At 62.1% G+C, this 57,218-nt stretch carries 50 protein-coding genes and 1 tRNA gene; 32 read left to right on the top strand and 19 right to left on the bottom strand.

Annotated elements, in window-relative coordinates; all coding sequences use genetic code 11:
• Nucleotides 1-77: 77 nt before the first annotated feature.
• The 6 genes from JF616_14380 to JF616_14405 form a co-directional block, all read right to left on the bottom strand.
• Nucleotides 78-422 carry a polymer-forming cytoskeletal protein gene (locus JF616_14380; GenBank protein ID MBW8888938.1) on the bottom strand — a complete coding sequence of 115 codons (345 nt, stop codon included), beginning with the start codon at nucleotides 420-422 and terminating at the stop codon, nucleotides 78-80.
• 8 nt (nucleotides 423-430) lie between these two features.
• Entirely contained in the window at nucleotides 431-1,318 is an 888-nt protein-coding gene (locus JF616_14385; protein MBW8888939.1) for a M23 family metallopeptidase, read from the bottom strand.
• 59 nt (nucleotides 1,319-1,377) lie between these two features.
• Nucleotides 1,378-2,232, bottom strand: a complete 855-nt coding sequence (locus tag JF616_14390) for a ParB/RepB/Spo0J family partition protein (GenBank protein ID MBW8888940.1) — start codon at nucleotides 2,230-2,232, stop codon at nucleotides 1,378-1,380.
• Entirely contained in the window at nucleotides 2,225-3,004 is a 780-nt protein-coding gene (locus tag JF616_14395) for a ParA family protein (GenBank protein ID MBW8888941.1), read from the bottom strand. The genes JF616_14390 and JF616_14395 overlap by 8 nt, the downstream gene beginning before the upstream one ends.
• Nucleotides 3,001-3,600 (bottom strand): 16S rRNA (guanine(527)-N(7))-methyltransferase RsmG, encoded by a 600-nt coding sequence (gene rsmG, locus JF616_14400; protein MBW8888942.1) that lies wholly within the window; start codon nucleotides 3,598-3,600, stop codon nucleotides 3,001-3,003. The genes JF616_14395 and rsmG overlap by 4 nt, the downstream gene beginning before the upstream one ends.
• Before the next feature lie 72 nt (nucleotides 3,601-3,672).
• Entirely contained in the window at nucleotides 3,673-4,578 is a 906-nt protein-coding gene (locus JF616_14405; protein ID MBW8888943.1) for a lysophospholipid acyltransferase family protein, read from the bottom strand.
• A 148-nt stretch (nucleotides 4,579-4,726) separates the two neighbouring features.
• On the opposite strand from JF616_14405, the gene rpmH reads away from it, so the two are divergent.
• The 5 genes from rpmH to JF616_14430 all read left to right on the top strand — a co-directional run bounded on the left by rpmH (nucleotide 4,727) and on the right by JF616_14430 (nucleotide 8,851).
• Complete coding sequence (rpmH, locus tag JF616_14410) at nucleotides 4,727-4,888, top strand: 50S ribosomal protein L34 (protein MBW8888944.1); 162 nt, start codon at nucleotides 4,727-4,729, stop codon at nucleotides 4,886-4,888.
• Nucleotides 4,889-4,918: 30 nt separating this feature from the next.
• Nucleotides 4,919-5,305: a ribonuclease P protein component gene (locus tag JF616_14415; GenBank protein MBW8888945.1), complete on the top strand. Its 387-nt coding sequence runs from the start codon at nucleotides 4,919-4,921 to the stop codon at nucleotides 5,303-5,305.
• Nucleotides 5,302-5,607 carry a membrane protein insertion efficiency factor YidD gene (gene yidD / locus JF616_14420; GenBank protein MBW8888946.1) on the top strand — a complete coding sequence of 102 codons (306 nt, stop codon included), beginning with the start codon at nucleotides 5,302-5,304 and terminating at the stop codon, nucleotides 5,605-5,607. The genes JF616_14415 and yidD overlap by 4 nt, the downstream gene beginning before the upstream one ends.
• Nucleotides 5,604-7,379 carry a membrane protein insertase YidC gene (gene yidC, locus JF616_14425; protein ID MBW8888947.1) on the top strand — a complete coding sequence of 592 codons (1,776 nt, stop codon included), beginning with the start codon at nucleotides 5,604-5,606 and terminating at the stop codon, nucleotides 7,377-7,379. Before yidD ends, yidC begins: the two co-directional genes overlap by 4 nt.
• 83 nt (nucleotides 7,380-7,462) lie before the next feature.
• Complete coding sequence (locus tag JF616_14430) at nucleotides 7,463-8,851, top strand: tRNA modification GTPase (GenBank protein ID MBW8888948.1); 1,389 nt, start codon at nucleotides 7,463-7,465, stop codon at nucleotides 8,849-8,851.
• A 17-nt stretch (nucleotides 8,852-8,868) separates the two neighbouring features.
• Here the strand turns inward: JF616_14430 and JF616_14435 are convergent, their stop codons facing one another.
• Nucleotides 8,869-9,342, bottom strand: coding sequence for a hypothetical protein (locus JF616_14435; protein ID MBW8888949.1), 474 nt, complete (start codon nucleotides 9,340-9,342; stop codon nucleotides 8,869-8,871).
• Nucleotides 9,339-10,781: a bifunctional heptose 7-phosphate kinase/heptose 1-phosphate adenyltransferase gene (locus tag JF616_14440; GenBank protein ID MBW8888950.1), complete on the bottom strand. Its 1,443-nt coding sequence runs from the start codon at nucleotides 10,779-10,781 to the stop codon at nucleotides 9,339-9,341. Before JF616_14440 ends, JF616_14435 begins: the two co-directional genes overlap by 4 nt.
• 130 nt (nucleotides 10,782-10,911) lie before the next feature.
• Here JF616_14440 and JF616_14445 point away from each other — a divergent pair, with 130 nt between their 5' ends.
• Both JF616_14445 and JF616_14450 read left to right on the top strand, forming a co-directional pair.
• Entirely contained in the window at nucleotides 10,912-11,778 is an 867-nt protein-coding gene (locus tag JF616_14445) for a pirin family protein (protein ID MBW8888951.1), read from the top strand.
• A 50-nt stretch (nucleotides 11,779-11,828) separates the two neighbouring features.
• A complete protein-coding gene (locus JF616_14450; GenBank protein MBW8888952.1) occupies nucleotides 11,829-12,626 on the top strand; it encodes a hypothetical protein in 798 nt (265 codons plus the stop codon).
• A gap of 203 nt (nucleotides 12,627-12,829) precedes the next feature.
• On the opposite strand, the gene JF616_14455 is transcribed toward JF616_14450, so the two are convergent.
• Nucleotides 12,830-13,687, bottom strand: a complete 858-nt coding sequence (locus JF616_14455; GenBank protein ID MBW8888953.1) for an RNA polymerase sigma factor RpoD/SigA — start codon at nucleotides 13,685-13,687, stop codon at nucleotides 12,830-12,832.
• A 303-nt stretch (nucleotides 13,688-13,990) separates the two neighbouring features.
• Here JF616_14455 and JF616_14460 point away from each other — a divergent pair, with 303 nt between their 5' ends.
• The 4 genes from JF616_14460 to JF616_14475 all read left to right on the top strand — a co-directional run bounded on the left by JF616_14460 (nucleotide 13,991) and on the right by JF616_14475 (nucleotide 21,514).
• Nucleotides 13,991-16,372, top strand: coding sequence for an RNA-binding transcriptional accessory protein (locus JF616_14460; GenBank protein MBW8888954.1), 2,382 nt, complete (start codon nucleotides 13,991-13,993; stop codon nucleotides 16,370-16,372).
• 362 nt (nucleotides 16,373-16,734) lie between these two features.
• Nucleotides 16,735-19,476, top strand: a complete 2,742-nt coding sequence (locus JF616_14465; protein ID MBW8888955.1) for a PQQ-dependent sugar dehydrogenase — start codon at nucleotides 16,735-16,737, stop codon at nucleotides 19,474-19,476.
• A gap of 70 nt (nucleotides 19,477-19,546) precedes the next feature.
• Nucleotides 19,547-19,623, top strand: a tRNA-Met gene (locus JF616_14470).
• Nucleotides 19,624-19,954: 331 nt separating this feature from the next.
• Nucleotides 19,955-21,514, top strand: coding sequence for a hypothetical protein (locus JF616_14475; GenBank protein MBW8888956.1), 1,560 nt, complete (start codon nucleotides 19,955-19,957; stop codon nucleotides 21,512-21,514).
• A gap of 19 nt (nucleotides 21,515-21,533) precedes the next feature.
• Here the strand turns inward: JF616_14475 and JF616_14480 are convergent, their stop codons facing one another.
• Together JF616_14480 and JF616_14485 are read right to left on the bottom strand one after the other, a co-directional pair.
• Nucleotides 21,534-23,849: an MMPL family transporter gene (locus JF616_14480; protein MBW8888957.1), complete on the bottom strand. Its 2,316-nt coding sequence runs from the start codon at nucleotides 23,847-23,849 to the stop codon at nucleotides 21,534-21,536.
• A gap of 121 nt (nucleotides 23,850-23,970) precedes the next feature.
• Nucleotides 23,971-25,152: a trans-2-enoyl-CoA reductase family protein gene (locus JF616_14485; GenBank protein ID MBW8888958.1), complete on the bottom strand. Its 1,182-nt coding sequence runs from the start codon at nucleotides 25,150-25,152 to the stop codon at nucleotides 23,971-23,973.
• 169 nt (nucleotides 25,153-25,321) lie between these two features.
• Here JF616_14485 and dnaN point away from each other — a divergent pair, with 169 nt between their 5' ends.
• The 4 genes from dnaN to JF616_14505 all read left to right on the top strand — a co-directional run bounded on the left by dnaN (nucleotide 25,322) and on the right by JF616_14505 (nucleotide 29,051).
• Complete coding sequence (gene dnaN, locus JF616_14490) at nucleotides 25,322-26,440, top strand: DNA polymerase III subunit beta (protein MBW8888959.1); 1,119 nt, start codon at nucleotides 25,322-25,324, stop codon at nucleotides 26,438-26,440.
• Nucleotides 26,441-26,474: 34 nt separating this feature from the next.
• Nucleotides 26,475-27,152, top strand: coding sequence for a hypothetical protein (locus JF616_14495; GenBank protein MBW8888960.1), 678 nt, complete (start codon nucleotides 26,475-26,477; stop codon nucleotides 27,150-27,152).
• Between the two features lie 78 nt (nucleotides 27,153-27,230).
• A complete protein-coding gene (locus JF616_14500) occupies nucleotides 27,231-28,625 on the top strand; it encodes a hypothetical protein (protein MBW8888961.1) in 1,395 nt (464 codons plus the stop codon).
• A 78-nt stretch (nucleotides 28,626-28,703) separates the two neighbouring features.
• Nucleotides 28,704-29,051 (top strand): hypothetical protein, encoded by a 348-nt coding sequence (locus JF616_14505; protein ID MBW8888962.1) that lies wholly within the window; start codon nucleotides 28,704-28,706, stop codon nucleotides 29,049-29,051.
• Nucleotides 29,052-29,057: 6 nt separating this feature from the next.
• Here the strand turns inward: JF616_14505 and JF616_14510 are convergent, their stop codons facing one another.
• A complete protein-coding gene (locus tag JF616_14510; GenBank protein MBW8888963.1) occupies nucleotides 29,058-29,561 on the bottom strand; it encodes a TlpA family protein disulfide reductase in 504 nt (167 codons plus the stop codon).
• Between the two features lie 158 nt (nucleotides 29,562-29,719).
• Here JF616_14510 and JF616_14515 point away from each other — a divergent pair, with 158 nt between their 5' ends.
• The gene (locus JF616_14515) at nucleotides 29,720-30,403 is read left to right on the top strand and encodes a hypothetical protein (GenBank protein MBW8888964.1); all 684 of its coding nucleotides are present in this window, start codon (nucleotides 29,720-29,722) and stop codon (nucleotides 30,401-30,403) included.
• 141 nt (nucleotides 30,404-30,544) lie between these two features.
• Here the strand turns inward: JF616_14515 and JF616_14520 are convergent, their stop codons facing one another.
• From JF616_14520 to JF616_14535, 4 genes are read right to left on the bottom strand one after another with little or no spacing between them, the layout of a single operon-like run.
• Nucleotides 30,545-31,741, bottom strand: coding sequence for a DUF3570 domain-containing protein (locus JF616_14520; GenBank protein ID MBW8888965.1), 1,197 nt, complete (start codon nucleotides 31,739-31,741; stop codon nucleotides 30,545-30,547).
• Entirely contained in the window at nucleotides 31,735-31,986 is a 252-nt protein-coding gene (locus JF616_14525; protein MBW8888966.1) for a DUF4266 domain-containing protein, read from the bottom strand. Before JF616_14525 ends, JF616_14520 begins: the two co-directional genes overlap by 7 nt.
• Nucleotides 31,983-32,645, bottom strand: coding sequence for a hypothetical protein (locus JF616_14530; GenBank protein ID MBW8888967.1), 663 nt, complete (start codon nucleotides 32,643-32,645; stop codon nucleotides 31,983-31,985). The genes JF616_14525 and JF616_14530 overlap by 4 nt, the downstream gene beginning before the upstream one ends.
• A gap of 34 nt (nucleotides 32,646-32,679) precedes the next feature.
• Nucleotides 32,680-33,336 (bottom strand): hypothetical protein, encoded by a 657-nt coding sequence (locus tag JF616_14535; GenBank protein MBW8888968.1) that lies wholly within the window; start codon nucleotides 33,334-33,336, stop codon nucleotides 32,680-32,682.
• 151 nt (nucleotides 33,337-33,487) lie between these two features.
• Between JF616_14535 and JF616_14540 the strand changes: the two genes are divergently transcribed.
• From JF616_14540 to JF616_14570, 7 genes are all read left to right on the top strand, one after another.
• Nucleotides 33,488-34,168 (top strand): hypothetical protein, encoded by a 681-nt coding sequence (locus JF616_14540; GenBank protein MBW8888969.1) that lies wholly within the window; start codon nucleotides 33,488-33,490, stop codon nucleotides 34,166-34,168.
• A 59-nt stretch (nucleotides 34,169-34,227) separates the two neighbouring features.
• Entirely contained in the window at nucleotides 34,228-34,902 is a 675-nt protein-coding gene (locus JF616_14545; GenBank protein ID MBW8888970.1) for a ThuA domain-containing protein, read from the top strand.
• Nucleotides 34,902-36,098, top strand: coding sequence for a DNA replication/repair protein RecF (gene recF, locus JF616_14550; GenBank protein ID MBW8888971.1), 1,197 nt, complete (start codon nucleotides 34,902-34,904; stop codon nucleotides 36,096-36,098). The genes JF616_14545 and recF overlap by 1 nt, the downstream gene beginning before the upstream one ends.
• A gap of 139 nt (nucleotides 36,099-36,237) precedes the next feature.
• Complete coding sequence (locus tag JF616_14555) at nucleotides 36,238-36,621, top strand: DUF721 domain-containing protein (GenBank protein ID MBW8888972.1); 384 nt, start codon at nucleotides 36,238-36,240, stop codon at nucleotides 36,619-36,621.
• Nucleotides 36,622-36,688: 67 nt separating this feature from the next.
• Complete coding sequence (gene gyrB / locus JF616_14560; GenBank protein ID MBW8888973.1) at nucleotides 36,689-38,629, top strand: DNA topoisomerase (ATP-hydrolyzing) subunit B; 1,941 nt, start codon at nucleotides 36,689-36,691, stop codon at nucleotides 38,627-38,629.
• A gap of 138 nt (nucleotides 38,630-38,767) precedes the next feature.
• Nucleotides 38,768-39,487 (top strand): hypothetical protein, encoded by a 720-nt coding sequence (locus JF616_14565; protein MBW8888974.1) that lies wholly within the window; start codon nucleotides 38,768-38,770, stop codon nucleotides 39,485-39,487.
• Between the two features lie 6 nt (nucleotides 39,488-39,493).
• The gene (locus tag JF616_14570) at nucleotides 39,494-40,717 is read left to right on the top strand and encodes a hypothetical protein (protein MBW8888975.1); all 1,224 of its coding nucleotides are present in this window, start codon (nucleotides 39,494-39,496) and stop codon (nucleotides 40,715-40,717) included.
• A 66-nt stretch (nucleotides 40,718-40,783) separates the two neighbouring features.
• Here the strand turns inward: JF616_14570 and JF616_14575 are convergent, their stop codons facing one another.
• Nucleotides 40,784-41,518 (bottom strand): hypothetical protein, encoded by a 735-nt coding sequence (locus JF616_14575; protein ID MBW8888976.1) that lies wholly within the window; start codon nucleotides 41,516-41,518, stop codon nucleotides 40,784-40,786.
• A gap of 264 nt (nucleotides 41,519-41,782) precedes the next feature.
• Between JF616_14575 and JF616_14580 the strand changes: the two genes are divergently transcribed.
• The 5 genes from JF616_14580 (at nucleotide 41,783) to JF616_14600 (ending at nucleotide 47,035) form a co-directional block, all read left to right on the top strand.
• Nucleotides 41,783-42,250, top strand: a complete 468-nt coding sequence (locus tag JF616_14580; GenBank protein ID MBW8888977.1) for a hypothetical protein — start codon at nucleotides 41,783-41,785, stop codon at nucleotides 42,248-42,250.
• 140 nt (nucleotides 42,251-42,390) lie between these two features.
• Nucleotides 42,391-43,671 (top strand): adenylosuccinate synthase, encoded by a 1,281-nt coding sequence (locus tag JF616_14585; protein MBW8888978.1) that lies wholly within the window; start codon nucleotides 42,391-42,393, stop codon nucleotides 43,669-43,671.
• 52 nt (nucleotides 43,672-43,723) lie between these two features.
• Nucleotides 43,724-44,416, top strand: a complete 693-nt coding sequence (locus JF616_14590; protein MBW8888979.1) for a Crp/Fnr family transcriptional regulator — start codon at nucleotides 43,724-43,726, stop codon at nucleotides 44,414-44,416.
• A gap of 31 nt (nucleotides 44,417-44,447) precedes the next feature.
• Complete coding sequence (locus tag JF616_14595) at nucleotides 44,448-45,185, top strand: PASTA domain-containing protein (GenBank protein ID MBW8888980.1); 738 nt, start codon at nucleotides 44,448-44,450, stop codon at nucleotides 45,183-45,185.
• Nucleotides 45,185-47,035 (top strand): tetratricopeptide repeat protein, encoded by a 1,851-nt coding sequence (locus JF616_14600; protein MBW8888981.1) that lies wholly within the window; start codon nucleotides 45,185-45,187, stop codon nucleotides 47,033-47,035. The genes JF616_14595 and JF616_14600 overlap by 1 nt, the downstream gene beginning before the upstream one ends.
• A 3-nt stretch (nucleotides 47,036-47,038) precedes the next feature.
• On the opposite strand, the gene JF616_14605 is transcribed toward JF616_14600, so the two are convergent.
• The gene (locus JF616_14605) at nucleotides 47,039-47,659 is read right to left on the bottom strand and encodes a hypothetical protein (protein MBW8888982.1); all 621 of its coding nucleotides are present in this window, start codon (nucleotides 47,657-47,659) and stop codon (nucleotides 47,039-47,041) included.
• 543 nt (nucleotides 47,660-48,202) lie between these two features.
• Between JF616_14605 and JF616_14610 the strand changes: the two genes are divergently transcribed.
• The 4 genes from JF616_14610 (at nucleotide 48,203) to rfbA (ending at nucleotide 54,758) form a co-directional block, all read left to right on the top strand.
• Nucleotides 48,203-48,955, top strand: coding sequence for a hypothetical protein (locus JF616_14610; GenBank protein MBW8888983.1), 753 nt, complete (start codon nucleotides 48,203-48,205; stop codon nucleotides 48,953-48,955).
• A 231-nt stretch (nucleotides 48,956-49,186) separates the two neighbouring features.
• Nucleotides 49,187-53,017: a hypothetical protein gene (locus JF616_14615; GenBank protein ID MBW8888984.1), complete on the top strand. Its 3,831-nt coding sequence runs from the start codon at nucleotides 49,187-49,189 to the stop codon at nucleotides 53,015-53,017.
• 114 nt (nucleotides 53,018-53,131) lie between these two features.
• Nucleotides 53,132-53,818, top strand: a complete 687-nt coding sequence (locus tag JF616_14620; protein ID MBW8888985.1) for a nucleoside monophosphate kinase — start codon at nucleotides 53,132-53,134, stop codon at nucleotides 53,816-53,818.
• 73 nt (nucleotides 53,819-53,891) lie between these two features.
• Entirely contained in the window at nucleotides 53,892-54,758 is an 867-nt protein-coding gene (gene rfbA / locus JF616_14625; GenBank protein MBW8888986.1) for a glucose-1-phosphate thymidylyltransferase RfbA, read from the top strand.
• Here the strand turns inward: rfbA and JF616_14630 are convergent.
• Nucleotides 54,755-56,620 (bottom strand): glycosyltransferase, encoded by a 1,866-nt coding sequence (locus tag JF616_14630; protein ID MBW8888987.1) that lies wholly within the window; start codon nucleotides 56,618-56,620, stop codon nucleotides 54,755-54,757. The two genes, rfbA and JF616_14630, sit on opposite strands and share 4 nt — an antisense overlap.
• Nucleotides 56,621-57,218 lie beyond the last annotated feature (598 nt).

The following is a 57,218-nucleotide window of genomic DNA, read 5'->3' on the forward strand; positions in this document are numbered from 1 at the left end:
TGATGAGCCAACCCAGATTGAGGAAGGCCAGCCATTGATTGGATTTAGCGGGATCGTCCCCGTCAGGGACGGATGGGTCAGCGCTTTTCATCCATCTGCATGGAGCAATTGCCTTGGAACATCGCCCCCTCGTTAATGACCAACTCCCGCGTCTGGAGATCGCCGACCAAGGTCGACTTGGGCTCGAGCACTATTTTCTCCTGCGCATGCAGGTTCCCCAGGATTTGCCCCGCCACCGTCGCCGAGCGCACCTGGACCTGGCCCTCGATTTTCCCCGTCGGACCCAGGATCAGCATCCCGCCCACGTCCACGGTCCCTTTCAGGAATCCGTCCACGCGCAAATCGTGCTCCACCTTGACATCTCCCAGGATCTGGGTGCCCTCGGAAATGAAGGTCTGGACGGTGGCGATGTTTTTGGACATGGGTTTCCTCACTTCAGGTATTGTTCGGGGTCTACGGCTTTGCCTTTGATCAGGATCTCGTAGTGCAGGTGCGGGCCGAAGCTATTGCCGGTGTTTCCCACCGCGCCGATGGAAACGCCTTTTTCCACATGGTCCCCCGCCTGCACGAAGCTCCGGGACAAATGCGCATAGAGGGTTTGCACGCCATGATCGTGATCGATTTTCACGAAGCGCCCCAAGTCCCGGTCTTGGCCTGCTTGGATCACGATTCCCGCCGCCGCCGCCGCGACCAGGGCGTTGCCTTCGGCGATGATATCGACGCCGTCGTGGCGCGCCTCCGCGGAAGCGACCGCTTCCCCCGGGGCTGCGCCTTCGGATGCGGCCGCTCCGGCCGCCGCCGATTGGCCGGGAGTCGACCCGGCGTTGAACTTCTGGCTGATGATGCCGGCCGTGGGCCAGATGTCGGGAATCTGATCGCGCGCGGGGAACGCTCCCGAGCCGCGGCGCTTGCGATCCAAGGCGCGCACTTGCGAAATGAACTTGTCGATGTCCGCCGCCGACATGCGCGTACCCGCGTTCCCGTCGCCTGTGGTATCGGCCCCTTTTTCGGCGATGAAGGTCTGGAGGATCCCGCGGATCTTCCGCTCCTGTTCCGCCATCTGGTCCAATTCCTTTTCCAGCAAGGTCATCTTCTGCTGCCTCTGCCGGAGCTCGCGGTTGATGACGGCCAGATGGTTGGCGGCGAACACTTTCCCGTTGATCTCGGTGATCTTGACCGCGGCCAAGGCCGTAGCGAACAGGGCCAGGATGATGGCGTAGAAAAGGAACTCGAAAAAGCGATAGCGCAACTTGATGGTCCAGACCGCGCTCGAATCGTCGGGCAGGATTTGGATGGTGATGTAGCGCTTCTTATTCATGGGTCGGGGCGAAGGGCGGGGGAAAGGGCTCAGGTCCGGTCCGGCGAGGGCGGCTTCGTTCAGCCGTGGGCCAATTGCGCCCGTTCTATCATCTCGGCGAAAGCTTCCAGGTCTCCGCGCTGCATGAAGTGGATCTCCAGTATGCCCTTGGCATCGTTCCCGCGCAGGGTCACCTTGGTGCCCAGCAACAATTGCAGTTTTTCCAGGAAGGCCTGGGTGTTCGGATTGCGTCCCGATTTCGTTGCATCCCGTTTCGTGCCCGACTTCTCGGCTTTGCGCACGTTGAGATGATCCTCGACAATTTTGTGGGCCAGTTTCAAGCGCTTATTCGGTTCCGCCTGGAGCAGGGCGCGGCCGTGCCCGGCCGTCAGCTTCCCTTCCCGGATCATTTCCAAAAGGGGATTCTCGAGTTTAAGCAAGCGCAAGGTATTGGTGATGGCCGAACGGCTCTTCCCCAGCTTCTGGGCCAGCTCATCGTGGGTGATGCCGCAGGTATTGATGAGCTGCTCGTAGGCCATGGCCTCTTCGATGGCATTCAGCTGCACCCGCTGGATGTTCTCGATCAAGGCCATTTCCATCATGTCGCGATCGGAAAGGTGATCGCGCACCAGGGCCGGGATGGTTTTCTGGCCCAAGCTCTGCACCGCGCGATAGCGGCGTTCGCCGGCTACGATCTGGTAGCCATCGTGGTGCTTACGCAGCAAGATGGGCTGGAGCAATCCTTTTTCGCGGATCGAGGTCGCCAGTTCCGCGATCTCTTCCGGACCGAACTCGGTGCGCGGCTGGAAAGGATTTGGAGTTATTTTGGAAAGTTCAATTTCTAGGGTCGCGCCGCCGGTCTTGGGATTGACGACTTCGGTGCCCAGGTTGCCGAAAATGGCTTCCAGGCCCTTACCCAAAGCCTTCCTAGTCATTCTGCAGAATCTCCTTGGCCAACTCCATATAGCGCATCGCGCCCATGCTCATGGCATCGTACAGGATGATGGGCTGACCGAAAGAAGGGGCCTCGGACAATTTCACGCTGCGAGGGATGATGGTCTTGAACACCTTTTCCGAAAAGGTATTCTGCACGTCCTCGGCGACCTGCTTGGAGAGGTTCAACCGGCTATCGTACATGGTCAGCAGCGCGCCTTCGATGGACAATTTCGGATTCAGATTCTGCTGCACCAGGCGGATGGTGTTCAAGAGTTCGGCCAGACCCTGCAAGGCGTAGTACTCGCATTGGATCGGAATCATCACGGTATCCGCGGCCGTGAGAACGTTCAAGGTCAGCATGCTCAGGGAGGGAGGCGAGTCGATGAAGATGAAATCATAGTCGCCGCGGATTTGTTCCAGCACCCGGGTCAGGCGTTTTTCCCGCATGGGCTGGGTGATGAGTTGCACTTCCAGGCCCGCCAGGGATCGGGAACAAGGCAGGATGGAGAGGAAGGGCATGCTGGTGGGGCGGATGAAATGCCGAACTTGGTCCGCCGTGACCGCCTTATCCGCTTCGGCCAGGATATCGGAAATGTCTTCTTCGAATTCCTTGGGATCGAAGCCCAACCCTTGGGTCGCATTCGCCTGAGGGTCCATGTCCACCAACAGCACCTTTTTTTCCATGGCCGCCAGAGCCGAGGAGGTGTTTACGCAGGTGGTGGTTTTGCCTACGCCGCCCTTCTGATTGCAGGCTGCGATTATACGGCTCACATCTCTCCCGTTTTGTATGCGATGACGATGAAATACTTCCGGGGATTGCCAGGGAGATGGTAGGGGTGGTTTTCGACCTTATCATAACCGGGAGGGGTGGTGTTCTCTTCCGAGGCCTTGAAGGTCATGAACAGTCCGCCCGGCTTCAGCATCTTATAGGCGAGTCGCGCATCCCTGGTGAACTCCCCGAAGGCGCGGCAGCACACCACGTCCATATGAGATAGAAAAACCTTCTCGACCCGCTCGTTGAGCACATGCAGGTTGGGGATGCGGATCTCGCGGATCAGCTCTTGCATCAGAACGCTTTGCTTCTGTTTCGGTTCGACCGCGAACACATCGATGTCCGGGCAGGCGATGGCGATGGGCACCGCGGGTAGTCCCACGCCGCTCCCCATATCCGCCAACTTATTCACCTCTTTGAAGAAGGGCATCAGTTGGACCGAGTCCACGATATGCCTTTCCCAAACGGTCGGCTCATCCTTCTCGCTTACGAGATTGATGTTCTTGTTCCATTTCCGCAGGAAATGTTCGACTTCCCTGAGTTTTTGTAGGGTTTTATCGTCGAATTTCGACGGATCCTGGAGCAGATTTTCCATAGGGCAAGTAAATGTACGAAGGGATTTTTGGATTTCAAGACTTCAGGATATCTCGGACCCTCCATACCTGAATTATGGCGGCGCGGATCGGCTTTCCAATTCGGGCGAGATCTTGGTTTCACGTGAAACAGTGCGGCTGTTTTCACGCCATCCATCTCCTGTTCCTGCTGATGTTTCACGTGAAACACCCGCAAGGGATTTTAAGGGCGGCGATTCCAGGAATCGACGATGAGCCATACCGTACCACCATGTGGGGTGCATGCGGATCAGAACCTCTAAGACTCGATGGTAGCGCCGGGCCAATCGAGCTGGAGTAAGCGAGACCGAGGGGGATGCGGTTGGCGCCGCCAGGAGCAGAAGGCGGAAGGTTCCATCGGGAAGCAGGGTCCCGAACCAAACCTCAACCGACCGATGCCGGAGGAGGAAGAGGGGTAGGGGATCGACCCCCAAAGGCTGATCGAAAAATGCGGCGCGGACAGAAGAGGCTTGGGCGCGCTGATCCCAGAGCATTCCAAAACAACCGCCGTGCTCCAGGTGGTGAAGCGCCCTGCGAGGAATCCGATCGGAGACGGTTGCCAGGCCGAGACGGCTTCTCATCCGGATGAGAAGCCGTTGCGCATATTGATGGGCCATTGGCCGCGCCGCACTGAGTAATCCAATCCCTTGAGCGGTCATCCAGGCCCCCATCAGCTCCCAATGATGGAAGTGGGCGGTCAGAAATACTGCGGGTGCGGACTTGAGCTTTTTTAGTTTTTCGGCATCCTGAGGTCGAGTGCGAATGGTCTGGCCATAGCGGCCATGCGTCAATCGGACGAAATCGAGGGCGGCATGGGTGCAGAAGCGCAAGCGAAAGAAGGGCTGCCGAATGCCGCAGCGCTGTACATTCTCGCGCAGAATCCTCCTTTTCCATCCCCCTATATATAGGAGAAGGCCCAAGGGAAGGGCTAAAATCCGGAGATAGAGGCTTTGCGGCTTCATAAGAGTCCCTAACAGAATCCGGCCGCAGCCGAGTCTCCATCCGATGAGGGACTCTAAGCATGGGTATTTCACGATCGAGTCTAACCCTTGATCTGGCAACAGGATGAAAGCTAAATTGATCCCCTCATCTTAAAATCGGATTTCCAGTATGAAGAGAACGTTCCAGCCCCGTAATCGTAAACGCGTGAACAAGCACGGTTTCCGTGCCCGCATGGCGACCAAGGATGGCCGCGATGTCTTGGCGCGCCGCCGGGCCAAGGGTCGCCATCGCCTGACGGTGAGCGACGGGATGGCGTACAAGGACATTTGATTCTTCCGTCCCGGGAGCGGGGGAGTTAACGTGCCTGCACGCCCGACCCCGTCTCCTGATCCGGATCAACCGGAGCATCTGCCTCCTCGCGAGCGCAGGCTCCGCACGCCCCAGATGTATAAGCGGGTTTTCGAAACCGGAAGGGCGCTCCGCAGCGCCCCGCTGACGGTGCGTTTTGCGCGCCTCGCCCCGGAACGCACGCGGGTAGGTTTCATCATCCGTAAGCGTAGCGGTAATGCGCCGCTTCGGAACGCCATCCGCCGCATACTCCGCCAATGTTTCTTCGAGGCCCTTCCCTCCTTGTCCGAAGGCACCTGGGTGGTTTTCGACGTGCCGGAGCGGGCGTCCCGCTTTAGCCGCACGGAAATGCGATCCCAAGCCCGGCAACTGCTCGCCGCCATCGCGGAGGGCAAATGAGCGGAGCCGCGGCCCGCGTGGCGCAAACGCCTTTCCTGATCTTGATACGCGCTTACCAGGCTTTGCATGGATCTTTCTTCCACGGGGTGTGCCGTTTCCATCCCACGTGTTCCCAGTACGCTTATGACGCCATCGAGACCCGCGGCCTGGCCATGGGACTGATCCTGGCGGCCTGGCGTATCCTCCGCTGCCAGCCTTTAGCCCGCGGCGGATTCGATCCCGTTCCACCGGCCCGACCGCCAACGCCCTTCCGGGCTTGGCCTTCGCGTCGTCCCCGAATATCACTGAGGAGACTCTCTTGAATAAGAACACGATCGTGGGCTGGATCCTGCTGTTGGGGCTGATGCTCCTGTGGACCGGCTATCAGCAGAGACAGCATTCCAAGGAGCAGGCGCAGAAGTCGGCGCAGCAAAAGACCGACTCCCTGGAAAAGGCCAAGACCCTCGCTGCCGCGGCTGCCGATTCGGCGGTGCGCGCGGCGCGTACGCCCGCGCAGAACGGTGCACTCTCCGACTCAGGAAAAGCCGCCGCCGCTTCGGCAGTGGCGCATACGATGTTGATCGTGGAGACCAATCGTTTCACGGTGACCGTGGATAACCAAGGCGCGCGCCTCGCCAAGGTGACCTTGAAGGAGTTGGCCGGGCACAAGCCATTGAACCCGGATATCATCCAGGGGGATGGCGGCGCCTTGACCCTGACGGTGGACAACCAGGACTTGACGCGGCAATTATGGATCCCGGATACGAAGGATAGCGTGCTGGATGCGCGCCAGGCGCCGGCCACCGTGCACTTCAAGCTGATCGCGCCGGACGGGAAGCGGACCTTGGATCGCAGCTTCACCTTCTATCCCGACAGCGCGAAGATCGTCCAGCATTTGGAATCCTCGACACCGCTCGGATCGTATTCCCTGGGTTGGAACGCGGGCCTGTCCGAAACGGAAAACATCGTGCATGGCAAGGGCGTAGGGCTCATGAGCGGCTACTTCAGCGAGCTTATCTACGACAATGGCGTGAACGTGGAGCGGACCGCCTTCGTGGGCGATAAGGTCCTGAACGCCGAGAGCGGGGTGCTGAAATGGGCGGGCCTGCGCCGCAAATACGTGGCCGGGGTGATCAACTTCAATCACGAGACCAACAACAAGGTGGTGGCGAAGGGGAGGGTGGCCGAGAATGAGGACAAGAGCTATCCCCACGATTACGAGCTGCTGATCTCGGCGAGCAATGTCGAGGACAAGACCTTGGACTTCGATTTCCTGATCCTGCCCTTGTCCTATGATCAGCTGCTGGCCTACCATCAGAACTACGAGAAGATCATCTTCAGCGGCTACGAATCCTTCTTCCGCGCCGACATATGGTATCCGGCCCTGTGCGGGCTGGTGCTGCATACCCTGAAGTTCTTCAATGGGTTCGTGCATAATTACGGCCTGGCCATCATCCTCCTCACCTTGCTGGTGCGGACCCTGACCTTCCCCTTGACCATCGCGCAGACCAAGCAAGGCGTGAAGATGCAACAGCACATGCCCGCCATCTCGAAGATCCGTGAAAAGCATAAGGGCAACCCCCAGAAGGCCAATCTCGAGATCATGGAATACTACAAGAAGGAAGGCGTGAATCCCTTGTCCGGGGTGATGGGCTGCTTCCCGGTGTTCCTGCAGATGCCGATCTTCATCTCCCTCTTCAACGTGCTGGGCCGTTCGGTGGAATTGAAAGGGGCTCCTTTCTTCGGTTGGGTCCATGACCTGGCCCGGCCGGACGTGGTCTACGACGCGCTGAAGCTTCCTTACCTCTTTCCCTTGGGCGTGACCATCCTGCCTTTCTTCATGGCCGCCAGCATGTTCTTCCAGATGAAGATGTCCGTCAAGGATCCGAACCAGAAGATGATGGTTTGGATGATGCCGGTCATGATGTTCGTCTTCTCGTGCTCCTTCCCGTCGGGCCTCGTGCTTTACTGGACGGTCTCCAACCTCTTCACCATCGGCCAGACTTACTTTTACACCAACCGTTTGCGGCCCGCCGGCGCGGCGGTAGTGACGACCCCCGCCAAACCGACCCGCAACAAGCCGGCGAAGACCTGAACCGATGAACGCGGCGAGCGGGGAACCATGAATGCGACGAGCGTGGAGTTTGCCTGAGCAAACTCCAGAGCGAGGAGCCTAACTTGGACACAATCGTCGCCTGCTCCACCCCGCCCGGCACTTCCGGGCTGGCCGTACTTCGCCTCTCGGGGCCCGCCTGCCGCACCGTGGCCGCCGCCTGCCTGGGCCGGCCCGACCCCTTGCCGCGCCATGTCTATCACGGCCCCTTCCGGGTCCCGTCGACCGGGTCCGGTTCCCATTCATTAGCCGTCGTCCCCGGGGAAATCCTCGACCGCCTGAACTTCGTTTTCTTTTCCGCTCCCGCCAGCGCCACCGGCGAAGACGTCCTGGAGATTTATCCCCATGGCAATCCGCTCCTCATCGGTAGGATCCTCGCCGTCCTGAGCTCGATAGCGGGCGTGCGTCCCGCGGCGCCGGGGGAATTCACCCGGCGGGCCTTCGAGCAGGGCAAGATCGATTTGCTTCAAGCCGAAGCCGTCGGCCAACTCATCCATGCCGAAACGGTGGAAGCCTTGCGCAACGCGCGACGGGTGGCGGAGGGCGCCTTGAGCGCGCCGCTCAAGGCCTTGCGGGAGGGGTTGGTGGACCTTTCCGTTAGGCTGGAGTTGGACGTGGATTTTTCCGAGGAAGAGGCCGACCCGGATTACGGCTCCTGGGTCCCGCGCCTGGAAGCGATGCGCCGCCGATTGGACGACCTGGCAGCCGGCTTCGAAAAAGGGCGGGGGCTGGGCCGCGCGCCGCGGGTGGCCATCCTGGGCGCGCCCAACGCGGGCAAGTCCAGCCTGGTCAACGCCCTGGTGCGCGAGGATCGCCTGATGGTTTCCGCCGTCCCCGGGACCACCCGGGATTGGGTGGAGGTAACGTTGACGTTACCCGGGGGCCGCGTGCAACTGGTGGACACGGCGGGTTTGGGCCGTCCCGTGGACGACCTGGACGCCATGGCCATGGAAAGGACGCGTCGCCAATGGGGCGAGGCGGACGTACGGGTATGGGTGGAGGACGGTACGCGCGAAGCCGTCCCGGCGCCCTTGCCGGGCATGGAATCCATCGGAGGCGAAGCGGCCGAAGCGCCGGCCCGCAATGCCGTGGACCTGCGCGTGCGCACCAAGGCCGATTTACCGGGTTTCCATCCCCTGCCCGATGCGCTTTCCGTTTCCAGCCCGACCGGCGATGGCTTGGAGGCCCTGCGAACCCGGTTGGAAGCGGCCGCCTTCCGAGGCCGCGGCACCGGGGAAGATCCCCTCCTCACGACCGAGCGGCAATTCCGCGCGGTCATGGCCGCCCGCGATCGGGTAGACGCGGGTCTGGCAAGTTTACGCCGCAAGCCGGCCATCGAGATCCTCGCCTTCGAGATCCGCGAAGCGGCCGGCCATCTAAGGGAACTGCTGGGAGAGATCGCTCCCGACGAAGTGCTGGGCCGCATCTTCGCCGGATTTTGCATCGGGAAGTAATCCGCGGATTTCCGGGATCACTCGAGTTCCAGCGTATAACCCTCCAACCCCAAGCTCTCGGGAATCCCGTCCAGGAAGGGCGTCAGCCTCGCCGCCTCGTAGCGCCCGAAGCCGGAGGATTTCCCATGAAGCCGCAAATGATGCAGCCAATGCTGGATGACGTAATGCCCGCCCCCGTGCACGGTCCATTCCGGCGATAGGATGCGGCAGCCCGATGCGGATGCGCCTTCGACCCGGCCGCGGCCTTCGACCTGGAGATACTGGCGCACGATGTCGGCATGATAGGGGGTGAAGGCCACCGGCGATAGCACAAGATGGATTTCTTCCCGGCGGCGAAGGATCACGAACTTGCCCGACTCCTCATCGCCCCCGCCAGCCGCGGCGGTCGTTGCATCGGCCGGATCCGGGGCGGAGGGGAATTCGCGGTAGATGCGGACGAAAAAGCGGGTCGCCGGGTTTCCGGACGGGCCGCCGGGCTTTTCGCCGCTCATGCCGAAGCGCGGATGCGCGCGAGCAGATCGGATGTGGAGAGTCCCGGGATTTTCCCTACGATGTGGATGCGTCCCCCGTGGGCCTTCACCGACGGCGCTTCGATGCAGTCAGGTCCGTATTCGGACCCGTTCACGTGCACGTGCGGTTTGATCTCGGCCAGGAAGGGCATGGGCTCGCTCTCATCGAAGATATGCACGAAGTCCACGGCCCGCAAGGCGAGGAGCATACGGGCCCGTTCCGCCTCGGGAACGATGGGCCGGTTTCCGCCCTTGTAGGCCTTCACCGAAACGTCGCTATTGAGCCCGACGATGAGTACGTCGCCTTGGGCCTTGGCCTCCTCCAGGATATGCAAGTGGCCGGCATGCAACACGTCGAATGATCCGTTGATGGTTACGACGCGCTTGCCTTCCGCTTTCAGGCGTTGGGACAACTCCGAGAGTTTCCCCCGCGCGACCAAGTGGGTGTTCCCCCGTTCGCCCTCCAGCAATTCTTCGCGCGTCACCGTGGCCGTGCCGAACTTGCCCACCACCACGCCGGCCGCCTTGTTGGCGATGCGCACCGCATCCTCGAGTCCCGCGCCTGCCGCGCGCGCCAGCGCGAAGGTGGCCACCACGGTATCGCCCGCGCCGCTCACGTCGAACACCTCGCGCGCCTGGGTCGGCAAGTTGAAATGCGAACCCGTCTCCCGATCGAAAAAGGTGATGCCGCGCGCGCCCAAGGTCAGGATCACGTGCGCGCCCAAGCGCTGCCGCAGCGCCAGGCCGTTCTCCACGATAAGCCCGTCGGTGGGATCGCATTCGGCCTGGCCCAAGAGCCCTTGCGACTCTTTCCAATTCGGCGTGATGTAATCGCAACCCACGTAGTAGTCCGCGTGCTGCGGACGCGGATCGATAAGCACTTCCTTGCCGGCGGCATGCGCTTCGCGCAGGATGGCTTGCGTCGTTTCCCGGGTCAGGAATCCTTTGGCGTAATCGGACAACACCACCATACCCGCCCCTGGCAGGTGTCTGCGGAAGGCGGTGAGAATGGCCGCCGAAGCCACCGGCCCGGCGCTCGGGGTCTCTTCGTAATCGAGTCGCAAGAGTTGTTGGCCTTGTCCCACCAAACGCGTCTTGCGCATGGTGGGCCTTCCGTCCTGTACCCGCTCGTAGGCGATGCCCAAGGTTTCCGCCAGGATCTCGAATTGCCGGCCATGCCAGTCGTCCCCGGAAATGCCGATCAGTACGGCTTTGGCCCCGAGGGAAGCGACATTGGCGGCGGTGTTGGCGGCGCCGCCCAGAACGCGGCGGGTGCGGGCCTCGTCCACCTTGAGTACGGGCACCGGTGCCTCGGGGGAAAGGCGGGAGCAATCGCCGCTCACGAACTCGTCCAGAAACACGTCGCCGAGGACCAAAACGCTCCGGGACGGAAAGCGGGACAATAATTCGGCGGTTTCCATGGTGTAACCCGGCTCCAGGAATAACGAACGTAACGGCAATCCGGCTTAATTGTAGAATGCGCGGCCACCCTGAGGACACCCCCTTCACATAACTGTTGTTACAGAAGTCGTTATAACGTATATTAAGATTATGAAAAGCAAATCTGTCGAATCCGTAATCGCGCCGCCTCCGGCCCATATGGTGGGGGACGGCTTCAAGGTGCATAACTTTTTCCCCGGCCGATTGGGGATGACCCGCATGAGTCCTTTCTTCCTGATGGACTACGGCCCCAAGACCCGTATTCCCCCGAGCGAAACCCCGCGCGGGGTCGGCGCGCATCCGCATCGCGGCTTCGAGACGGTGACCCTCGCGTTCCACGGCCGCGTGGCCCATCATGACAGCGCGGGCAACAGCGGCATCATCGGCGAAGGCGATGTGCAATGGATGACGGCGGGCTCCGGCATCTTGCATAAGGAATACCATGAGAAGGAATTCGCCCGCTCCGGCGGATTCATGCAGATGGTGCAATTGTGGGTGAACCTGCCCGCGCGCGATAAGATGACGGCTCCCCGTTACCAGGAGATCAAGCAGGCCGACATGGGCGCGTATGATTTGCCGGATGGGCAGGGCAGGGTTGAAGTGGTGGCGGGCGAGTACCGCGGTGCCAAGGGTCCCGCCAAGACGCACACCCCGGTGCAACTGTACAAGGCGCGCTTGGCGACCGGCGCTGCTTGGGATTTGGAATTTCCGTCGAACCACAATACGGGCTTGCTGGTGATCGAAGGCGCGGTGGAAGCGAATGGCCGCTCGGTGCCGGCCAATCATTTCGCCCTCTTCGGGAACGATGGGGAAGGCGTCACGGTGAAGGCGACGGCGGATAGCCGGCTGCTGGTCCTGAGCGGCGCGCCCATCGACGAGCCGATCGCCGCCTATGGACCCTTCGTGATGAACACGCAAGAAGAGATCTACCAGGCGGTGGAGGATTTCCAGTCAGGGAAATTCGGTCGCTTGGAGTGAATCCGATCGCCGCGAGGCTTCGCCGGGGATAAATACTTATCCTTTCCGGAATGCGGCCTTCGGAGATCCTGCCCGCGGCGTTTCTTGCCGCCCTGGCCACCGCAGCCTTCGGCCGTTCCTATACGACGGTCTTCCCCGCTAGCGAAGCCCCCATCTCCGAAAGCGGCGCGTGGCTCAATGGGGCCAAGGACGGCCTCGATTGGGGGGACATCTCGACAACCTTGGGCAAGACCCATCCGCATCCCGGGCCCGCGCGTTATGCCGATGCCACCGCTCTATTGGCGGGAACCTGGGGTTCGGATCAATCCGCCGAAGGCACGGTCTGGACGGGCGACCCACATAACTACCCCGAGGTTGAGTTGCGCTTGCGATCGACCTTGTCCCCCCATGCCTGCAACGGTTATGAGATCACGTTCTCTATCGCGCCTAACGCCTACCTGATCATCGTTCGGTGGAACGGTCCGCTGGGCGACTTCACCTACCTCGCCAATATCAACGGTTCGCAATACCAGGTGAAAGCGGGCGACGTGGTCAAGGCCACCATGGTGGGCCACGTTATCACCGCTTATAAGAACGGGGTAATGATGGGCCAGGCCATTGACTCGGTATACGCGACGGGGCGTCCGGGCATGGGATTCAACGAGCAGGAGAACGGCGATTACGGCTATACCAGATTCACCGCTACGGATGAAGCGGTTTCGATTCTTAGGCCGTCTCCTAGGCGGCTCTCCCTCTTCGGACTCGGCTCCCCGGGAACCGCCGCTATCCCCTGGCGGGATGCCTTAGGCCGACCCTCGCATGGGCCCGATCTCATTCTGTTCCCCGCCGCTTCCGCCGTCTCCCGATAATCCTATAGCGAGGCGACCTGACTGGCTTCGGACACTCCCCGCTCCTGAGTTTGCCTGCGGCAAACTCAACGCTCGTCGCTTTTCAAAGGGAACTCCCTTCTCAGGGATCAAAAAAAAGAGGCCCCGGGAGAAAGGGGCCTCTTTTGACCGTTCCGCGGAGGGCGAACTCCGCATCACGGCTTTTGGATTAACGGGTTCGCTGCTTATCCGGCTACGGCAAGCTCCTGGGCGTCTTCCATGCTGCGCAGGTTGGCCAGGCCCTTTTCCTTGATCTGGCGCACGCGCTCCTTGGACAGCCCGATGATCTCGCCGATCTCCTCGAGGTTGAGGGCCTCGTGGTAGTTGATGCCGAAGTACATCGACAACACGGTACGTTCCTGATCGTTCAGCTTATGCAGCATGCGGGAGACGAACTGCTGCCGCGACGACACGGTGGTCCGCACGTCCGGGGCCTCGGTATGGGTGTCCTCGATGACGTCCATGATGGTCGAGCCTTCTTCGCCGTTGATCTGCTCGTCCAGCGAAGCGTGGCGCAGTCCCATCTCCATGATCTTCTCGATCTGGCGGCCGCTGTAGCCCATCTTGCCGCCCAAGGCGTCGGTGTCGATCTGGGTGCCACCCCCGACCACTTGGCGCATGGGGACGTTGTACTTGCTGAACCGGCGCAGGATCAGTTCCTTTTCGGCCGAGATGCGGACCATACGGGCCCGTTCCGCGATGGCGCGGGTGATGGCCTGGCGGATCCACCAGACGGCGTAGGAGATGAACTTCAGCTTGCGGTTCACGTCGAAGCGCTTGGCCGCCTCGATGAGGCCGATATTGCCTTCATTGATGAGCTCGGGCAGGGAAAAGCCCTGGTTCTTGTACATGAAGGCCACGTTGATGACGAATTTCAGGTTGGCGCAAACCAGCTTATGGATCGCGCGCTGATCCCCCGCCTGGATTTTCTTCAGGACTTCGATCTCCTCGTCCTTCTTCAGGAGTGGGTACTTGGAGATGTCCTTGATATATTGGTAGTAGAGCGAAGCTCCCTCCCAAGATTCCACCGATTGGTGAGTCATGGCATATTCCTTAGTTGAGTTTGCTGTTTCAATAATACCCCCGACCCGGAAGCGTTTTGTCACGGTTGTGTCATACACGGGTATTTGTTTGAACAGCCAATTTCCTGCGAAATCCTCTTAATATCGGCAGTTTCTAGGTGGAAATCGCGCGAATGCGACGGCTTCGGCGACACCGTCCGATTCCGCTCCAGGCACCCGGGCAAATTCCTACTTTTCCCTGCCTCGCCGGGCCTTTGGCCCGGCTATGGAAGGTAACCCGTTGCAAACCAGGGCCCTTCCCCGCTTTTTTACCGGGAGTCGCACGTGTCCTTTGTCGAACTGATCGCGAATGAAACCAAAATCCGGCCCGAGCAGGTCCGCAATACGCTTGCCTTGTTCGACCAGGGGTCGACGGTGCCTTTCATCACCCGCTACCGCAAGGAAGTGACCGGGTCCCTGGACGAGAACCAGCTGCGCCTGATCGAAGAGCGGTACACCTATTTCAAGGAACTGGCCGATCGGAAAGAATCGATCCTGAAAAGCATCGAGACGCAAGGGAAGCTTACGCCGGATTTGAAGGCGAAGATCGAAACCACCGTTTCGAAAACGGAGTTGGAAGATCTCTACCTGCCGTACAAGCCGAAGCGCCGCACGCGCGCCATGGCCGCCAAGGAAGCGGGCCTGGAGCCGTTGGCGCGAATCATCCAAGCGCAGGAAGCGCTCGGCGCCGGACAAACCCCGGAGATGCTGGCCGCCGCCTACGCGAATCCCGAAGTGCAGGTGGCCGATGCGGCCGCGGCCTTGCAGGGCGCATTGGATATCCTGGCGGAAGAGTTGTCGGAAGACGCGGCCATACGCGGGCAGATCCGCGAGATGGCGATGAAGACGGGCTTGTATACGAGCAAGGTGCGCAAGGAGCACGAAGGCAAGCGTACCAAGTTCGAGATGTATTACAACTTCAGCGAGAAGGTGAGCGCGCTGCCTTCGCACCGCATCCTGGCCATGCGCCGCGGCGAGAAGGAAGAAGTCCTCAAGACGGAGTTGGTGTTGGACGACGCGAAGTGCCTGGGCCTCCTTTCGGCCAAGGCCATCAAGCCCTCCTCGCCTTTCAAGGTCGAGCTGGAAAAGATGGTGAAGGACGCCTTCGATCGCCTCTTGAAGCCGGCGATCGAAACCGAAGTCCGGTTGGCGTTGAAGGAACGCGCCGACAATGAAGCCTTCGCGGTGTTCCAAAAGAACCTGCGCGACGTCCTCTTGGCAGCCCCGGCGGGCCCCAAGGTCGTCATGGGCGTGGATCCCGGCTTCCGCACCGGAGTCAAGCTGGCCGTTATCGACGCCACCGGCAAGCTGCTGGAGCATCGCACCATCCATCCCATGCCGCCTCAGAAGGAGATCGAGGCTTCGCAGACCATCCTCTTGGCCATGATCGAATCGTTCAAGGTGGACGTGATCGCCATCGGCAACGGCACGGCTTCGCGGGAAACGGATGAGTTCATCGGCAATGCCATCAAGACCTTGGAAAACCCGCCCATCAAGGTGGTCGTTTCCGAGGCGGGCGCATCGGTGTATTCCACCTCGCCCTTGGCCGGCAAGGAGTTCCCCGATCTGGACGCCACCATCCGCAGCGCCGCTTCCATCGCGCGCCGCATCCAGGATCCGCTGGCCGAATTGGTGAAGATCGAGCCCAAGGCCATCGGCGTGGGCCAATACCAGCACGACGTGAACCAGAACGAGCTCAAGCGCAAGCTGGAGCAGGTGGTGGAATCGTGCGTGAACAGCGTGGGCGTGGACGTCAACAGCGCTTCGGAAGCGTTGCTCGCCTACGTGGCCGGCGTGAACAAGAGCCTCGCCAAGAACATCGTGGAGTTCCGCAATGCCAACGGCCCGTTCACTTCGCGGTCGGGCCTGGTGAAGGTGCCCTTGTTCGGACCGAAGGCCTTCGAGCAGGCGGCCGGATTCTTGCGAGTGCAAGGTTCGGAGAACGTGTTGGACGCTTCGGCGGTGCATCCCGAGCGTTATGAGCTGGTGAAGAAGATCGTGGAAGACATCGGCGCCCAGGTGCGCGAGATCATCGGCAACGGCGAGCAGATCAAGAAAATCGATCTGAACAAGTACGTGACCGAGGAAGTGGGTTTGCCCACCCTGCTCGATATCACCGCCGAGCTCGAGAAGCCGGCCCGCGATCCGCGCGCCGAATTCAAGTACGCCCGCTTCGACGCCAAGATCCAGGACATGAAGGATCTGCAGAAGGACATGTGGCTGGAAGGCGTGGTGACCAACGTGACCAACTTCGGCGCCTTCATCGACATCGGCGTCCATCAGGACGGCTTGGTCCACATCTCCGAGATCGCGGACAAGTTCGTCGATGACGCCAAGAAGGTCCTGACCGCCGGCCAGATCGTTAACGTGCGTGTGCTGGACGTGGACGTGCAGCAGAAGCGCATCTCCCTGTCCATGAAGAAGGAGTCGGCGGTCAAGCCGGAGAGCAAAGGCGCTCCGAGAGGCCAGGGCGGGAAGCCCGGTCAGGGACCCGGCGGCCAGAAGGGTCCCGGGGGCCAAGGCTTCGGCGGCCAGGGCAAGGGCCCGCGCAAGCCGCATGCGACCGTGGATCAGCTCAAGGACAAGTTCGGCTCCGATTCGAAGCAGAAGCAGAACAACGTCAAGCTGGCGTTTTCGCTGAAGCAGTTGATGAGGTCGGGGCGCTAAGGCGGCCGGCGCGGTCGCTAGGCGGCCTCCCAGGCCGTTGCAGCCGGGCTAATCCCTACGATCGGGCCAGCCAGCCCAATCGTGGGGGCCGGCCGGCGGCCGGCGCCTTGGTTTCGCTTTTTTAGGGATTTTACCCGTCAGCCGGTACAACGGCGGAATTTACAGGAACCAAGTTTCCTAGTCTCGCGCTTCGGGAAATCGGCAGGGCATTCCTATAAACGGCCATAGGATGGCCGGGAAAATGGAATGTTTGGTACAATAGGGCCGTCGGATCGCCGGAGAAACCGGCCATCGTAAAGGCTTTGGGGGAACGGGTGGAGTACGGAAACCTTAAGGTCCAGGCAGGGCATCCGGCAAGTCCGATGTCCACGGGGTGGCTCAGGTTGGCTTGGTTCCTGACCCTGACCCTTTGGGCGCTCGGAATGGCCCGGCCTCAAGCCGCACTTCCTACCAACATCACCTTTACCAAGATCATGGGCACCGATTCCGCCGCAGGTCGTTTTACCCGGATCACATGGATGGGGGAAATGCCCGGCCAGGCGGGAACCTTCCTGGTGGTCGAACGCGGATCTTTCGCATCCTGGGACGTGGATAGCGCGCATGTGTGGAAGGTCGCGAAGGATAATCAGGGGCATTGGACCCGCAGCATCTTCCTTACCCTCGGCGGGATATGGCAGGAGACCCAAGAGGCCGGGGTGCTATCCTTGGCTTTCCATCCCGACTTCGCATCGAACCGGCTCTATTACCTCTTCTACACGCCCCTAATTTCGGGCGCAAGGTATTCGGTGATCCAAGAGCGCAAAGCCGCCGCCGATTTTTCCCAGGACGGAGGCGATGCGCCGCGGACCCTGCTGCAAGTGGCGCGAGGTTCCTCCAACAATTACGGCCAGCATAACGGCGGATGCCTGGCCTTCGGCCCGGACGGCTATCTCTATGCCGGCTTCGGCGATAATCTGCAACAGACCCCGGCCCAGGATTCCACATCCTTCCTGGGCAAGATCATCCGGATAGACGTCAACTCTTCCGATCCCGGTCTCGCTTACCACATCCCGGCCGATAACCCTTTCTATGCGGGGACCAAGGCCGGGCTGCGCAAGGAGATTTGGGCCCTGGGCTTCCGGAATCCTTGGCGCTTCTCTTTCGACGGTTCCGATCTCTGGGTCGGCGAAGTGGGCGAGAATACCTATGAGGAGATCGATCGCGTTGCGAAGGGCGGCAATTACGGCTGGCCGTGCCAGGAAGGCAATTCCGGTTCCGCGTCCGGTTGCCCCAACGCCCTGCCGCCGTATTACCAGATCGTCCACGACGGAGGCATTTCGATGTCCGATATCATCGGCGGGATGATCTTCCGCGGCAACGCGGCTTCGCCCGTATACGGGCAATACATCTACGCCGATCACGTGTCCGGAAGCGTTTTCGCGATGACGATGGACGGTTCCGGACCTACCGGAACCGTTAAGCTGGGCACGGCGCCCCGGCGCATTTCCCACCTGACCGCCGACTCGAAGGGCCGTCTATACGCGGTGGGTTACGGCAACTCGTCGGACGATGAGAGCGAAATCTACTTGCTCGACAATCCGGCCCTGCTGCCCGATACCGTCAGCGTTCCCTTGGCGTTCACCACCTCGTCTCTACCGGCGGGCCGGGCCAACAGCGACTACTCGGCCACCTTGCAGGCGAGCGGAGGCACCCCGCCTTATACGTTTACGGTAACGGCGGGGGCGCTTCCCGCGGGCCTCGCCGTCTCGGGGACCCGCATCTCGGGGAAGCCTTCCGCCGCCGCCGCATCCGTCGACCTGGAACTCACGGTTTCCGACGCGGCCGGGCATAGCGTCGCGAAAACCTTGAACCTGGCCATCGCCGCCAATCGGGCCCCGCATCTCAGCTCGGCGACGAGCGCGACGATCAACGCGGGAACGGAACTGGTATACACGGCCGCCGCGTCCGACTCGGACGGGAACACCGTAACCTACGCGTTTCGGTCCTTGCCCGCGTGGATGGCTGCGTCGGGCGCGACCGCGCGGGGCACGCCGCATGCCGCCGACGGGAACGCCGCCTTCTGGGTCGTCGCGAGCGACGGGGCCCTGGCCGATTCGCAACAGGTCTCTATCAAGGTGAATCACCGGCCCCCGCATCTCACTTCCCCCGCCAGCGTGATGGCCACCGAGGGATCGGAATTTCTCTATGTCGCCGCAGCCGTCGACTCCGACGGGAACGCGCTGACCTTCACCTTCCGATCCCCACCCGCGTGGATTACGGCGACAGGCGCCTCGGCGCGTGGCACCCCGGGCGCATCCGACGGGAATACGACCTTCCGGGTGGTCGTGAGCGACGGGATACAGGCCGATTCCCTACTCGTCTCCATCACCGTCAACCACACCAACCACGCGCCCCTGGTCGATTCCTCTTTTACGAATAATACGTCCCTCGCCGAAGGGGACAGCGCCTCGCTCCGGATCGTCGCCCACGATCCCGACGGCGATAGCCTCGCTTACGCATGGATCCTCGATGGGGGTACGCCCGCGGCGGGCACGGCGCGCTTTAATTACAAGCCCGGCTACCTGGCCGCGGGAGTTCATCACTTGGTCGCGCGGGTGACCGATCCCGGCGGCGCTTCGGCCACGCAATCCTTCGATTTCACGGTCACCAACGTAGCGCTTCCTCCCGCGTGCCTGCACGCGCCGGGCGCGGTTGCGACAGGGGAGCCTTTCCTTTGGGGTTGGGAAGGACAGCGGGATCCGGATTTGGATACGGCCTCCTTGCGCTTCCGGGTCGCCGCCTATCGCGATTCGGCGCTGACGCAATCGGCCCTGGCCCGCGATAGCCTTTCCTCCGATCGCCTGAACGATGGGGACCGCGCGGCGCTGGCTAAGGGAATCGATCTCTTCGTGCGCGTAGCGGCCTTCGATCTTAAGGGGCATACGAGCGGTTTCGGCCCCGTGCGGAAGTACGTATTCGCGGTGCCCGTGGCGGTCGTTCCGGATCGGGAGCGGGCCCGCAAGGTGCGGGCCTTCGGCCTGGCTACGCGGCCGGGACGGGTGGATAAGGATGCGGAGAAATGGGCGGAGCAGTGGTTCGATGCGCGAGGGCGGCCGGCGCGCTGAATTCCCGCCGGCCTCCGGCATCGAATAATTATTACTTTTCCTTCCCTGGCCAGGCCGAAGCGGAATTCGGGGCGGGTTAGCTCAGTTGGTTAGAGCAGAGGAATCATAATCCTTTTGTCCGGGGTTCAAATCCCTGACCCGCTACCATTTCCGGCCTCCTTTTTTAATCCCACCCTCCTCTCCTTTTCACTCTTCTCTCCCCGGTCCCGGCCATGAATTCCTCTAGAGCCGACCAAGATGGCTGCTCGGTCTGAAAGGATGGATTTCCATCCCCCGGATGAACTTGTTCCAGTCCCGGAGTTTTTGGCGGGTTCGATCGTGCCTAAGGGGTCTTAATGGCGGCTTCTCATGGCCGGGAACGCCGAAAAAGTACCGATTCTCCGCTTGTTTTGTACTCCTGGCGCCCTTACTATCCCCATGGGTTGGCGGGAACGGATTGCCGAACCGCGTTCCGTATAAGTCCGCAAATGGAGGTGGTATGCGATTTACATCGCCCAGGAAGGCGTTGTCGCGGGGAATGGCGTTGGTTTTGGCGAGCCTGGTCACTTACGCCGCGGCCGGCGATTGCACCGTCCAATTCAATAGCCTCCTGCAGCACATGTCCGGGTTCGGCGGATCGACGGCATGGAAGAACGGGCTCACGGATTCGCTCATCACCCGGCTCTTTTCCACCACCCAGGGATGCGGATTAAGCCTGGTGCGCATGCACATCAATGGCGACGGAACCATCGGCTCGGGAGAGCTCTCCATCGCCAAGAAGGCGTATGCCCTGGGGGCCACGCTTTGGGGGGCGCCTTGGTCGCCGGCCGCCAATTACAAGGACAACAACGACGTCAATAATGGCGGATCCCTGCTGCCCTCCCATTACCAGGATTGGGCCGATAAATTGGCCGCCTTGGCCAAGAAGATGGATTCCCAGGGAACGCCCCTGAGATGGATCTCGGCGCAGAACGAGCCGAACTGGACGGCCACCTACGAGTCCTGCATCTATACCGCCGCGCAAATGACCACTTTCGTTGGCCAATACCTGGGACCCACCCTGGAGAAGGCGGGAGTAAAGACGCGGGTCATTGCCCCCGAAGTCATCAACTTCGGGGCGCTCAAGCCCTTCGGAGACGCTTTGCTCAACGATGCCAACGCCGTGAAATACTTGGACGTGATCGCCTCCCACCAATACGGCAGCGGGCCGACCGGCACGGGCTGGCCGTATAAATTGGTGGCGGACAAGGGCAAAGAGCTGTGGGAGACGGAGCACGGCATGGACAATTACGCCGGCGACGAATCCATGAAGGGCGGGATCCCGCTGGCGAAGGAAATGCATCAGGACATCGTAAACGGGCCCGTGAGCGCATACCACGTGTGGTGGATCATTCCCGCGGATGGCGAGACCGGCACGGCCTCGAACGGGTTAATGATGAAGGGGCACATCTGCCAGCGGGGCTACGTGATGGGGAACTATAGCCGCTTCGTGCGGCCCGGATCCTTCCGCATAACGGCAACCGATGCCCCCACCGCCGGGATCAGCGTAACCGCCTACCGCAACGATTCCTCCGGAACCTTGGCCATCGTCGCCTTCAACGAAACCTCGGCGGCGGTGACCCAGAAGTTCGTCTTGAGCGGCGTTAGCGTGCCCACGGTAACGCCGTGGGAAACCTCGGATGCGGTGAAGCTGACCGCCCGCGATCCCGTTACCGTTTCCGGGGACGGGTTCAGCTGGTCCATCCCGGGCATGAGCGTGATCACCTTCGTCGGGAAATACACGCCTTCCGTGATCGGGGTGAGGGCGGCGCGGGCCGGGGAAAAACCGTATCGCGGGTTGAGCCTGGGCCGGAATGCCTTGACGGCGGAGATCCGTGAAGCCGGGGAGTACACCCTCGCCGCGTACGACGCGGATGGCGCGCTGCTAGGGTCCTACTCGGGCAAGGGAGCGGGAAGGCGCACGGTGGCCATGCGCCCCGGGCCGGCCGGAATGGTGCTTGTGAAGTTCGTCGCGGCCGGGCAGCGTTCTTTCGAAGAACGCGTGTTCCGCGGCGAATAAGGCCAAGGCCGCGGGAAGGTCAGAGGCGCGGCCACCAATTCCAACGCCCGGCCAATTTCATCAATGCCGGCAGGAGCAGAACGCGGATGAGGGTGGCATCCACCAGCACCGCCACCGCCAGACCCAGCCCGAGCATTTGCGCGACCACCACCCGGGCGAACGCGAAGGCCCCGAATACGGCCGCCATGATGAGGGCGGCGTTGGTGATGATGGGCCCGGTGGCCGCCAGGCCTTCGGAGACGGCGCGGGAATTGTCGCCGTGGGCGGCGTACGCCTCGCGTATGCGGCTGATGAGGAAAACCTCATAGTCCATACTCAGGCCGAAGAGGATGCAGAAGAGCAGAAGCGGAATGGTCAGGGGGACCACCAGGGAAGGACCGGGCGTCCCGAACAACGCATGGCCATGGCCGAGTTGGAAAACGAACACCACCACCCCGTAGCCGGCCAACACGGAAAGGCCGTTCAAGATCAAGGCCTTGATCGCGACCAAAGGGGAACCGAAGAAGAGCAGCAGGGCGGCGAAGCTGACCACCAGCACGAAGGCGATGGTGGGAAGATAGGCCGAGCGCATGGCCTTATCGAAGTCATTGTAGTAGACGGCTTGTCCGCCAATCTCCAAGCGCAATCCCGGGACCCGCATCCGGTCCGGGATGTCCCGGGCCAGGCGTTTGGCGTCTTCCAGGCCCACCCCGGGCTTATAGATGATTTGCATGAGCAGGGATCGCCCGTCCCGGCTCAGGAAGAAATCCCCGATGGCGGGAATCCTTTCCAAGGCCGCGGCCGGATCGGCATAGAGCTTCCGGTATTTTTCCGGCGGCCAATGATCGGCCAGGTCCACGGGGCCGAAGATGCGGGCCACGGCGGAATCGGAGCGCAGGCGCGAGGAGAAGGCCAGCAAGTCCGGGATGCGGCCCGGCGTCAGGATGGCGTCGCCGGCGGTGAGGATCACGTTCACCGGGGCGATCAATCCCCCCAACCGCATGTCTTCGAGCATGCGCAGCCCGCGCATGAATTCCAGTTCGGCCGGAAGGAACGCCTCTTCGGGAAATCCGAAGCGGGTCAGCCGGCCCGGCCAAGCCATCGCGGCGATCAGGGCCGCGCCCGCCAAGGCGCAGAAGGGGGCGCGGCGCATCACCCAGCCGGACCAGCGTTCCCAGCCGCCGCCCCGGGCGGTGGCGGTGAAGCGGCGGGACCAGGCGGCCGGCCAATCCAAGGCGGGTCCCAGGAGCACGAGCGCGGCGGGAAGGAAGGTGAGGGCGCAAGCCACGGAAGCCAGCACCACCGCGCAGCCGCCCCATCCGATGGATCGGGTTTCCATGAGGGGGGTGAACAACAGGCCTCCCAAGCCGATCAGCACCGTGAGCCCGCTATAGAAGACGGCCTTGCCCGCCGTGGCTATCGCCGCGGCCATGGCTCGCTTCCGCCTCGCGAGGCTGGCGTCCGAAACGGCCGTGGCGTCCGAAACGGCCGTGGCGTCCGAAACGGCCGCGGCGTCCGGCGAAGGCTCGGCGGCCGGAAGCGTCGGCAGGATTTCGCGATAGCGATGGATGATAAGGAGGCTGTAGTCGATGCCTACGGCCATGCCGATCATGCCGGAAATGTTCTGAGCCAGGTTGGACAAGGGCATGTGCCTGGCCAGCACGCCCAGGGCCGCCAAGCTCAGGGCGGTGGTGAAAATCCCGATTAGCAAAGGGGCGCCGGCCGCGGCCAGGGAACCGAAGGCCAGCAGAAGGATGATCAAGGTCAGGGGTAACACGCGCGTTTCGGCACGGGAGACGTCCTTGGCGTTGAACAGGTTGAGGTCGTAGGTCAGGGCCGAGCGCCCGGTGACGGCCCATTCCAGCCCCGGGTCCGCCGATCGGGCCGGAGCGAGGATCGCTTCCGCCGCGGCCCTAACCTTGGGGATGGCCTGTTCGGCTTCGTGTACGGAGGCGGCCTTGATCCCGATCATGACAACGGCCCCCGAGCCGGGAGCCGGACGCAGGCGCGGATCCAGGACATCGGGGGAAGCCTGCGCGGCGGCCACATCCGGAAGGCGGGTGAACGCTTGGGTGAGCTTTGGCAGCAAGGATGAGGAATCCCATTCCGCCGTCCGGCCCCCGCGCAATGCCAGGATGAGCAGTTGCGAATAGGGCGTAGGAAAGTCGGCGCGTAGAAGCCGGTCGGCCCGCAGGGACGCGCTACCGGCGATGTCCCCGGAACCGCTTTGCAAAAGCGAGGGCGCGCGCCGCGCGGCCGGCAAGGCGAGAATGAGCAAGCAGGCCCAGGCCGCGAGGGTGAGCCAGGGCTTCCGCAATGACAAGGCGGCTACGAACGCGAACAGCCGATCGATCACTTTCCCTTTCGCGGGCGGCCGGGAACCGGCCCTCATGGCCGGTCATGGCCCGATCTTCGACGAACGGATGCGGGGTTTCGGGAACGTGGGGCGCGCTTAGAAGCGCTGGCCGACCCGCTGCTTAAGCGTTAATGACGCTCTCGGGCACGTCCGCGGCATAGTCGACGCCCGGATAGGCGAAGCCGTAGAGCCGGTGGAAATCCCCGCGGTAGCCGGCGATATCGGCCATGCCGCCGCCGTTCCCGGTATCCACCGTTTCCCAAAGCTTTTCCACCGCGGCTTGCACGTCGTCACGCAGCTCCCAATCGTCCATGCGGATGCGATGCTCGGCATCGACGGGAATGGCCTGGCCGGAATAGAGCTTGGTGCGGAACAGGCGATCCATCTGCTCCATGCATCCCTCATGGATGCCCTTTTCCTTCATCACCTTATACAGCAGGCTGATGTAAAGCGGCATGAAGGGGATGGCGGAACTGGCTTGGGTCACCAGGGCCTTGTTCACGGAAATGAAGGCCCGTCCGCCTGAAGCCTGCAAGCGCTCGTCCAGCTTGCGCGCGGTCTTCTCCAGATGATCCTTGGCGGTGCCGATGGTGCCGTTGCGGTAAACCGCTTGGGTCACCTTGGGGCCGATGTAGGAATAGGCCATGGCGATGCATCCGGGGGCGAGCAATCCTTCGTCGCGCAGCCGATCCATCCACAGCATCCAATCGTCCCCGCCCATCACGCCCACGGTATGGCGAACCTCTTCTTCGCTGGCCGCCTCCAGGGTCACCTGGGTGACCGCGCCCGTATTGAAGTCCAGGGTCTTGTTGGTGTAGCTCTTGCCGATGGGCTTAAGCGTGGACTTGTAGACCTCGCCGGTTTTGGGGTCGACGCGGCGCGGCGCGGCCAGGCTGTAGACGACCAGATCCACCGGACCGATCTCCTTGAGGAGCGCGATCGCCTGGTTCTTGATGTCTTCGGAAAAGGCATCGCCGTTCAAGCTCTTGGCCCACAATCCGGCCTCATGCGCGGCGCGCTCGAAAGCCTTGGTCTGGTACCATCCCGGCGATCCCATTCGGCCCTTTTCGGGAGGGCGCTCGAAGGCGAGGCCGAGGGTGGCGGCGCCGCTACCGAAGGCGGCGGCGATGCGGGAGGAAAGGCCGAATCCCGCGGAGGACCCGATGATGAGGGCCTTCTTAGGGCCTTTCGGGATGGGTCCCTTCGATTTCACGTACCGGATCTGTTCCCGGACGGCGTGTTCGCAGCCGATGGGGTGAGTGGTAGTACAAAGAAAGCCGCGGATTTTCGGTTCTATTATCATGGTAAGGGAAAAAGTTAGCTCCCGGATGGGCCGATTGTCAGCCGGGCGCTATCCCGGGCCCCGGCCGGACTTGGGTCCCGGAGGCTCCCCGAGGACGGCGTTCGGCGCGGCAAAAGCTATCTTTCGGGCCCCGCGACCGCGGCGCTCGCGGCCGGTAGGAAGGGACGGTATGAAGTTCGAAGCCAGCAAACCGGTGTTCCTCGACGCCTTGCAGATGGCCGCCAATGCCTCCCCGACCAAGACCACTTTGCAAATCCTCTACAACCTGTTGCTGAAGCTCGAGGGCAATACCCTGGAGATCCGCGCCACCGATCTGGACATGACCATCGTGTTGCGCCTGCAAGTAGAGGGCCATGAGGATGGCGACATCGTCATCAACTCCAAGAAGCTGCTCGAGGTGGTGAAGGAACTTCCCGATTTCCCCGTCCTCATTTCCGTGGACGATTATCTCGTGACCATCAAGTCCGAGTCGGGCTTCCAGTGCAACCTCACCGGCTTCGACGCCAGCGAATATCCCGCCCTTCCCGATCTGGGATCGTCGAAAACCTTCCAGGTGCCGCTCAAGGATCTCCGCTTCCTCGCGGAGAAAACCGCCTTCGCCGTCTCCAGCGATTACAGCCGCATGAGCCTCACCGGCGTGTTCTGCGAATTCAAGTTGGACGCCTTGCAGATGGTGGCCACCGATGGGCATCGGCTGGGGAAGGCCTTCACCGCCGCGCCCGGCGTGCACGTGCAACCGGGTGTGATCCTGCCTCCCAAGGCGCTGACGCAAGTGCTGCGCATGTCCGAAGACGCCGAGCAGCAGATCCAAGTCGACATCGGCCCGGCCAACGCCCGCTTCTCCACCGACACCATCGTCGTCTTCACCAAGCTCATCGAAGGGCCCTATCCCAACTACGAGAACGTGATCCCGAAAGACTTCTCCAAGAAGATGAAGGCGAACCGCGAGCATCTCGCCTCGGTGATCCGGCGCGTGGCGACCATGGCCAACGCCAAGACGCGATTAGTGGTGTTCGGGTTCCAGGATCGCCAACTTGCTTTGTCGGCGAAGAACCAGGATTTGGGCGGGGACTCGGAGGAAGCGCTCCCGGCCGAATACAGCGGCGATCCGGTGGAAGTGGGCATCAACGCCAACTACGTTCTGGAGGTTTTCCGGCTGATCCAGACGGAAGAGGTCCTTTTCAAGTTCAATAATCCCCTGGGCGCGATTATCGTCGAGCCCGTAATGGAGAACCCGAATTACTTTTTCATAGTAATGCCGTTGAGGATCCTCAAAGAGGGGCAATAGCCCCTCTCTGTCCATCCTCGGTAGGAGTTCTCCCATGCGCCGCTTCCTGATCGCGATTGCCGCCTTAAGCCTGGTTTCCATGTCCTGGGGACATTTCACGCCAGGCTCGCTCAAGTTCTCCCGTCCCAGCCCCTACCATCCCGGCGATACGGTTACGGTGTCCTACGCCGTAGAGGTCGTGCATGGCGTCATCGATATCGATTTTTCGCTGAACGGAAAAACCTGGACCTCGGTCAAGTCCGGCATCGCCGCGAAAAGCAAGATGACCTACACCTACAAGTGGACGGTGGGACAAGACACGACCAGCCATGGAAAGCTTCGGATCTGCCAAGAGAACGGGACCAAATGCACCAATGCCGATACGACCAATGATCCGAGTGGCGCCATAAACGGGGCCCGCTACGTCCTCATCAGCCCTCTCATATCCATCGTGGCCCCGACTTCGAACCTATCCCAGTTCGCCTCCGATGCCGCCCCGACCCTGCGCGAAGTCGGGCCCGGTTCGCTGGAGCTGGGCTTCTCCCTGGCTTCCGAAGGCCCCGTCAGCCTGATCGCATACGATGCCCAAGGACGGGAAGCGGCCCTCCTGTTGCGGGATCGGTTTTCCGCCGGCGCGCATCGCTTTTCGCTCTTCTCCCAGGCCCTGCGCGAGCACCCCGCCTGGCTCTTGCGCCTGAACGTGGCCGGGCAAAACCAACCGCTCGGTCGCTGACGCCGCGGCGACAGGATCATTCCCAGAGGCGCCCTTATGATTGCGCCCTCCTAAGCCGAGGGCCTATAATCCGGGGTGATGCCCCGTCTTCCCGTTTGCGTTCCTTTCCTATTCGCCGCCCTCCTGGCGGCTCCCGCCTTTTGGGCGACCCCCCTCTTCGCCCGTCCCAGCTTACCTGAATTACCTCTCGGCACCGCTTCCGCCTCCTTCGCGGGCGGCGGTGCGGCCCATGCCGCCGGAGTCGGGTCCATCTTCGTCAATCCCGCCGCCTTGTCGGTCCACGATGCCTTCCAGGCCGAGACCGGATTGATGGGCATTTCCGCCGGGCCATCGCCCTACTTACTGTTCGGCGCGCCGGCCGGAGAGCATTCCTCTTACGCATTGGGCTACTGGTACGATTCGCGGCCGGGCGATCCCGCTTCGCCCCAGGCGCCGAGGCAAGGTTTGGTAGCGGGGGCGGCTTGGGAGGGCCTCTCCTTCGCCTCGGTCGGCGGCATGCTCAAAAGCGCGGGGACCGGCGATGGCATCGGCCGCGATGGCTTCGGAATCGATGCCGATGTAGGCGCCTTGCTGCGTCCTTGGAAAGCGGCTTGGCTGGGCCTGGTACTGCACGATGCCATGGAATCGGGAGTGGGACAGGAGCCGGGCGGATTCCGGACGCACCGAAGTTATGCCGCCTCCCTCGGCACGGGCCTTTCGGGTTTCCGCTGGGCGGGAATCGATTTCCACGATCCCGATGCCTATTATGAACTGCGCTCCCAGGGTTTGCTTCCCGATGCCCGCATGGAGCATGCCTTTTCCGCGGCGGCGGCGTTCTTTCCGGGCGGAAGGCTGGGTTTCCGGGGGACGCTGGCCGTGCCGCAGGCCGGTTCGGCGGCCTTCGCTTGGGGGACCTTCCTCAACCTCCCTTTAGGGGACGGGGCGCTGGTGGTGGCTTACGTGATCCACGCCGGCGATAGCCCGGAAACGGGCGAAGGGGAAACCTCCCATTCCCTATCCTTGAATTTCCGCATGGGGGGCCGGCTCGATCCCTTGCCTCCCACGGTGGAGGTGACCGCGGATAAGCCGACCCTGGTTTTGGGCGACTCGACAGGCGAACTCTTCCGGCTTTCCGCGCGCGACCTGACCTATGTGCACGGCCGTTCGGAAGCCCCGGTCGCGGACGCGGAATCCCGCTGGGGGGGACGTCAACCGGCCTTGGACGAGGGCCGTTCCTTGGCGGAAGGCCGCATCCGCGCTTGGAGCCTTAGCATTTGCGGGACCGGGACGGACGGAATGGCGGGGCCCCTTCTGAAAACCTTCCAAGGCAAAGATTTGCCTCCCAGGATAATCCGATGGGATTTGGATAACGATTCCGGCGGCAAAGTACCCGCCGGCTTCTATGCCTACCGAATGGAAGCGGAGGATGCCGCCGGAAACGCCGCTGCGACAGGTTGGCAATTGGTCCGCATCGAGACGCCCCCCTCTCCCTGAACCGCGACGCTTTTCTCCGGTTTATTGCCAACCCCGCCGGGTAAACCGGCGATATATTGCACTCCGGAGGTTACCCCTATGCCGTTGCAGCGAATGGGTTTAGCGGTCTTGTGCGCGCTCGGAACCGCCCTGGCGGGCGGCGATCGATCCGGGACCGAACATGACGCCTGGTTCTCGCCCACCCTTCGCTGGGAAGGGGGTAGCTTGGATGTTACCTTCGGGATGGATGAGGCCGCGCAGGTCTCGCTGCTCGCCTTCGACGCCCAAGGCCGGGCCCTGGCGACCTTGGTGGAGGGCCCGCAACCGGCGGGGTACCACCATCTTTCCTTGTTCAGCAACCGCTTGCAGTGCCTGGACGGCCGCGCCTATTTCCAATTGCGCGCCGGCAGCCGGGTGCTCGCCGAATTGCGCCCGCGGGCCATTTAGATCCCATCACTTTCCCGGGAATTGGCCTTCCACCAAGGCTTCCATTTCCTTTTCATGGGCGGAAGTGTATTCGGGCATGGCTTTGAGGAGCTTTCCGTTACGGCCGAACACGTAGACGGAAGGCAGCCCCTCGAAACCGAACACCTTGGACTGGGTGTCGTCGGCGTCCCAGAGCACCTGGTAGGGAATCTTCATGGCATGAACGAACTTGGCCACTTTTTCCTTAGGGCCTTTATCGGTGGAGACGCCGGCTACTACGAGACCCTTGGGGCCGTATTTGTCATGCAGGCGCGCGAGCACGGGAATGGTCTCCCGGCAAGCGACGCACCAGGTCGCCCAGAAATCGATGACGACTACCTTGCCCTTCCATTCCTTGGATTCATGGGGCTTGCCTTCCAAATCCGGCAAAGCCAAGGGAGGCAGGGCCGGCGGAGGGGAGGCGAAAATCGGCGCCGTAAGCGCGGCGAAAACCAGGAAAACCGGGCCGGAGAAAGGTTGGGATTTGCGCATATGCCATTTATATACTCAATCCGGGCCTTCCGGTTTCCCCAATTCTGCGTGAAACGTTTTCGCCGGGAGGGGGGACAAAGGGTACAAAGGGCCCGACGAGGGGACCGGGTCTATCCGGGCGTCAGGTTTAGGGCGGTTTAACTTCAAGGAGCGATACTATGCGATTTCCCAACAACGGGATTACGGGGATGATTGTTCTGGCGGCGGCCGGATGGGCGGGGGCGCATTTGTCGGCGGGAAGCCTTACCCTCTCTCCCGCGGCGCCTTTTACCTCCGGCGCTCAGGTGACGGTAGGATGGAAAGTCGATGTTTCCCATGGCTTCCCGATTAACATCGATATGTCCAGCGATGGCGGTACCACTTGGAAGCCGGTCAAGGCCGGACTGACGGACGCGAGCGGCACGGCTAGCTACAAAATGACCATGCCGACCGACGCGACCACTCACGGAAAAATCAGGGTGTGCCAGGGATCGGCTTCCGATTGCGCTAGTATCAAGGTATCGCAGCCTGGTGCCGCGCCTTATACCCTCGTGAGCAGCGAGTTCACCATTACGGGGAGCACGGCGATCGTCGCCGCTTCTCAGCGGGCATACGCCTTGGGTTTCGAGCCGGCCTCCGGTAAGTTCGTGGCCAACTTCGATCTGCCCCGCGATGAAAACGTGCTTCTGCAAGCCTTCGACTTCCAGGGTCGGCTCCAGGCTACCTTGTTGCAGGGAGCGTTCCAAGCGGGACAACACAAGCTCGCGGTTTCCCTGCCTCAGGCCCTCGCCGCTTCTCCCGCCATGGTGGTCCGCTTGACGCTTGGCGAAGCGGTCCATACCCAGGCCTTCACTCGCCCATAAGACCCCTTTGTTTTAAGGGCGCTTAGTCCAAGGCCTCCTGCCGGCCCTCAGGCGCCGGCAGTGCCTGCCGGGCCCGGAATTTCAGCATCCGGGTCCGGCTTTCTTTTTTTGGCCTCGCGGGTACTTTTTTCCAACGCCCTGCTACAGGTCGAACGACAATCCCAGCATGAACGTCCCCTCTTGATAATGCTCGTCCGTGGGAAACAGCTGGGTATGGAACATGGGCGTTACCCCGTTCTTCTCGCCTTTGGTGCTGCGGATCCCGTGATCGTAGCTTAAGTCCCAACGGTCCGGCAGCCAGGCGGAAGAGGCCCAGCTATCCGGAAAGGTCGAGCCGATCTTGAGTCCTACCAACAAGGACGAGAAGGCGTAGTAGCGGATGTCCCCCGTGCGATAGAGTTCGTTCCCGTCGTAGGCCGGGCGCGCGAAGGCGGCGGCGCTTTGCTTATAGCCCCGGGCCCGTATACGTACGTAGGTGCCTTCCCGCAAGTACTGGTACCATTGCAGATCGGCCGTACCCGAATGCAACTTCCAATCGTCCTGATACCAGCGCGTATCGAGATGGAAGGAGGCTAGCTTGTCGCCAAGCCGGACGCCCTGGATGAGTTGCCCCGACAGGGCCCAGGCGGTTTTGCGATTGGGCAGATTCTCCAGGATATCGTCCCCGGAATCGGTGACGACCGGGGTATAGGGATGCCCCAGGAAGCCGGAGCTATGGATGACGTTGAGGGTGATTCCCGCCAGGGTCAACGGAGAGAGCGTTTGGGACAGGCTGGCGCCCAAGGAAATGATGCGGCGGTCCCCGCCCAAGCCCGTGAATGGCCCGGTGGGATGCATGTTGTCGAAGAAGACGGCGGCCGATCCGCCCAGGGTGGTGTTGCGCTCGTTGAAATCAAGCGAGCCGGAGACGGAGGGCGAGTAGGAGGTATAATCGTTTTCGTCGCTGAAGTAGAAGGACGCCGAAGCCGCGCGGCCGGCCTGGGAGTAGGCGCCGGTGACCTGCTCGGAGTGGCGGATCTCGCGGCGCGATGCCCCCGAGATGCCGTCCAGGACTTGATCGTGATCGGCCAAGGTGCCGACATTGCGCAGTCCCAGCCTGCGCGAAGCGCCGGACACGTAATCGAGTTCCTGATCGTATTGCAGCTTCCAGGACGAAGCCAACTTGCGGAAGAAGGACAGGGCGGGGGTGTGGTTCCACACCTGGTTCTTGTCCCAGTAGTACATGTATTTGAAATCCAGGCCCTGATCGCCTTCCGCGGCTCGGAGGGGCGAGGGTAACATCAGGGTTACTGCCGCCAAGCCGGCGGCCAAGGCGCGGCGCCCGGGAGTCTTCAGCATCCGCAACCGCCTCCCGAGCCCGCGCTGCCGCCCGCCGAGCCTTCGCGGCGCGGCAGGTTATGCGCTTCCATCCCCGCGCCCTGCGGATCCGGCGTATGCTGCATGATGGGATCGGCCAGGTATTCCCGGTCCTTCTGCTTGACCATGGCGCAGCCGGAAAGCCCGGACAATGAGCAGGAAAGAAGCCCCATGCAGGCGAGCCAGGCGAAAGCCTGGCGTAGGGATAACGGTTGCGATGGCTTCACGGCGTCTCCTCGGGCAATGCGGGCAGGCCCTTATGCGGCGCGGCCCAACGATAGTCTTTCCCGCCCGGGTGGCAGGCCACCGCCGAGCAGGTTTCCGATTCCGGATTGAAGCTTGCCGAATCGCCGCCGTATTGGGCGGGATCGGAATTGCGGGGATCGAAAGCGACGTCCACGGTCCCATTCAGATGCGCCAGGGTCGTCACGTATTCTTCGAAGAGAGGGTGGGCTCCGGGGCGCTCCGTTTGGGCGATGGGATGGTTTTGATGCAGGGAATCCACGCGCAACAAGGACAAGCTGCGAATGGGCGTGCCCGCGGGCGTGATGTCCCCGGAATGCGGATGCTGCGAAGAGAAATATTTCGAGCCATCGGTGTCCTGGAAGACGGTGTCGATGACGATCACCATCTCGCTTCTGATGGATCGGGTATGGCAATCCAGGCAAGTGATGCGGCCGTTGAGCAGGCGGTTGGCGCTGGCGGTGGTGAGATGGTAGTCGTGGTTGCGATCGGTGAGAGGGTAAGCGTGGCAAGCATCGCAAGCCATCCCCTGGGGGGAAGGGCCGGTGCGGGCGGTAAGCGCCGCCGGGGCCGCATTCCAGTCCCCGCATGCCGTGATGAGTAGGCAAAAGCCAATGCCTGCGAGGGCTAGGAAAGGGAACATCACCGACCGCTGCCTAGCCAAGTCACGCGTGCCCCTATTCCTTGAGGCCCGGTAGCCCTTTGCGGGGCGCGGCGAAGCGGTAGGGATCGTTTCCCGGATGGCAGCTGACCGCCGAACAGGTTTCTTCTTTGGCGTTGTAGCTCGCGGAGGCTCCGGCGAAGCGCGCGGGATCGGAGGACTTGGGGTCGAAAATGATATCCACCGTCCCGTTCAGATGGGCCAGGCCCGTCATGTATTCGGCCAGGCCCGAGTCGGGGACGGGTCGGCCGGTTTGGAGCCGGGGATGGGATTGATGCCTGACCACGATGCTATCGATGGGCCAGCCGCGGACGCGGGTTTCGAAGGTATCGGCGGGCGAGCTTACGGGAGCGTTCATGCTGGACACGTAGGGGATATCGCCGAGCGGATCGGGATTGCGGAAGAAGGTGTCCGGCAGGGCGACCTCGGTGGCGACCAGGGAATTGCGATGGCAGGCCAGGCAGGTGATCGCGCCGTCCTTGAATTTATCCGGGACGGTCGCGTACAAATGGTACAGATGATTGGAGTCTTGCGGAGGGTAGGCATGGCAATTGGCGCATCCCATGCCCGCGCCGGGCGTACTCCGCGCGGTCAAGGCGGCGGGATCGGTCTTCCAGTTCCCGCAAGCCATCAGGAGGCAGGCGAGAATGAAAGCGGCCAGGCCGATGCGCATGACGGGAAAGCTAAAAAAGTGGAACCGCCGGCGTCGGGAATTCGAACCCATTCCCGCTCGCGATGGCTTATATTGCTGTCGCACCCTTTCGCGCCGGACGCTCGTCGACCGGCCCTTTCATTTCATCGCGGCCCCAGGCCGTTCGGAGGATATGATGCGTACGATCATCCGTTTGTCCATTGCCCTTGCGCTGTGCGCTTTGGGCGCGCAGGCGCAATTGAAAGACGGCAGCCTGAGCATCAAGGGCGGCGAAACCTTCACGGTGGGCCAGAAGGTCACGGTGACCTTGACGCAGACGAAGCCGGGCACCGGAACCAGGGCGGGAAAGTACGACTTTTATATTTCCGTCAACGGGGGAACTTCCTGGACGGAAATGATCGGGAACTGGCAGGGGCCGACGGGGGACAATGCCACCGTCACTTGGGATTGGAACGTGACCCAAAAGCCCACCACGACCGGGGTCTTTCGCGCCTGCCTGTTGTCGGGCGGGGAATGCACGGACCCGACCTACACCTTGAAGAGCGGGAACTTCACCATCGCCGCTTCCACCGCCCTCGCTCCCCGGGCGGCCGAATCCGCGGGCAAGGTGGAATTCCAAACCGCCACCGGCGGCTTGGCCATCGGTTTCTTCTTGGCGAAGCCGGCCCGGGTCACCCTGCAAGCCTTCGATTCCGAGGGCCGCCTGTTGGCCGTCTTGCTGGATGGCGATCACGCCGCCGGCGATCATTCCCTTTCCCTCTTCTCCAACCGCCTTCAGGCCATGCATGGATCGGTGGCCTTCAAGTTGGCATGGGGCGGCGCATCGTTGACCCGTTCATTCGTTCTGCCCTGAAGGTTCCGATCGCAAGGGGCTCGCTGCGGCGAGCCAAAGGCGTTAGCTAATATTCCCCCATGCCCTCCCGCCAACCTCCGTCCTTGTTGGTCTATACCCAGACCGCCGGCTATCGGCATGGATGCATCCCTAAAGCCATCGCGGCCGTGCGCCGCTTGGGCCGGGAGAACGGATTCGCCGTGGTCGCCACCGAGGATCCCGCCCGCATCCGGCGGGGATTCCTGAAGGACTTCGGCGCCTTGGCCTTCGTGAACACCTCGGGCGAGGTGCTCGACCCCGCGGGGCGGAAGGCCGTGCGGGCCTTCGTGGAGGCGGGCGGCGGCTTCGCGGGGGTGCATTCCGCCTGCGATACCGGATACGCATGGCCTTGGTACGGGGGCCTGGTCGGCGCCTGGTTCCAGTCCCATCCCCTGCAACGGCAGAACGCCATGGTGCGCGTCGAGGACAGGGGGCATCCTTCCACGCGGGGTCTGCCGAAGCATTGGAAGCGTTGGGATGAATGGTACGATTACCGCGCGAATCCGCGGCCGCACGTGCGCGTGCTGGCGCGCTTGGATGAGGCCACCTACAAGGGCGGGAAAATGGGAAAGGATCATCCCATCATGTGGTGCCATGAAAACGCGGGCGGCCGCAGTTGGTATACGGGTTTGGGCCATACCGGACGCGCTTTCTCCGATCCCTTGTTCTTGCGGCATCTCCGGGGCGGCCTGCTGTGGGCTTTGGGCCTCGCCTGATGCGCCTATCGGCCTTGAGCTTGCTCCACTTCCGCAATTTCGCGGAGCAGGAAGCGGAGTTCAGCCCCGGCCTCAATCTGCTCACGGGCCCCAACGGCCATGGGAAGACCAATCTTTTGGAAGCGATCCATTACGGCTGCCTGGCCCATTCCCAGCGCACGCGTAAAGACAAGGAACTCATCCGCTGGGGCGCCTCCGCTTTCGTGCTGCGCCTGACCGGCGAGATCGGCGGGCTTCCCCATGCGCAATCGGTGCAATATTCCGAGACCGGCCACAAGCGGGTCAAGGTGGACGGGCGCGAAAGCAAGCGGTTGTCCGATCTGCTCGGGAACTTCTCCGTGGTCGCCTTCAGCCCGGAAGATCTGGACCTGGTGCGGGGCGGCCCCCAGTTACGCCGGCGTTACCTGGACGTGCTGCTCTGCCAATTCTCCCGCGATTACCTGGAGGCCCTGCGGCATTACAACGGCGCCCTGAAGCAGCGGAACAGCCTTTTGAAGCAGATGGGCGGCCGGCGGGGAGGCGGCCCCGGGCCCGCGGGGGAGGCTTTAGAAGCGGTGGGCGAGGAAGGCTCCGACAGCGAGACCGGCGACGAGGGCTTGGCCGAAGCCCCGTCCCGCTATGGCTCCGACGTGCTCGACGCTTACGACGGTCCGCTGGTCGAATATGGCGCCCGCATCACCCTGCTGCGCCGGCGCGCCTTGGCCGAACTGGTTCCCCTCGCGGCGGAGAATTATCGCTTCATCTCGGACGCTGGGGAAGAACTTTCCCTAAGGCTGGCGGGCAGCGTTTCGCCGGCCGAAGAGGAAGCCGAATTGAAGGCCGCTTTCCGTCGCAAGCTCCTTTCCCTGCGCGGCGCCGAACGCGAAACGGGCCAAACCCTGGCCGGTCCCCACCGCGAGGATCTGGCCATCGACCTGGCGGGCCGCCCCGCGCGCGACTTCGGATCGCAGGGCCAGAAACGATCGGTGGCCCTGTCCCTGAAGCTCGCCTCGGCCAGCCTGCTCGAAGCCAAACAGGGATCTCCGCCCATCCTCTTGCTCGACGACGTGTTCGCCGAACTCGATGAAACCCGGCGCCGGCGCATCGGCGATCGGGTGCGGGAGAAAGGCCAGGTTTTCATCGCCAATCCGCGCGCGGCCGACCTCCCTTTCGAGCCCGAAAAAACCCTCCACGTACGCCAGGGGACCCTCTCCTGAAGGCCAATATTCACGGGGGCTCCAAGGCCCCGTGAATTCGACGGTTAGGGTGGATTTTTCTACTATTGGAATACGATTTTCCGGTTCGCTTTTCGCTTCCTGATGGGGCGGAGAACGGGTGGAGAACGGGCCTTCGCAAATGGTATCCGGCAGGGTGGAAAAGATATTGGAATCCAAGCGCGAACAGCTCCCTTCCGGCAACGCCCGAAGCCATCGCGGCCCTCGTATTTCAGGCAAAGGCCGGCCCTTCTCGGGCATTTCCCAAGTGCTGGGGAACGTTCTGGACCAAGCCGGCCTGGGGTTCCTCGCGTACGAAGAGAAACTGCGGCAACACTGGGCCGAACTGATGGGGCCGCGGGCCGCCGCCATCGCCAAGCTGGAGAGCCTGAAGGGCTGGACCCTGCGCGTGCGGGTCGAGAGCGCCACCTGGCGCAATGAATTGCACTTCCAGAAGGACGCCCTGCGTAAACGGGCCAATGAGCTTCTAGGCGCCGAACTGGTACGAGAAATTCAACTGATGTAGGGCTTCCGCCCGGGCCCGACCCACGGTCGCGCCGGGCGGGGACAAGCCGCCGCATCGTTCCGAGAGGATGAACGTGGAAGAGAACAAGACGACCGCCGCGCCCGAGCGCAAGTACGAAGCCAGCGATATCACGGTCCTCGAGGGCCTGGAGGCGGTGCGCAAGCGGCCCGCCATGTACATCGGCTCGACGGACGGGCGGGGCCTGCACCACCTTGTCTACGAAGTGGTGGACAATTCCGTCGATGAGGCGCTGGCGGGCCATTGCTCGCGCATCGACGTCGTCATTTCCGCCGACAACGGCATCAGCGTGGTGGATAACGGCCGCGGCATCCCCACCGACATCCATCCCACCGAAGGCATCGGCACGGTGGAATTGGTCATGACCAAGCTGCATGCGGGCGGCAAGTTCAATCACGACACCTACAAGGTCTCGGCGGGCTTGCACGGCGTGGGCGTATCCTGCGTGAACGGCCTCTCTTCCGAGCTTCGCGTCATGGTCTACCGGGACGGGAAAATCTTCGAGCAGACCTTCCATCGCGGCGCGCCTAAGGCCCCCGGCGTTTTCACCGGGACCACCGATCGCCAAGGCACCACGATCTTCTTCCAGCCCGATGCCACGATTTTCACCGATCTGGTCTACAACTTCGACACGCTATCTTCGCGCCTGCGGGAACTGGCCTTCCTGAACAAGGGCCTGACCATCACCATCAGGGACGAGCGCGAGGAAGGCAAGTACCACGAGTTCCATTTCCCCGGGGGCGTTTCCGCCTTCATCGAATACATGGATCACAACAAGAAGCCCTTGATGGACAAGCCCGTCCACATCCTCAAGGAGCAGGAGAACACCCCGGTCGAAATCGCCTTCCGCTACAACGAAGGCTATACCGAGAGCCTGTTCAGCTTCGTCAACAACGTGAACACCGTCGACGGCGGCACCCACGTGGTGGGCTTCAAGTCGGCCCTGACCCGCGTCATCAACAACAAGGCCAAGGATTTCCTGCCCAAGGCCAAGAAGGAAGGCATCGACCTGACCGGCGAGGACGTGCGCGAAGGCCTTACCGCGGTCGTATCGGTGAAGGTGTTCGATCCCCAATTCGAGGGGCAGACCAAGCACAAGCTGGGCAACCACGAGGTGAAGGGCATCGTCGAGACGGCGGTGTTCGACATGATCACCAACTTCTTCGAAGAGAATCCCGCCATCGCGCGGAAGATCATCGAGAAGGTGTACAACGCGGCGGTGGCCCGCGAGGCCGCCCGCAAGGCACGCCAATTGGCCCGGCGCAAGAGCGCCCTGGAAGGCGGCGGCCTGCCCGGCAAACTCGCCGACTGCTCTTCGCGAGATCCCCGTCTTTGCGAACTCTACCTGGTCGAGGGCGATTCCGCCGGCGGTAGCGCCAAGCAAGGGCGCGATCGCGGCTTCCAGGCCATCCTGCCCTTGAAGGGCAAGATCCTCAACGTGGAGAAAGCGCGCATGGACAAGATCCTCGGCAACGAGGAAATCTCGACCATGGTGCAGGCCATCGGCACGGGCCTGGGCGAAGAGACTTTCAACGTCGACAAGCTGCGCTACCACAAGATCATCATCATGACCGATGCCGACGTGGACGGATCGCATATCCAGACCTTGCTCCTGACCTTCTTCTGCCGCTACATGAAGGAACTCATCGAGCAGGGCGTCCTCTACCTGGCGCAACCGCCGCTTTACAAGATCAAGGCCGGCAAGATCGAGCGCTACGCCTTCAACGAGCAGGAGCGGGATCAGATCCTCTCCGAGATCGGGGACAAGAAGGGCATCTACATCCAGCGCTACAAGGGCTTGGGCGAAATGAACCCCGAGCAATTGTCGGTGACCACCATGAATCCGGCCAACCGGATCCTGAAGCGGGTGACCATGGAGGACGTGGTGGAAGCGGATCAGATCTTCACCATGCTGATGGGCGAAGAAGTGGAACCGCGCCGCAAGTTCATAGAAGAGAACGCTTATCTGGTGAAGGAATTGGACGTTTAAAGGCTCCGAGGGCCCCTTTCGGGGCCGCGAATTCGCACACCAATTTGGTTGGTGTTCCGGTATATTCCCAAAGCCGGAGGATAGCCCGAATCCGGCGGATGTTCGATGAAGCGGCATCCAAACGATGAAGGATGACCCATGCCGTACGCGATCCTGGCCTTATCCATCCTGTTCTTTTCATCCATAAGCGCGCAACCGATCAAGGGATATGGCGTCGATTCCCTGGTTTTGCGGGAGATCGCCGATTCCCTCCACGTTCCCATCACTACCAATACGGCGTGGGTGGAAGGCGGACGCGTCACCCGGCTTTCGATTTTCTATGGAAACCAACATGGGGCCATTCCACCGGCCTTGGGAAGATTGGACAGCCTGCATTACCTTTTCATGGGCATCACCCGGGTGACCAGCCTGCCCCGGGAAATCGGCCTTCTGAAGCGCATGGATACCATCGATATCGGATCGTCCCTGATTGGGCCGGCCCTTCCCGAAGAGATCGGCGATTTACCCAATCTGCGCTACTTGAACGTATCGGTGTGCAGTTCGCTCAAATCGCTTCCGAAATCCCTCATGCGATTGAAAAAGCTGGAGTTCGTGAACTTCAGTCTCGATTCCATCTGCGGCGTAGACGATTCGCTGCGCAATTGGATCCTTGCGATAAACCCTAAGGCCTTGGACAATCAAGGTGAATGCGCGGCCACGGGGATTCGGGACGGGAAGTCTTTCCACGGGAATAATCCCCTTCGCAAGTTGGCTCCGGGCGAACGTTCCGGGCCTAACCGGGATCCGCAAGGAAAGATCCGCTATTATTCCCCGGCGGGCCGGCGCTTGCGGACGGAAAAAGCCGGTCCTGGCGTCTAAAGTACCATGAGCAAGCCCCGCCTGATGCGACAACGCTTCCCGATCTCCTTCGCTCTCGCCGCCCTCTTCGCCTTCAATGCCGCCATGCCCGTCTTCGCCGACGGTACGGCGGCCCTCGATCTGCCGCCCATGCGGTCTACCGCTCCCGGCATCGCTTCCCTTCCCGCCGGTCTCCTTCCGACCGATGCCGTTCCCATCGGTCCTTCCGAGGCGCGACTGCGCGCCGCCTTCCCCGATCGAAAACTGCAACGCATGGACCCGGAAGACTTCCAGGCCTTGGTAAGCGCCCATGCCGGAGAAGGGCGGCTGTTAAGCGGGATCGAATTGGCGGCCGTAATGGATCGCCACCCGACCACCACCACCGGAACGCCTTGCGATACCCTCGCCTCCCTGGCGCGCTCGCGCTGCCTCGATTCCCTCGCGCGCAACAGGGAAGCCCGGCCCGTGGAAGCGACTCCCGATTCGCAAGCGGTGTTCGGAAATCCTCCGGCCGTGGGGCAGGATCAGAATCAGAGCGATGCCAGCGCCGTCGACAAGGAGGAGGCCAAGGGCTGGTTCTACAATCTGTTCGTCGATCTCCATAACGGCGGCTCCAGGAGCGGGGGCCTGGATGCGCATGATTGGGCCGTTCTGTTCTTCGTGGTGATCGGGTTCGTGGTGGTCGGCGCCTTCATCATCTACGGCGTGGAAACCTTGGCGGAAATAGCCCTCAACCAGGATCATTATCCCCTCTTCCAGGAAGCGGGCCTGCGCCTTTCCTATTCCGGCGAAGCGTGGCAGGACGGGGTGGGAACCGATCTGTACCGCGACGCCTATCTGGCGGGCTTGCGCTACGCCATCGGGTTCGACCGGCCCGGCGCCGATGTCGGGCTGGCTCTCGAAGGCGGCTACATCGATATCCATCTTCGCCCCGCGGAGGGCCCGGGGAATGCCTTCGATTTCCGGGGCGCTTACTTCGTGGCCGGCCCGATTCTCCGTTTCGGCAGCTTCGATCCCGCCTGCTTCAGCCTGGAATTCCTGAACGGCACGTCGAACCATCCTTCCATCGGTTGGATCAGCAAGGCGCGCATGTCCCTGCAATTCCGGATGGGGCGGCATCAGGCGATCGGCGCCGATTTGGGCGCGGTCTTCTACGACTTGGCCTTCTTGGATGGCCTGGCCTGGCGGCACGGCAATCTGAACCGCGACCTGAGCTTGATCGGCGGGTTGGATTTCGGCTGGGAATTCTGAGCGGACGCCGGCCGCGCGGCCAGCCGCAGCCGAGCCGCCATCCTGTCAGGGTCCCTTTGGATACGCTTAGCGGCGGTACCATTTCGGCCCCCGGAAGGGCGTGGCCTCCCCGATCGATTGCATGGCTTGATCGAAAGCCTTCATCCAATCCCGGCCCTTCAGCTGGCCGCGGTACTCCAGCTTGGTCGTGAAGGGGCCTTGGGCGATGGCGCGGCCTTTGGAATAATCCCAAAGCAGGTACCAGCCCTGCAGGAGGATCCGGCTTTTCGTAATCGATCCGCCGAACTGGAAAGCTTGGAGTTCCTCTTCTTGCAGGGAGGCCTTAAGCGGCCCCACGCATAAGACGAGATCGGCTTTGATGCCATGCTCCTCCAGCCAGCCGCTGTCGGGGGCGGAATAGGTATGCATAGGCTGTCCGTGGCTGGTCGGCACGGTGAGGCGGACGCGCCGGCCTGTGGGCGCGGGCGGGACCGAGTCGGGCACCCTTATCGGCAGCACGTAGTCCACGGCGGGAGCGAAGCCGGACCAGAAGGCATTCCCGAACTCCCGCGTCAGCACGGACCGGGAATTCTCTCCGGGCGGGCCAGGAAATTCATGGAGCAAAGAGTAGTCGAGGGCCGGGGCGCTCCCCAAAGTTGTCGAACCCGAATCGGGTAAGATGACCGCCAAGGTCCTACCGGCATAGTCGCTCCCCGCTGGGCCGCCCTGCGCGGGTTCTTGCCGGCGCTCGCCGGCGCAACCGCAAAAGACGATGACGGCGCCGGCGATCAGCGGGAAAGAGGAACGGAAAAGGACTTGCATTTCGCAAACATAACTTCCGCCCGCCGCGCCTCGCGCCGCGGCTACCTCGGCAAGGCCCGGTCCTTCGGCAACTTGGAAACGATCCACTACTTCCTCGCGTCGCGATGTCAAAGAACCCTCAAGCGCGTTGCCGTTTTTGGCGGCGCTCCGGCCTCTTGGGAAGGCAGGGGTTTTTGAAGTCTAAGCCGTTGATATGGAACTGGATCCGCGAAATCGGGCGCTGGTAGAATAGCCTTTGCCAACGCGCCAAACGATTCGGGGAATATGTTCAAACGCCATTCGGACGAAGACCTCTCCTTGCCCGCCAACGACTGGACCTCGGGGCTTGCCTCCGGGCCCGCCATGCCGGGCTTCCTCAGCCTGCGCCGCATCCTGCAACGGGACCTGCCCGATCCGGAGGGCCTGTCCGAAGCGCGGGTCATCTCCACGCTCAACGCCGTGGAGTTGGAATTGCTCGAGCACGGCATCAAGGTGGACTTCCTGGATACCCTGCCCGCGCGCGTCGCCTATCGCGGCATCCTGCAAATGCTGGATACCCCCATCGAGGCCGCGTCCTCGCCTTACGCCGTCACCCACCTGGACGGCTGCGATAGCGCATGCGAATCCTGCTTCCAGTTGGCCCATTGCTCCGTGGCCCGGGAAATCCTGGGGTCCGAATGGCGCGCCGCCGTCGACCAGGCGGGCATCAATCCCTCCTGGTCCGCCTTATTTGCCGCGGAAGAAGAGGATTAAGAGCCCGTATTGGCCTCGTCGCCCCTAATATCGGGGGCGCTTACCTCCCTGCCCCCCTTTCCCCTCACCCCCATCGTTTTTACCTTTCGCCACTTGGCCTCGGCCGTCCGGGGTGTTTTTTCGTATGGATTGGACCCAAGATGTCGAATCGCGTGGTAGTGGGCGCCCAATGGGGCGATGAAGGCAAAGCCAAGATCGTGGACTTCCTGACCGAGGAGGCCGATCTCGTCATCCGCTTCCAGGGCGGGGCCAATGCGGGGCATACCGTCGAGGTGGGCGATCAGAAGTTCATCTTCCACCTGATCCCGGCCGGCATCATGCATCCAGGCAAGCAATGCGTGATCGGCAACGGCGTGGTGCTAGACCCCGCCCAGGTTCTGAACGAGATCGACGAGGTGCGGGCCAAGGGCATCGACATGGACGGGCGCCTGTGGATCGCGGAGAACGCGCAGGTCGTATTGCCTTATCACAAGGTGATGGATCAGCTGAAGGAGAAAGCCGCCGGGGCTGCCGCCATCGGCACCACCGGCCGCGGCATCGGGCCGGCCTATTACGATAAGGTCAACCGCAGCGGTATCCGCGTAGCCGATTTGCTGGAAGAGGACGGCCTGCGGGCCCAACTCATCAAGCAAGTGGCCGCCCATAACGAGATCATCCAGAAGCTTTACGGCGGGCAGGCCCTCTCCCTGGACGCCATCTTCGAAGACTACCGTTCCCTGGGCAAGCGCCTCAAACCCTACGTCGCCGACACCGTCGCCATCGTCAATTCGGCCTTAAGGCAGAAGAAGCGCCTCATCTTCGAAGGCGCCCAGGGCACCGTTCTCGACGTGGACCATGGCACCTACCCTTTCGTGACCTCGTCCAACACCGTGGCCGCCGCGGCCTGCATCGGCTCCGGCGTAGGCCCCACCGCCATCGATCAGGTCATCGGCGTGGTCAAAGCCTATACCACGCGAGTCGGCAACGGCCCGTTCCCCACCGAAGAGATCGGCGACGTGGGCAAGGAGCTGCGCCTGATTGGGCATGAATACGGCGCCACCACCGGCCGCGAACGCCGCTGCGGTTGGTTCGACGCGGTGCTGGTGCGACGCGCCGCCATGGTCAACGGCCTCACCCATCTGGCCATCACCAAGATGGACGTGATGGACGGCTTCGACGAGATCAAGGTGTGCATCGCCTACGAAATCGACGGGCGCCGCATCGAGCAGTTCCCTTCCCAGATCTCGGTCCTGGAAAAGGTGAAGCCCGTTTACGAAACCTTGCCGGGCTGGAAGGCCCCCACGGTGGGCGTGACCGAGTGGCAGGCCCTGCCGGCGAAAGCCAAGCAGTATCTGGAGCGGGTCGCGGGGCTGCTGGATGTGCCCATCGGGCTCATCTCCTTGGGGCCGAAGCGGCATCAAACGGTACGGATGGAGATGTAGTGGCCGGATCGTCCGGCCCCTCCTGGATTTTTTCACGCGGGAGACGCGCGACATGGCACTGAAAAACGAACTCCTCCGGGGCGTCGATCTCTTCTCCGCCCTCGACGATGCCCAAGTGGACACCCTGGCCTCGATGATCATCGAGAAGGGATTCAAGAAGGGCGAGATCATCCTCATGGAGGATGACGACACCAGCCAAAGCCTGTTCATCATCGCCAAGGGCGAGGTGAAAGTGGTGCTGACCGCCGAGGACGGGCGCGAGGCCATTCTGGCTTCCTTGAAGGAGGGCGACTTCTTCGGGGAGATGTCCCTTTTGGACGGCGAGCCGCGTTCGGCCACGGTACGCGCGGTGGAAGACTCCCGCCTCCTCACCATCCGCCGCGAGGACTTCCTTTCCGCGTTGCGCAAACAGCCCGATCTGGCCCTGACCCTGCTCGGCGAAATGTCCAAGCGCCTGCGCCGGTCCAACCGCCAAATCAGTTCCCTGGCCCTGATGCGCGTCTACGGCCGCGTGGCCGCCACCCTTCTGCAGCTGATGGAAGAGCGCGGGATGCGCACCAAATCCAAGGACGGCCAAAGCATCATCGTGGTGAAGGACAGGCCCACCCAGCAATTCATCGCCGACATGTCTGGTACCACTCGGGAAACCGTTTCCCGGGTGCTGAATTACTTCCAGAAAAAAGGGTATATTGTCCTCGACGGAAAGGACCTCCTCATCTTGCAGGAGGAGGAACTTAAAACCTGACCTTCCTCACCTGAAAGGGACCTCCTCGCCGGTGCTGGCCCGCTTCTTTTCCAGGCCCTTCTTCCTCGCGGTTCTACTGTGGGGATTCGTCGGCGTCGTCCTATACCTCCTCATCAACCTGCTGGTCATGCCCTACATGGCGGGCAAATTCAAGGGCACGGTCAAGGTGCCCGCCTTGGTTCGCTTGCCCCCCGACCAGGCGAAGTCTATACTGGATAAAAACGAGCTGATCTACATGCTGGATTCCACCGGCGATTACTCCACCGACGTCGCCGCCGGCCGCATCCTGACCCAGTATCCGGAGGCGGGGACCGAGGTCAAGCACGGCCGCCGCATCTGGGTCAAGATCAGCAAAGGGTTGAAGAGCGTGGAACTGCCCGCCCTGCGCGGCCTGTCCATGCGCCAAGCGGAGATCACCTTGCAGCAATTGGGCCTGAAAGTGGGTCGGGTACGGGAGGTCCGCAATACGACCATCCCCGCGGGCGCGGTAATCGGGACTTCTCCCGCCAAGGGCGCGAATCTGGAGAAGGGCCGCGAGGTCAACATCGAGTTGTCCCAGGGCACGGAGGCGCTGCCTGCGGGAATGCCCTCCTTGCAGGGCCAACCGCTGAGCAGGGCCAAGGAGCGCATCAAGGACCTGGGGCTCAAGCTCGGCAAGGTGGCGTACAAGCGGGACCCGAAAAACCTCCCCGGCACCGTACTCTCGCAATCGCCCGCGGCCGGGGCCGACTACAAAGGTCGCGCCGTGGACCTCGTGGTTTCCAAGTAATGTTCGCCCTCTTCGCCTTCCTCGCCGCCGCCCTGCTGGCGGGATGCGCTTCCACCGGCAAGCCCGCCGCGACGCCGGCCCCGGCGGCCAAGAAGACGGAAGCCCACGACGATCAGCGCGCCTTCATCGCCCATGAATTCTTCCTGCGCGCGCGCCAGCAGGAGATGGAAGGCAACGACGCCGTCGCCCTTTCCTATTACCAGATCGCCTACGAATACGATTCCAGCAGCCGCGATCTGTGTTTCCTTTTGACGGATAAGCTGAAGGGCGCCGGCCGACTGGACACGGCCCTGACCACGGCTTTGCGTTGCCTCGCCTTGCCCGGCCAGCCCGATAGCCGCGAGTACCAGATGGTCGCCGAGACCTATCTGCGCAAAGGGGACTTGACCTCGGCGCTGACCTACTACAACAAGGCCGTTGAGCTGGACGACCAGGATAAGGATCTGCTCTATACCCTGGCGACCCTCTACGAAAGCTTGAAGGATATCCCCCGCCACGTGGCGGTGATGGAGAAGCTGTTGCCGCGCATCGATTACCCGGTGCGCCTGGTGGAAAAGCAGGGCCAGAACTACCGCATGCTAGGGAAGATCGACTCGGTGGCCGGCCTCTACCGCACGGCCTGGGACAAGACGGGCAATCCCCTGTTCGGCGAGAAGCTGGCGAGCTTCTACGAGGACCAGGAAATGTATTCCAGCCTGCTGGACGTGCTGCGCAAGCTGGCGGACGAGAATCCGGACAATCTCCAGTACGAACTCCAAAAGGCGCGGGCCCAGATCCTGGCGGGCCATCCGGATTCCGCCATGACCGCGTACGAGACCCTCATCAAAAAGAACCCCGAAGAGCGGGAATTCTTGTCCCCCTACGCGACCTTGCTCTTCGATCGCGGCAAATACGCGGAGGCCAAGGTCCTCTTCCAGAAGCTGATCAAAGCCCAACCCGAGAATCCCATCTACCATTTCTTCCTGGGCTCCATAGGGATGGAGCTGAAGGAGCGCGCGCAGGCCGAGTCCGAGCTCAAGAAGGCGATCGATCTGGACGGCAAGGTGCCGGAATACTGGGCCAAGCTGGCGTCCTTCTATATCAAGGAAGGCCACGAGAAGAAGGCGCTGGACCTGCTGGACAAGATGGGGGAGAACGGCGCAGGCGATAAGGCCGGCGGGGTTAAATCCGATAGCGGCCGGGGCGATGCCAAGGACTGGTATGCCTACTACATCCGCGGCATCGTGTACACCCAGGTGGCCAAGAAACTGGAAGCTGACGCAAAGACGTCGCCCGACTCGAAGACGTCGCCCGACGCCAAGGCGTCGCCGGACTCGACCGCGCCCCTGTCGGCTTCGGCCGCGCAGGCCAGGCGATTCCGGGAGCAGGGCGTGGGGTATTACCGTAAGGCCTTGGAGCTGGAGGGCAACAACCGGCGCGTCCTCTTCGAGTTGGGCGTGGCGCTGGAGCAATTGGGAAAGCGCGGGGAATCCATCGAGGTGATGAAGAACCTGGTCAAGCTCGACTCGTCGGATGCGACCATCCTGAATTACCTCGGATACATGCTGGTGGAGGAAGGCCGGGAGCTCGATTACGCCTCGCAGTTGATCGACCGGGCCTTGACCTTCGAGCCCGAGAACGGCGCCTTCCTGGACTCTAAAGGTTGGCTGCTCTACAAGAAGCAGGACTTCCCCAGGGCGCGCAAGTTCATGGAGGATGCGGTGGCGCACATCCCGCAGGATACGACCATCCTGGAGCATTACGCGCTCATCCTGGAGAAGCTGGGCCTCTCGAACGAGGCCATGGAAAAGTGGCGGCAGATCCTGAAGTTGGATCCGACCCATGAGTTGGCCCACCGCAAGGTGAACTAGCGATTAATAATCGAAGCCGATTCCCTCGTTGGCATCGATAGGGCGGAAGTAGCCTTTAATGCTTCTTGGTGTCCTCACGCAGATTTGTATGTGGTTCTTTTCCTTAAATCCTGCGTTCGGATACAAATGATTGCCTTCGAAAAATACTCCTCGGACCGTATCGAATTCTGGCTTCCCATTTTCTCGATTGGAAGCGTGCAGTAATTCAATCACTGCACAATCCAATGGGCGTAACAAGAGGTCAGCCCCATCCTCAATTGCCTTGTTCCTGGGCATCTCCCCATTTATGGATTCAATCATGGATTCAAGTGAAAAGTATCCCTGTTTAACAATCTGAAGATGGTCGTATTGGAGGAGATTCAGGCAGTTGCCAAGATCAATGATTGCGCCAATAACGAACGGATCCTGGATTATGGATTTAGACTTACCAGGATTCTTTTTTATGTGGTCCGCATATTCAAAGGCGCGTGCGGGATCGCTTTCCCAGAAATAAGCCCCGTTCCCGAGCCAATCATATTTATTCCGGCTAGGTTTGAGTTTATCTTTGCCCGATAGGATTTTCTCTCCTATGGATCTGTTACAACCATGGTATGCGAGGATGAAAGAAGAGAATGATCCCGACATGGCCCGGGATTAGCGGTACGGCTTCTTAAGTTGTCCCTTAGGAGTTGTGATGCCGGCCGAGGCCAATAATTTACGGGCCGCTGAAGGGGAAGCAGAAATTCTCTCGCCATAATGCTTCAGGTCAGTAGCGAATTTCTTTGCTTCGCTGGAGGTCATTTGCGAGTGCTGAGTTGGCCTTGTGGATTGATTTTTGTTGGCCATAGTTCGATTTTCCCGCCTATCCTATCAGGTATCAAGATTAAAATAACATATTAACCCGACACTCAAGTATGGAGGAGTGCGCCTTCTCACACTTGGGTTGATCGAACCTCAAATGGCTATATAACCAAATATGAAATCGCGCCTTCAACTAAGAATCGATTCGGAAGTTTTAAATAAGGCAAAAAGTTACGCCGATCGGGAAGGAATTGGCGTTTCCCGGTTGGTTTTGAACTTTTTCCAGGGGCTCTTCGAAGAAGAGAAGAACAAACCGAAAAGAGCACCGATTCCGAAAGTTCCCCGGGGGAAATCATCAAAAAATCTGTATTCCTCCTAGCCGCCGCCTTGCTCCTGGCCGGCTGCGCCACCGCGCCCCGTTGGCCCGAGGGCCGCTCCCTGGACCAAGGGGTAACGCCTTCGTTACCCAAGCCCCCGGACTCCCTGCGCGCTTCCCTGGAGCTCACGGCCCTGGCCGGCGGCCGCAAGTCCTCGGTGACCGCCGCCTTTTCCGCGCGGCCGGGACAGGCCTATAAGCTCGATCTCTTCGGTTTTCCCGGGGTGACGGCGGGCGGATTCCTATGGCGTCCCGACAAGTGGGACCTGGTCGTCTACGATCCCGGGGAGTACGTCGAAGGCGCGGGCGCGCGCGTCGACATCGGCCTGGCGGGGATAGGGCCCATTCCGGTGCATGATTTGTTTTCTTGGTTATGGGGCGACTTCTTCCCGGGCGATTCCGCGCAGGCGCGCCTTCCAGCAGGTTGGGCGCCCGCCGCCTCGGCGCCGGGCCCGAATCGTGGTTTCACCTACCCGGGGCTGGAAGGGACTTGGCGAGTGGAGTTCGATCCCAAGACGGGACTTCCCCGCGCGGCCTACCGGACCGATTCGGCCTTTCGCATCGAGTTCACGGCCTGGCGCGTGGGCGCGGGCGCGGCCTCTCCCGATCGGCCGGTGCCGCGCCGTGTCCGCTTCTATCGCGCCGGCGAGCTCGTCCTGGAGATCAAGGTTTCCAGCGTGGAGGATGATCCGGCGTGGAAGCGCGATCCTTTCTTCCTGCGCATCCCCAATGGCTTCCGGCGCGTGGATCGATTGAAGAACTAAGCGAAGCATGGGCCAGGGACCGCGTCGGCGCGGTCGTCCCCTGGGTAGCGCCGGGGACGCTTTAGAGTGCGCCCGAGGCGCCCCGCATTCCCATACGCCCGCATTCCGATGCGCCCGCATTCCGATGCGCCCGCATCTCCCGCTGTCGCGCCACGCTCGTCCAGGTCGATGAGCTACCCCGGCCCGGGGCGAGTTTGTACCTTTGTCCACCGGATCAACATCGGATCGGGGATGGCTGCGCGCGCGTATCGGATAGGTTTTCATCAAGGCCCATGGGGCATCGGGCTGTGGGCCTTGGGAGCCTGCGTCGCCCTGCTCGCGCCCGCGGCTTCGGCGCGCGCGGTGCCCAAGCCCCTTTTCAAGGCTTCGGCTGCGGCGCCGGCCTCCCCGGACACCCTGGAAGTCTACTGCCTCTACGTCCAGTTCCAGAACGAAACCGCCAACGGCGGCGACGATGAGCCGACCACGACGGGTTTGGGGACCTTCGGATCGATCAAGGCGGCGACCAAGGATGCGGAGTCGAAGAACAACTATACCCTCGATCCTCCGGGGCCGTGGACCCGGGATACCTCGTACCTGGGCAGGCATTTCGAGTTCGCCCGCAATTATTTCGAGAAGGTCTCCAATGGCCGCGTGACGGTGACCGCCAAGTTCTTCCCGCCGCCGGACAACCAGGGCTTGGTGACGCCCATCCAGCTCGACGGGCGCATGAAGCATTACAATCCTTCGGAACTGGACAAGGACGCCAAGCAGAAGATCAGCGACTTCAACGATCAGCGCGGCCAATTGCTGATGTCCTTCGTGGTGGAGACCTTGCGGAAGGCGGATAGGGCCGAGGACTCTTCGGCCAATCCCTTCAAGGCCGCCAAGGCGGACTCGCTCCGGAATCCCGGCAACGCCAAGAAACACCGGTGTTACCTCCTGTTCCACGCCGGCCACTCGCGGCTTTTGGACGGGGGCCAGCTCGGATCCTTCGGGGCCAATACGCCCAACGATTTCACCGATTTCTTCGTGACCAAGGATGATTTCAGCCTGTTGGATTCGGCCACCGTGGACGCGCGCCGGGGGGCCGGGGCCAAGGCCGATTCGGAATTGATCGCGGCGCGCAAGGGCTACAAGGCCAGCACCGGGGACACCGTCAGCGAGGTGATGATGCTGTCCGAGGCGGCCAGCCAGGATAAGGTGAACTGGGGGATCAACGGGATCCTGGTGAACCAGTTGGCGCGCAAGATGGGCATGCCCGACATGTTCGACGTGGTGCAAGGCATCTCCCAACTGGGCTCCTTCGACCTGATGGATTTCGCCGGCTACAATACCTTGAACGGATTCCTGCCGGTGTACCCTTCGGCTTGGGTGCGGGCGTACATGGGCTGGGACGATCCCGTGGTCGCGCGCAAGGGCGCGGGGCCTTCCAGCGACTACCCGATCTGGTCCCCGACCGAGACGCCTCAGCCGGGCCACGCCACCTTGCTCAAGATCCCGATCAATGATCGCGAATATTTCCTGGTGGAGAACCGCCAGCGGGCGGGCGCCGACTCGATGGTGACCATCCATTACGCCAAGCGGAAGGACGGCTCGGTCGAGTTCACTGACACCGCTTCCGTCCAGGTCCCCTTCGCCAAGATCGATTCCGTCTTCCTGGATTCCATCCCCGATCCGAAGGATCCCAAGTCCAAGAAGCTGATCCCCAATCCCGAAAAGCCCGAGGGCATCATCACCGGGGCCAGCAGCTATGATCTGGGGCTGCCGGGATCGGGCCTCCTGGTTTGGCACGTGAACGAATGGTTCATCTCCCAGTTCCTGAAAGCAGGGGCGGTGAACGCTTTCCTGGGGGATACCCTCAAGAGCCAGTATAAGGGCGTGGAACTGGTGGAGGGGGACGGCGTGCCCAGCATCGGCAAGGAGTTCAAGGACGCCCTGGGCCAACCCGCCTTCGATTACGGGACCGGCGCCGACATGCTGCCGCACCTGCGCAAGAAGCGCCACAATCCCCCCAAGGACACTACCTGGGAAAGTTCCGTGGACACCTTGAACCAGATAGGCCCTTACGGCGCTTCCAGTACCAACGCTTGGAACGACGGGCGCACCCACTTGCGCCTGGAGGCGCCGGTTCCCGATCATCCCTTGCTCGAAAAAGGCCTATCCGCCATCCCCGAGGATTCGGTTTTCGACGTGCGCGATTCGGTGCTGACCCTGCGCGTGGTTTGGCCGGATAACAATACCGTGAAGCAGGATAGCGGCTGGGCCTGGCCGGTGCGGGTCGATCCCGGAGGCCTTCCGCAATCGCTCAACGTGGTGAAAGCGGCGGACGGGACGCCCTACGTGGTCGCCGTATCCGATCGCGGTTATGCCCAGCTCTTCGACGGCAAAGGCGGGGCCGCCCTCGCGCCCGATACCGTACTCAAGGGCCAGCCCGGCTACGATTCGGTCAAGACCTTGCTCCCCAGCGGCTTCACGCGCGACACCAGTAGCGTGCCGGTTACCTCGCTGGCGGGCAAGCTGGGCCCGCCTTCCGGCGCCGCCGTCTTGGGCGACTCGGCTTTGGCCGTGGCCGCGGGCCACAAGCTGGTGTTCATGCGGCTGCGCGCCTCGGGGCTGGGCGCTGCGGGCTCCCGTTCCCCGGATTCGGCCGCCCTAAGGGAGACGGTGACGGTCTCGGTAGCGGTGGGACCGGTGGCCGCGGGCGATCGCTTCTGGGTCGTGACGACGGATCATGCGGCGCGCGCGTTTTCATCCGCGGGCGAGCCCATGGCCTCCATCGATTTGCCGGCGCTGGACTATACGGGATTGGCCGCATTTCCGACAGGCGGCTCGGGCCCCATGGATCTCGCGGTAGCCGCCAAAGGCGGGCAGGTGGTGCGGGTGAACGCGGCGGCCGGAACCGCCAGCGGCCTGGGTAAACCCTTCGGGGATCTGGCCCCGGACAAGGATGAGTCTTTCACGGTGAGCGCGGCCGATTTCGATCGCGACGGCAAGGTGGATTTGTTCCTCCTGGGCTCCAAAGGCGCGGCCAGCTTGATCGGCATCGACGGCGCCTCCCCGCGCATCTTCGCGGGCTTCCCGCAACGCTTCCCGCGCAGCGTGCGCTTCGTCGATACGACCCGGAGCAGCAAGCCCGGCGCCAAGGACAGCATCGTGCAGATCCGCGACTTCATGAGCGACGATGCCAGCCCGCCGGCCTTGGCCGATCTGGACGGGGACATGCGCCCGGACATCATCTTCTCGGCCACCAATTCCATGTTCGCCATCGACTTCCGCGGGGCCGTGCTCCCGGGTTGGCCCTTCAAGCCCGAGGCCCGCCAGAACATCGGCTTCACCTACGGCAATCCCTACTATCCCGAGACGGCCGTGCGCAGCTCGCCCTTGGCCCTGTCCCTGGACGGCCATGCCACGGTGCTGTTGGGCTCTCCCGACGGCCTCATCTACGCCGTCGACAGCCTGGCCCGGCCGCTGAAGACCTCGTCCTTCGACGCCGCGCGGGACCGCAACTCCGGGGTGCTTTCCGCCGACGTCTCCGATTGGCCCCTGACCATGGGAGGCATCACCCTCGATTCCAACGACAACCCCTACATCCATCTTTCGGCGGCGGATCTGGACGGGGACGGGACCTTGGAGCTGATGGCGCAATCGGGGGCCGGCAGCCTCAACGTATGGAGCCTGAAGAAGGCGGCCTTAGGCGCCCGCCAGGCCTGGGGCGCGCCCGGCGGCAACGGCGCGCGGTCCAACTTCCTGGACGTCTCGGTCTGGCCCGCGCCCCCGGCGCCGGGAAGCGCGGAAGAAATCCTGGAGTTCCATTTGTTCCCGAGCCCGGTGCGGGGGCCCGTCGCCACCGTCCACCTGAAGCTGGGAGCGGCGGCCAAGCAGGCCCGCATCCGGGTGTACGATTTGGCCGGCATGCCCGTGGTCGACCAGCGCTGGAACGATCTTCCCGAAGGCTTGCAGGCCTCCGACAAGGTCCTGGACCTCCGCCGCTTGGGCGCCGACGTCTATACCGCCCTCATCGAGGTCACCTTCCCCGGGGGGAAGAAGAAAAAGTGGACCCGCTTCGGGGTCATACGATAATATAGGGGTGCCCCCAAGGCGCCCGCTTCGGCGTGATCCGCTAAAATAAACGGGGATTTGTAAATTTGCTCCCGCTAATGGGCCCCTGTGGCTCGCAAGGAGCGGACGGAAAGCATGTACAAGTACATCATCATGGGCATCCAGGGTTGCGGCAAGGGCACTCAAGCCAAGCTCCTCTGCGACAAATACGATTTCGTCCACATCTCCATCGGAGACATCTTCCGCTGGCACATCGCCAACCACACCAAGCTGGCGGCCAAGGTGAACCGCATCATCTCCAAGGGCCAGATGGTCGGCGACGATCTGGTGGCCAAGGTGGTTTCCGAGCGCATGACCTGGCACAATTGGAATTACGGTTTCGTGCTGGACGGTTATCCGCGCAATTTCCCCCAGGCCGAATTCCTCTTCGAGAGCTACAACATCAACGGCGTGATCCATCTGGACGCGCCCGATAGCCTGGTCACCGAACGCGTGATGGCGCGCCGCGTCTGCTCGAAATGCGGCCTCGACTACAACCTCATCGGCCATCGTCCCAAGGTGGACGGCGTTTGCGACGTGTGCGGCGGCAGGCTGATGCAGCGCTCGGACGATCATCCCGAGGCCATCGAAAAGCGCATCGAGGACTACCACGTCAAGACCGAGCCCATGCTGGCCTTCTTTAGGCGCATCAATATCCTGCATAGCGTGGACGCCACCCGCGCCATCCCCGACGTTTTCGAAGCCATCCGGAAATCCCTGGGACTGCCCGAGAAGGAACGCCCGCTGAATTCCAACGCCCTGAGCACCGAAGCGACGACCTGATTGACCGCAAGCCCGACGCCGTCGGGCCGCCCGCGAGTTAAGCGGGCCTGGAATGCCAACCGAAGGGAGCCCCATGAAAGGCATTATTCTGGCGGGCGGGGCCGGCACGCGCCTCTATCCGCTCACGTCGGTGGCCAGCAAGCAATTGCTCCCCGTGTACGATAAGCCGCTCATCTTCTATCCCTTGGCCACCCTGATGCTGGGGGGCATCCGCGAATACCTCCTCATCTCCACGCCCGAGGACATCCCCCGCTTCCAGGCGCTTCTGGGGGACGGCTCGCAATGGGGCATCCGCATCGAATACGCCGTGCAGCCCAAGCCGGACGGCATCGCGCGCGCCTTCATCATCGGGGAAAAATTCATCGGCAAGGATCCGGTGACCCTGGTCCTGGGGGACAACCTCTTCTACGGCGCCATGAAGCTGGACGAAACCATCGCCTCTTTCAAATCCGGCGCCAAGGTGTTCGGCTATTACGTGAAGGATCCGGAGCGCTACGGCGTGGTGGAATTCGATGGACAAAAAAACGTGGTCGGCCTGGAGGAGAAGCCCAAGGTCCCGAAATCGAACTACGCAGTGCCGGGCCTGTACATTTACGATAACGAGGTGGTGGCCCGGGCCAAGGCGCTCAAGCCCTCGCCGCGGGGTGAGCTGGAAATCACCGACCTGAACATCGACTACCTGAAAGCGGGAAAGCTTTCGGTGCAATTGCTGGGCCGCGGCATCGCCTGGCTCGACACCGGCACCCATGCGAGCCTGTTGGAAGCCTCCACCTTCATCTTTACTTTGGAAGCGCGCCAGGGCCTCAAAATCGCGTGCCTGGAGGAGATCGCCTTCCTGCGGGGCTTCGTCACCGCGGAGAAATTCAAGGCGACGGTGGACAAGATGCCCAAGTCCCCGTACCGGGATTATCTGCTGCAACGGTTCAAAGGGGAAATTTAGACGCGCCGTTCCTGATCCAGGCGTTCGCGCACCCGCAATGCCTGGTCTTCCGGCAGAAAGGCCCGCGCCAGGACCAGGATGTCCTCCAAGAAGGCGATCAGGGCCGGCCGATCGCCGGATCGCACCAAGGCTTCCGCCAGCTTGTCCCATACCCTCGTGTCCAGCGGACGCTCGGCGAAGGCGGCTTCCCATTCCCGCTTCGCCCTTGCGGAGTCTCCGGCGGCCTCGGCCGCTTGGGCCCGGTTCGCGCGCACGTCCACGGAAATGAAAACCCGCTCCGGGATCGAATCGAGGCAGGCCATCGCCTCGGCGGCCCGGCCCAACGCGCATAATGCCTGGGCTTGCGTTTCCACGCACTGCGCCTGAAGGAGGCGCGCGAAGGCGCTATGGCCTTCGTCCCCGGCCCGCAGGGGACCGGCGGGATCTGGCGATGTCCCCAGGTCCTGTTGATAGGCGCGATTGATGTCGGTGTTGAATCCCTTTCCCAAATGGATAGGCGGATAGTAGCGGGAGTAAAGACCGCGCAATCGATCGATGCGATCGGCCGGCGATTCGGAGGCAGGGGCGCTAAGGGAATCCAAGATTTTCCCGCAGACCTCCGCCAGGGACAGGACCGCCTCCCAATGCCCGCGCCGGGCCTCCAGGCGCATGCGCAGGAAAGCGGCGATGGGCGCGGGTTGCCGTCCGTCGGAAAGCAGCCGCTCGATCACCGCCTCCGCCGCCGGCATGGGCTCGGACGAGCCTTCCAGCAAGGTAAGCAGGGTGGCGGGCAAGGTCTCGGCATCCAGGCCGGGCAAAGCCGGAGTCAGAGCCTGGATTTCGGCCACCGCTTCGGGCAGGGTATAGGTCGAACCCAGTAAGCGGATTTTCGCCAGGGCCTTGGCGGAATGATAAGGTATCGCGTCCGGTACGGTATCGCCAGAGTTACCTTGGTCATCGCGGGGAACCGGGCCCGTGGCTCCGGCCTTGAGCCCAGGGGCTTCACGTGCGGCGAATTCCAGCAAGGATCGGATCTGGTCCGCCTTACTGTGCCGCGCCACCGCGATGCGCGCCGCATCGCCGACCGCCGCCAGGCGCGCCGGATCGGACAGCAGCTCGTCAAGCCGCGCTTCCAGACGGTCCGGATGGTAGCGGAAGTAATGCTTGCCTTCCTGGAACAGGATGGGGACTTCCTGGTTGGAGGCTTCCACCAAAGGCGCGGATCCGCAGGCCATGGCCTCGAACAGGCGCATGTTGGCTTCGCCGCGGATGGAGAAATTGAAGACCAGGCGGCTACGGTTGAGCACGTCCACATAGGCGCCATCGAAGGCTTGGCGCAGGTGGAGGGGCCGGTCCCCCGCCCATCGCGCCACGCGCGCCAAAAGCCGGTTACGTTCCCCGTGGAGCCCGGCGTTCAGGTTCCCGCAAAAGGAAACGTCCAGGTTACGTCGGAGCCCGAAGGGCCGGAAGACCGCCGGATCATGCCCGAACAGGGGTTGATGGAAAACGTTTCCGATGCCGGCCCGGCGCAACATCCGGTAGCCGGGCCAATCGGTGAAGCAGAAATCGAAAAGCGGGCACAGGTCCGGCAGGAAGCGCAGGCAAACGTTCCAATCGGTGATGAGCAGGATTTTCATCCCCGGGAAGCCGGCCAGATCGGAGGGGATGGGCAGGTATTCCGGGCTGGCGATGATGAGGGCTTCGGGCCTTTCGGCGGCGGAAATCAGGGGCAGTATGTCCCGCAGGGCGCGGCGGGCGAACTCCGGATGCGGCGCGGATGGATCCGTTCCGGGAGGCAGGTAATCATGGAAGGCACGCAGAGCGATGCCGTCGGGCGAGGGCAGGGCCAGGTTGCTGAGGACGCGCGCGGGGGCGGGAGACATGGTAACCGATTATCCCACAATGCGATAGGGCGATGGGAGAGGCCAGGTCCTATTTCGACGATACTTCGCGTATGCAACGGCTAAAAAGAGAGGCAGGAACCTTTCCATCTTTACTGGCATTGGGGAACCGTTGAGTCGTTGTATGCCGAGATCTTTTTCGGCTGAGGCGGACGGCTTATGGCGGGAGGCATGTAGTAGGGATTCCGATTTTGATGAGCCATAAAACGGAAATCCAAAAGAAATTTTTTTGGTTAAGAGTCGAAAACAGATAGAGCGAAGGTAAATTTCAATTTTCCGCAGCTTCTACTCTAATGGTTTAAGCAGGCATTAAAAACTTAAGGGGGCACAATGAAGTTTATTGCACCGTTATTTCTGGCGGCTTTTTTCCCCGGACTCGCCTATTCGCAAACGTATGTTTCCCCGACTTATGGTACATACACCATCATTTCGATAGAACGGGATCCCGAAAAAATCCAATGTGGATCCCAGTGGTCGGATACGATCATGGCCATCAATCTGAAAAACGTAGCCGACAATTCGACGGGATGGGTTTGGGTAAGTACCAATAAACCCGCATACAAGGATGTGCTTACGATTT

This window comes from Fibrobacterota bacterium (assembly GCA_019509785.1).
In the GTDB taxonomy this organism is placed as follows: domain Bacteria; phylum Fibrobacterota; class Fibrobacteria; order UBA11236; family UBA11236; genus Chersky-265.

What these genes read in the sequence shown, in the direction of transcription:
- JF616_14380 (MBW8888938.1), bottom strand. Translation starts at nt 422, where the DNA reads ATGTCCAAAAACATCGCCACCGTCCAGACCTTCATTTCCGAGGGCACC.
- JF616_14385 (MBW8888939.1), bottom strand. Translation starts at nt 1,318, where the DNA reads ATGAATAAGAAGCGCTACATCACCATCCAAATCCTGCCCGACGATTCG.
- JF616_14390 (MBW8888940.1), bottom strand. Translation starts at nt 2,232, where the DNA reads ATGACTAGGAAGGCTTTGGGTAAGGGCCTGGAAGCCATTTTCGGCAAC.
- rsmG (MBW8888942.1), bottom strand. Translation starts at nt 3,600, where the DNA reads ATGGAAAATCTGCTCCAGGATCCGTCGAAATTCGACGATAAAACCCTA.
- JF616_14405 (MBW8888943.1), bottom strand. Translation starts at nt 4,578, where the DNA reads ATGAAGCCGCAAAGCCTCTATCTCCGGATTTTAGCCCTTCCCTTGGGC.
- rpmH (MBW8888944.1), top strand. Translation starts at nt 4,727, where the DNA reads ATGAAGAGAACGTTCCAGCCCCGTAATCGTAAACGCGTGAACAAGCAC.
- yidD (MBW8888946.1), top strand. Translation starts at nt 5,302, where the DNA reads ATGAGCGGAGCCGCGGCCCGCGTGGCGCAAACGCCTTTCCTGATCTTG.
- JF616_14435 (MBW8888949.1), bottom strand. Translation starts at nt 9,342, where the DNA reads ATGAGCGGCGAAAAGCCCGGCGGCCCGTCCGGAAACCCGGCGACCCGC.
- JF616_14440 (MBW8888950.1), bottom strand. Translation starts at nt 10,781, where the DNA reads ATGGAAACCGCCGAATTATTGTCCCGCTTTCCGTCCCGGAGCGTTTTG.
- JF616_14445 (MBW8888951.1), top strand. Translation starts at nt 10,912, where the DNA reads ATGAAAAGCAAATCTGTCGAATCCGTAATCGCGCCGCCTCCGGCCCAT.
- JF616_14450 (MBW8888952.1), top strand. Translation starts at nt 11,829, where the DNA reads ATGCGGCCTTCGGAGATCCTGCCCGCGGCGTTTCTTGCCGCCCTGGCC.
- JF616_14455 (MBW8888953.1), bottom strand. Translation starts at nt 13,687, where the DNA reads ATGACTCACCAATCGGTGGAATCTTGGGAGGGAGCTTCGCTCTACTAC.
- JF616_14465 (MBW8888955.1), top strand. Translation starts at nt 16,735, where the DNA reads ATGTCCACGGGGTGGCTCAGGTTGGCTTGGTTCCTGACCCTGACCCTT.
- JF616_14475 (MBW8888956.1), top strand. Translation starts at nt 19,955, where the DNA reads ATGCGATTTACATCGCCCAGGAAGGCGTTGTCGCGGGGAATGGCGTTG.
- JF616_14485 (MBW8888958.1), bottom strand. Translation starts at nt 25,152, where the DNA reads ATGATAATAGAACCGAAAATCCGCGGCTTTCTTTGTACTACCACTCAC.
- dnaN (MBW8888959.1), top strand. Translation starts at nt 25,322, where the DNA reads ATGAAGTTCGAAGCCAGCAAACCGGTGTTCCTCGACGCCTTGCAGATG.
- JF616_14495 (MBW8888960.1), top strand. Translation starts at nt 26,475, where the DNA reads ATGCGCCGCTTCCTGATCGCGATTGCCGCCTTAAGCCTGGTTTCCATG.
- JF616_14500 (MBW8888961.1), top strand. Translation starts at nt 27,231, where the DNA reads ATGCCCCGTCTTCCCGTTTGCGTTCCTTTCCTATTCGCCGCCCTCCTG.
- JF616_14505 (MBW8888962.1), top strand. Translation starts at nt 28,704, where the DNA reads ATGCCGTTGCAGCGAATGGGTTTAGCGGTCTTGTGCGCGCTCGGAACC.
- JF616_14510 (MBW8888963.1), bottom strand. Translation starts at nt 29,561, where the DNA reads ATGCGCAAATCCCAACCTTTCTCCGGCCCGGTTTTCCTGGTTTTCGCC.
- JF616_14515 (MBW8888964.1), top strand. Translation starts at nt 29,720, where the DNA reads ATGCGATTTCCCAACAACGGGATTACGGGGATGATTGTTCTGGCGGCG.
- JF616_14520 (MBW8888965.1), bottom strand. Translation starts at nt 31,741, where the DNA reads ATGCTGAAGACTCCCGGGCGCCGCGCCTTGGCCGCCGGCTTGGCGGCA.
- JF616_14530 (MBW8888967.1), bottom strand. Translation starts at nt 32,645, where the DNA reads ATGTTCCCTTTCCTAGCCCTCGCAGGCATTGGCTTTTGCCTACTCATC.
- JF616_14535 (MBW8888968.1), bottom strand. Translation starts at nt 33,336, where the DNA reads ATGCGCATCGGCCTGGCCGCTTTCATTCTCGCCTGCCTCCTGATGGCT.
- JF616_14540 (MBW8888969.1), top strand. Translation starts at nt 33,488, where the DNA reads ATGATGCGTACGATCATCCGTTTGTCCATTGCCCTTGCGCTGTGCGCT.
- JF616_14545 (MBW8888970.1), top strand. Translation starts at nt 34,228, where the DNA reads ATGCCCTCCCGCCAACCTCCGTCCTTGTTGGTCTATACCCAGACCGCC.
- recF (MBW8888971.1), top strand. Translation starts at nt 34,902, where the DNA reads ATGCGCCTATCGGCCTTGAGCTTGCTCCACTTCCGCAATTTCGCGGAG.
- JF616_14555 (MBW8888972.1), top strand. Translation starts at nt 36,238, where the DNA reads ATGGTATCCGGCAGGGTGGAAAAGATATTGGAATCCAAGCGCGAACAG.
- gyrB (MBW8888973.1), top strand. Translation starts at nt 36,689, where the DNA reads ATGAACGTGGAAGAGAACAAGACGACCGCCGCGCCCGAGCGCAAGTAC.
- JF616_14565 (MBW8888974.1), top strand. Translation starts at nt 38,768, where the DNA reads ATGCCGTACGCGATCCTGGCCTTATCCATCCTGTTCTTTTCATCCATA.
- JF616_14570 (MBW8888975.1), top strand. Translation starts at nt 39,494, where the DNA reads ATGAGCAAGCCCCGCCTGATGCGACAACGCTTCCCGATCTCCTTCGCT.
- JF616_14575 (MBW8888976.1), bottom strand. Translation starts at nt 41,518, where the DNA reads ATGCAAGTCCTTTTCCGTTCCTCTTTCCCGCTGATCGCCGGCGCCGTC.
- JF616_14580 (MBW8888977.1), top strand. Translation starts at nt 41,783, where the DNA reads ATGTTCAAACGCCATTCGGACGAAGACCTCTCCTTGCCCGCCAACGAC.
- JF616_14585 (MBW8888978.1), top strand. Translation starts at nt 42,391, where the DNA reads ATGTCGAATCGCGTGGTAGTGGGCGCCCAATGGGGCGATGAAGGCAAA.
- JF616_14590 (MBW8888979.1), top strand. Translation starts at nt 43,724, where the DNA reads ATGGCACTGAAAAACGAACTCCTCCGGGGCGTCGATCTCTTCTCCGCC.
- JF616_14600 (MBW8888981.1), top strand. Translation starts at nt 45,185, where the DNA reads ATGTTCGCCCTCTTCGCCTTCCTCGCCGCCGCCCTGCTGGCGGGATGC.
- JF616_14605 (MBW8888982.1), bottom strand. Translation starts at nt 47,659, where the DNA reads ATGTCGGGATCATTCTCTTCTTTCATCCTCGCATACCATGGTTGTAAC.
- JF616_14615 (MBW8888984.1), top strand. Translation starts at nt 49,187, where the DNA reads ATGGCTGCGCGCGCGTATCGGATAGGTTTTCATCAAGGCCCATGGGGC.
- JF616_14620 (MBW8888985.1), top strand. Translation starts at nt 53,132, where the DNA reads ATGTACAAGTACATCATCATGGGCATCCAGGGTTGCGGCAAGGGCACT.
- rfbA (MBW8888986.1), top strand. Translation starts at nt 53,892, where the DNA reads ATGAAAGGCATTATTCTGGCGGGCGGGGCCGGCACGCGCCTCTATCCG.
- JF616_14630 (MBW8888987.1), bottom strand. Translation starts at nt 56,620, where the DNA reads ATGTCTCCCGCCCCCGCGCGCGTCCTCAGCAACCTGGCCCTGCCCTCG.